The 56,836-nt window shown below is 72.6% G+C and carries 52 protein-coding genes and 1 pseudogene (2 of these 53 only partly in view); 19 read left to right on the top strand and 34 right to left on the bottom strand.

All coding sequences use genetic code 11. From position 1 onward, the window contains the following. From H300_RS0101780 to cobC, 6 genes are all read left to right on the top strand, one after another. Positions 1-316 carry the 3' portion of a cobalamin biosynthesis protein gene (locus H300_RS0101780; RefSeq protein ID WP_028426035.1) on the top strand. 677 nt of this gene lie to the left of the window's left edge, so only the last 316 of its 993 coding nucleotides appear in the window; its start codon lies beyond the left edge, outside the window; the stop codon is at positions 314-316. Continuing rightward, on the top strand, positions 306-1,865 hold the full coding sequence (locus H300_RS0101775; protein WP_051269298.1) for a cobyric acid synthase: 1,560 nt from the start codon (positions 306-308) through the stop codon (positions 1,863-1,865). Before H300_RS0101780 ends, H300_RS0101775 begins: the two co-directional genes overlap by 11 nt. Positions 1,866-2,001: 136 nt before the next feature. Further along, positions 2,002-4,215, top strand: coding sequence for a putative cobaltochelatase (locus tag H300_RS24505; RefSeq protein ID WP_078515632.1), 2,214 nt, complete (start codon positions 2,002-2,004; stop codon positions 4,213-4,215). Then, positions 4,215-4,811 (top strand): cob(I)yrinic acid a,c-diamide adenosyltransferase, encoded by a 597-nt coding sequence (cobO, locus tag H300_RS0101765; protein WP_028426033.1) that lies wholly within the window; start codon positions 4,215-4,217, stop codon positions 4,809-4,811. The genes H300_RS24505 and cobO overlap by 1 nt, the downstream gene beginning before the upstream one ends. After that, positions 4,805-6,205, top strand: a complete 1,401-nt coding sequence (locus H300_RS0101760) for a cobyrinic acid a,c-diamide synthase CobB (RefSeq protein ID WP_028426032.1) — start codon at positions 4,805-4,807, stop codon at positions 6,203-6,205. Before cobO ends, H300_RS0101760 begins: the two co-directional genes overlap by 7 nt. A 101-nt stretch (positions 6,206-6,306) precedes the next feature. Further along, positions 6,307-7,737 (top strand): Rv2231c family histidinol phosphate aminotransferase CobC, encoded by a 1,431-nt coding sequence (gene cobC, locus H300_RS24500; protein WP_078515655.1) that lies wholly within the window; start codon positions 6,307-6,309, stop codon positions 7,735-7,737. Positions 7,738-7,814: 77 nt separating this feature from the next. Here the strand turns inward: cobC and H300_RS0101750 are convergent, their stop codons facing one another. Both H300_RS0101750 and H300_RS0101745 read right to left on the bottom strand, forming a co-directional pair. Beyond that, positions 7,815-8,732: an SCO1860 family LAETG-anchored protein gene (locus H300_RS0101750; RefSeq protein ID WP_051269293.1), complete on the bottom strand. Its 918-nt coding sequence runs from the start codon at positions 8,730-8,732 to the stop codon at positions 7,815-7,817. A gap of 196 nt (positions 8,733-8,928) precedes the next feature. Then, positions 8,929-10,020: an amidohydrolase family protein gene (locus H300_RS0101745; protein WP_028426030.1), complete on the bottom strand. Its 1,092-nt coding sequence runs from the start codon at positions 10,018-10,020 to the stop codon at positions 8,929-8,931. 465 nt (positions 10,021-10,485) lie between these two features. On the opposite strand from H300_RS0101745, the gene ectA reads away from it, so the two are divergent. From ectA to thpD, 4 genes are all read left to right on the top strand, one after another. Then, on the top strand, positions 10,486-11,010 hold the full coding sequence (gene ectA / locus H300_RS0101740; RefSeq protein WP_028426029.1) for a diaminobutyrate acetyltransferase: 525 nt from the start codon (positions 10,486-10,488) through the stop codon (positions 11,008-11,010). A gap of 52 nt (positions 11,011-11,062) precedes the next feature. After that, a complete protein-coding gene (gene ectB, locus H300_RS0101735; protein ID WP_028426028.1) occupies positions 11,063-12,331 on the top strand; it encodes a diaminobutyrate--2-oxoglutarate transaminase in 1,269 nt (422 codons plus the stop codon). A 91-nt stretch (positions 12,332-12,422) separates the two neighbouring features. Next, positions 12,423-12,827, top strand: a complete 405-nt coding sequence (locus H300_RS0101730) for an ectoine synthase (RefSeq protein WP_028426027.1) — start codon at positions 12,423-12,425, stop codon at positions 12,825-12,827. A gap of 83 nt (positions 12,828-12,910) precedes the next feature. Further along, a complete protein-coding gene (thpD, locus tag H300_RS0101725; RefSeq protein ID WP_028426026.1) occupies positions 12,911-13,810 on the top strand; it encodes an ectoine hydroxylase in 900 nt (299 codons plus the stop codon). Between the two features lie 325 nt (positions 13,811-14,135). Here the strand turns inward: thpD and H300_RS0101720 are convergent, their stop codons facing one another. The 3 genes and pseudogenes from H300_RS0101720 to H300_RS0101710 all read right to left on the bottom strand — a co-directional run bounded on the left by H300_RS0101720 (position 14,136) and on the right by H300_RS0101710 (position 18,048). After that, the gene (locus tag H300_RS0101720; RefSeq protein ID WP_028426025.1) at positions 14,136-16,079 is read right to left on the bottom strand and encodes a PhoX family protein; all 1,944 of its coding nucleotides are present in this window, start codon (positions 16,077-16,079) and stop codon (positions 14,136-14,138) included. Positions 16,080-16,373: 294 nt separating this feature from the next. After that, positions 16,374-16,556, bottom strand: a pseudogene (locus H300_RS0101715) (aldehyde dehydrogenase (NADP(+))); the annotation flags it as partial. A 70-nt stretch (positions 16,557-16,626) separates the two neighbouring features. Then, positions 16,627-18,048, bottom strand: coding sequence for an NCS2 family permease (locus H300_RS0101710; protein ID WP_028426023.1), 1,422 nt, complete (start codon positions 18,046-18,048; stop codon positions 16,627-16,629). A 382-nt stretch (positions 18,049-18,430) separates the two neighbouring features. Here H300_RS0101710 and H300_RS0101705 point away from each other — a divergent pair, with 382 nt between their 5' ends. Then, a complete protein-coding gene (locus tag H300_RS0101705; protein WP_028426022.1) occupies positions 18,431-19,081 on the top strand; it encodes a class F sortase in 651 nt (216 codons plus the stop codon). A 93-nt stretch (positions 19,082-19,174) separates the two neighbouring features. Then, positions 19,175-20,359 (top strand): TerD family protein, encoded by a 1,185-nt coding sequence (locus H300_RS0101700; protein ID WP_028426021.1) that lies wholly within the window; start codon positions 19,175-19,177, stop codon positions 20,357-20,359. A gap of 109 nt (positions 20,360-20,468) precedes the next feature. Here the strand turns inward: H300_RS0101700 and H300_RS0101695 are convergent, their stop codons facing one another. Beyond that, positions 20,469-21,983, bottom strand: coding sequence for a hypothetical protein (locus tag H300_RS0101695; RefSeq protein WP_028426020.1), 1,515 nt, complete (start codon positions 21,981-21,983; stop codon positions 20,469-20,471). 281 nt (positions 21,984-22,264) lie between these two features. Here H300_RS0101695 and H300_RS0101690 point away from each other — a divergent pair, with 281 nt between their 5' ends. Both H300_RS0101690 and H300_RS0101685 read left to right on the top strand, forming a co-directional pair. Further along, positions 22,265-24,103: an endonuclease/exonuclease/phosphatase family protein gene (locus H300_RS0101690; protein WP_037978895.1), complete on the top strand. Its 1,839-nt coding sequence runs from the start codon at positions 22,265-22,267 to the stop codon at positions 24,101-24,103. A gap of 49 nt (positions 24,104-24,152) precedes the next feature. Then, positions 24,153-25,049, top strand: coding sequence for a dihydrodipicolinate synthase family protein (locus H300_RS0101685; protein WP_028426018.1), 897 nt, complete (start codon positions 24,153-24,155; stop codon positions 25,047-25,049). Positions 25,050-25,072: 23 nt separating this feature from the next. On the opposite strand, the gene H300_RS24495 is transcribed toward H300_RS0101685, so the two are convergent. The 13 genes from H300_RS24495 to H300_RS0101620 all read right to left on the bottom strand — a co-directional run bounded on the left by H300_RS24495 (position 25,073) and on the right by H300_RS0101620 (position 35,366). Further along, complete coding sequence (locus H300_RS24495; protein ID WP_078515631.1) at positions 25,073-26,041, bottom strand: EI24 domain-containing protein; 969 nt, start codon at positions 26,039-26,041, stop codon at positions 25,073-25,075. A gap of 82 nt (positions 26,042-26,123) precedes the next feature. After that, positions 26,124-27,113, bottom strand: coding sequence for a 2,3,4,5-tetrahydropyridine-2,6-dicarboxylate N-succinyltransferase (dapD, locus tag H300_RS0101675; protein WP_028426017.1), 990 nt, complete (start codon positions 27,111-27,113; stop codon positions 26,124-26,126). Between the two features lie 98 nt (positions 27,114-27,211). Further along, a complete protein-coding gene (locus H300_RS0101670) occupies positions 27,212-27,751 on the bottom strand; it encodes a TetR family transcriptional regulator (RefSeq protein ID WP_028426016.1) in 540 nt (179 codons plus the stop codon). Next, positions 27,751-28,071 (bottom strand): DMT family transporter, encoded by a 321-nt coding sequence (locus H300_RS0101665; protein WP_028426015.1) that lies wholly within the window; start codon positions 28,069-28,071, stop codon positions 27,751-27,753. The genes H300_RS0101670 and H300_RS0101665 overlap by 1 nt, the downstream gene beginning before the upstream one ends. Before the next feature lie 102 nt (positions 28,072-28,173). After that, positions 28,174-28,425 (bottom strand): hypothetical protein, encoded by a 252-nt coding sequence (locus H300_RS0101660; RefSeq protein WP_028426014.1) that lies wholly within the window; start codon positions 28,423-28,425, stop codon positions 28,174-28,176. Positions 28,426-28,558: 133 nt separating this feature from the next. Beyond that, a complete protein-coding gene (locus tag H300_RS0101655; RefSeq protein ID WP_028426013.1) occupies positions 28,559-28,888 on the bottom strand; it encodes a metal-sulfur cluster assembly factor in 330 nt (109 codons plus the stop codon). After that, entirely contained in the window at positions 28,885-29,352 is a 468-nt protein-coding gene (sufU, locus tag H300_RS0101650) for a Fe-S cluster assembly sulfur transfer protein SufU (RefSeq protein WP_028426012.1), read from the bottom strand. The genes H300_RS0101655 and sufU overlap by 4 nt, the downstream gene beginning before the upstream one ends. Before the next feature lie 14 nt (positions 29,353-29,366). Further along, positions 29,367-30,623 carry a cysteine desulfurase gene (locus H300_RS0101645; protein ID WP_028426011.1) on the bottom strand — a complete coding sequence of 419 codons (1,257 nt, stop codon included), beginning with the start codon at positions 30,621-30,623 and terminating at the stop codon, positions 29,367-29,369. Positions 30,624-30,758: 135 nt separating this feature from the next. Then, positions 30,759-31,526 (bottom strand): Fe-S cluster assembly ATPase SufC, encoded by a 768-nt coding sequence (gene sufC / locus H300_RS0101640; protein WP_028426010.1) that lies wholly within the window; start codon positions 31,524-31,526, stop codon positions 30,759-30,761. Between the two features lie 6 nt (positions 31,527-31,532). Continuing rightward, positions 31,533-31,865, bottom strand: a complete 333-nt coding sequence (locus H300_RS0101635) for a non-heme iron oxygenase ferredoxin subunit (protein ID WP_028426009.1) — start codon at positions 31,863-31,865, stop codon at positions 31,533-31,535. Beyond that, positions 31,862-33,043: a Fe-S cluster assembly protein SufD gene (gene sufD / locus H300_RS0101630; protein ID WP_028426008.1), complete on the bottom strand. Its 1,182-nt coding sequence runs from the start codon at positions 33,041-33,043 to the stop codon at positions 31,862-31,864. The genes H300_RS0101635 and sufD overlap by 4 nt, the downstream gene beginning before the upstream one ends. Positions 33,044-33,147: 104 nt before the next feature. After that, positions 33,148-34,569, bottom strand: a complete 1,422-nt coding sequence (gene sufB / locus H300_RS0101625) for a Fe-S cluster assembly protein SufB (RefSeq protein WP_028426007.1) — start codon at positions 34,567-34,569, stop codon at positions 33,148-33,150. Beyond that, positions 34,566-35,366, bottom strand: a complete 801-nt coding sequence (locus H300_RS0101620; RefSeq protein WP_028426006.1) for an ArsR family transcriptional regulator — start codon at positions 35,364-35,366, stop codon at positions 34,566-34,568. The genes sufB and H300_RS0101620 overlap by 4 nt, the downstream gene beginning before the upstream one ends. A 207-nt stretch (positions 35,367-35,573) precedes the next feature. Between H300_RS0101620 and H300_RS0101615 the strand changes: the two genes are divergently transcribed. Together H300_RS0101615 and H300_RS0101610 are read left to right on the top strand one after the other, a co-directional pair. Beyond that, positions 35,574-36,500 carry an ABC transporter ATP-binding protein gene (locus H300_RS0101615; protein WP_028426005.1) on the top strand — a complete coding sequence of 309 codons (927 nt, stop codon included), beginning with the start codon at positions 35,574-35,576 and terminating at the stop codon, positions 36,498-36,500. A gap of 56 nt (positions 36,501-36,556) precedes the next feature. Further along, positions 36,557-37,273 (top strand): ABC transporter permease, encoded by a 717-nt coding sequence (locus H300_RS0101610; protein WP_051269333.1) that lies wholly within the window; start codon positions 36,557-36,559, stop codon positions 37,271-37,273. A gap of 109 nt (positions 37,274-37,382) precedes the next feature. Here the strand turns inward: H300_RS0101610 and pgl are convergent, their stop codons facing one another. Genes pgl through tkt form a run of 5 tightly spaced genes read right to left on the bottom strand, consistent with a single transcriptional unit; the run spans position 37,383 to position 43,972 of the window. Beyond that, positions 37,383-38,162 carry a 6-phosphogluconolactonase gene (gene pgl / locus H300_RS0101605; protein ID WP_028426003.1) on the bottom strand — a complete coding sequence of 260 codons (780 nt, stop codon included), beginning with the start codon at positions 38,160-38,162 and terminating at the stop codon, positions 37,383-37,385. Continuing rightward, positions 38,159-39,190 carry a glucose-6-phosphate dehydrogenase assembly protein OpcA gene (opcA, locus tag H300_RS24490; protein WP_037978800.1) on the bottom strand — a complete coding sequence of 344 codons (1,032 nt, stop codon included), beginning with the start codon at positions 39,188-39,190 and terminating at the stop codon, positions 38,159-38,161. The genes pgl and opcA overlap by 4 nt, the downstream gene beginning before the upstream one ends. Continuing rightward, positions 39,187-40,716 (bottom strand): glucose-6-phosphate dehydrogenase, encoded by a 1,530-nt coding sequence (gene zwf, locus H300_RS0101595; protein WP_028426002.1) that lies wholly within the window; start codon positions 40,714-40,716, stop codon positions 39,187-39,189. The genes opcA and zwf overlap by 4 nt, the downstream gene beginning before the upstream one ends. A 6-nt stretch (positions 40,717-40,722) precedes the next feature. Next, positions 40,723-41,841: a transaldolase gene (gene tal, locus H300_RS0101590; protein ID WP_028426001.1), complete on the bottom strand. Its 1,119-nt coding sequence runs from the start codon at positions 41,839-41,841 to the stop codon at positions 40,723-40,725. A 43-nt stretch (positions 41,842-41,884) separates the two neighbouring features. Then, a complete protein-coding gene (gene tkt / locus H300_RS0101585) occupies positions 41,885-43,972 on the bottom strand; it encodes a transketolase (RefSeq protein ID WP_028426000.1) in 2,088 nt (695 codons plus the stop codon). Between the two features lie 397 nt (positions 43,973-44,369). Here tkt and H300_RS0101580 point away from each other — a divergent pair, with 397 nt between their 5' ends. The 3 genes from H300_RS0101580 (at position 44,370) to H300_RS24485 (ending at position 46,877) form a co-directional block, all read left to right on the top strand. Next, on the top strand, positions 44,370-45,314 hold the full coding sequence (locus H300_RS0101580; RefSeq protein ID WP_028425999.1) for a heme o synthase: 945 nt from the start codon (positions 44,370-44,372) through the stop codon (positions 45,312-45,314). Between the two features lie 114 nt (positions 45,315-45,428). Continuing rightward, positions 45,429-45,785, top strand: coding sequence for a hypothetical protein (locus H300_RS0101575; RefSeq protein ID WP_028425998.1), 357 nt, complete (start codon positions 45,429-45,431; stop codon positions 45,783-45,785). Positions 45,786-45,842: 57 nt separating this feature from the next. Continuing rightward, entirely contained in the window at positions 45,843-46,877 is a 1,035-nt protein-coding gene (locus tag H300_RS24485) for an amidohydrolase (protein ID WP_486583447.1), read from the top strand. A gap of 67 nt (positions 46,878-46,944) precedes the next feature. Here H300_RS24485 and H300_RS0101565 read toward each other — a convergent pair whose 3' ends face one another. From H300_RS0101565 to rapZ, 10 genes are all read right to left on the bottom strand, one after another. Further along, positions 46,945-47,931 carry a COX15/CtaA family protein gene (locus tag H300_RS0101565; RefSeq protein WP_028425997.1) on the bottom strand — a complete coding sequence of 329 codons (987 nt, stop codon included), beginning with the start codon at positions 47,929-47,931 and terminating at the stop codon, positions 46,945-46,947. 92 nt (positions 47,932-48,023) lie between these two features. Further along, positions 48,024-49,682 (bottom strand): glucose-6-phosphate isomerase, encoded by a 1,659-nt coding sequence (pgi, locus tag H300_RS0101560; RefSeq protein ID WP_028425996.1) that lies wholly within the window; start codon positions 49,680-49,682, stop codon positions 48,024-48,026. 221 nt (positions 49,683-49,903) lie between these two features. Then, positions 49,904-50,239, bottom strand: coding sequence for an RNA polymerase-binding protein RbpA (locus H300_RS0101555; RefSeq protein ID WP_078515630.1), 336 nt, complete (start codon positions 50,237-50,239; stop codon positions 49,904-49,906). Positions 50,240-50,385: 146 nt separating this feature from the next. Next, positions 50,386-50,613: a preprotein translocase subunit SecG gene (secG, locus tag H300_RS0101550; protein WP_028425994.1), complete on the bottom strand. Its 228-nt coding sequence runs from the start codon at positions 50,611-50,613 to the stop codon at positions 50,386-50,388. Between the two features lie 123 nt (positions 50,614-50,736). Next, complete coding sequence (gene tpiA, locus H300_RS0101545; RefSeq protein WP_028425993.1) at positions 50,737-51,510, bottom strand: triose-phosphate isomerase; 774 nt, start codon at positions 51,508-51,510, stop codon at positions 50,737-50,739. 88 nt (positions 51,511-51,598) lie between these two features. After that, positions 51,599-52,831, bottom strand: a complete 1,233-nt coding sequence (locus tag H300_RS0101540) for a phosphoglycerate kinase (RefSeq protein ID WP_028425992.1) — start codon at positions 52,829-52,831, stop codon at positions 51,599-51,601. A gap of 117 nt (positions 52,832-52,948) precedes the next feature. After that, positions 52,949-53,953, bottom strand: a complete 1,005-nt coding sequence (gap, locus tag H300_RS0101535; protein WP_028425991.1) for a type I glyceraldehyde-3-phosphate dehydrogenase — start codon at positions 53,951-53,953, stop codon at positions 52,949-52,951. Between the two features lie 156 nt (positions 53,954-54,109). Then, positions 54,110-55,087, bottom strand: coding sequence for a DNA-binding protein WhiA (gene whiA / locus H300_RS0101530; protein WP_028425990.1), 978 nt, complete (start codon positions 55,085-55,087; stop codon positions 54,110-54,112). Further along, entirely contained in the window at positions 55,078-56,130 is a 1,053-nt protein-coding gene (locus H300_RS0101525) for a uridine diphosphate-N-acetylglucosamine-binding protein YvcK (RefSeq protein WP_028425989.1), read from the bottom strand. Before H300_RS0101525 ends, whiA begins: the two co-directional genes overlap by 10 nt. Next, positions 56,127-56,836, bottom strand: the 3' portion of a protein-coding gene (gene rapZ / locus H300_RS0101520; RefSeq protein WP_078515628.1) for an RNase adapter RapZ. Its footprint extends 223 nt past the window's final position; the window shows 710 of its 933 coding nt (coding positions 224-933); the start codon falls outside the window, past its right edge; its stop codon occupies positions 56,127-56,129. Before rapZ ends, H300_RS0101525 begins: the two co-directional genes overlap by 4 nt.

Below are 56,836 nucleotides of genomic sequence, written 5' to 3'. Positions count from 1 at the left end.
GGCGGCCGCCGGTCCCGACCCGGCAGGAGCCCTGCGGGTCCGGGCCGCGGACGCCGGCCGCCACCCCAGCCCCAACGCCGGGCCGGTGGAGGCCGCGTTCGCCGGAGCCCTCGGGCTGCGTCTGGGGGGCACCCTCGCGTACGGCGGGCGGGTCGAGCACCGACCGGTGCTGAACGCCGGGGGGCGCGCCCCGGGCCCCGCGGACATCGAGGCGGCCGTCCGGCTGTCCCGGCGGGTCGGCGCGCTGGCGCTCGGCGTCGCCCTCGTGGCACGGCAGGCGCGGCGCGCCGGGAGGAGGCGGCGTCATGCCGGATGAGAGGGGCGGCGCCCGGAACGCGGCCGGCACCCCCCGGGCGACGGGGGGCGGTCTGCTGGTGGCGGGGACGACCTCGGACGCCGGCAAGAGTGTGGTCACCGCGGGCGTCTGCCGGTGGCTGGCCCGCCGCGGCGTCAAAGTGGCCCCTTTCAAGGCGCAGAACATGTCGCTGAACTCCTATGTCACCCTGGAAGGGGCGGAGATCGGCCGGGCGCAGGCGATGCAGGCCGCGGCCGCCGGGGTGGAACCGAGCGCGCTGATGAACCCGGTGCTGCTGAAGCCCGGCGGGGACCGCACCAGCCAGGTGGTCCTGCTGGGGCGGCCGGTGGGCGAGATGAGCGCCCGCGGCTACCACTCGGAGCGCCGGGGACAACTGCTCGACACAGTCGCCGCCTGCCTGGCGGAGCTGCGGCGCGACCACGACGCGGTGATCTGCGAGGGCGCGGGCAGCCCCGCGGAGATCAACCTGCGGCAGGGCGACATCGTCAACATGGGACTCGCCAGGGCAGCACGGCTCCCGGTGCTGGTGGTCGGCGACATCGACCGCGGCGGCGTCTTCGCCTCCTTCTTCGGGACGACCGCGCTGCTCTCGGCCGCCGACCAGGAACTCGTCGCGGGCTACTTGGTCAACAAGTTCCGCGGCGACGTGTCGCTGCTGCGTCCCGGCCTGGACATGCTGCGCACGCTCACCGGGCGTCCGACGCTGGGCGTGCTGCCGTTCCGCCACGGTCTGGGCATAGACGAGGAGGACGGCCTGCGGGTGTCGCTGCGCGGCACCGTGCGGGAGAGCAGCACGGCGGCGCCGCACGGCGCGGACGTGCTGCGGGTCGCCGTGCTGCCTGTGCCGCTGATGTCCAACTTCACGGACGTCGACGCGCTGGCCGCCGAGCCCGGTGTGGTGGTGCGGTTCTGCGACCGCCCGGAGGAGCTGGCCGACGCCGACCTGGTGATCGTGCCCGGTACCCGCGGCACGGTCCGCGCCCTGGAGTGGCTGCACCGGCGGGGGCTGGCCGCGGCGCTGCGACGGCGGGCCGCCGAGGGGCGCCCGGTGCTCGGCATCTGCGGCGGTTTCCAGCTGCTGGGCAGCCGTATCGAGGACGAGGTGGAGTCCCGGGCCGGGACGGTCGAGGGCCTCGGCCTGCTACCGGTGCGGGTGCGGTTCCACCGGGAGAAGACCCTGGCGCGGCCGGAGGGCGAAGCCCTGGGCGAGCCGGTGCGGGGCTACGAGATCCACCACGGGGTGGCCGAGGTCACCGGCGGCGAGCCCTTCCTCGACGGCTGCCGCTCGGGTGCCGTGCGAGGTACCCACTGGCACGGCTCGCTGGAGAGCGACGGCTTCCGGCGGGCCCTGCTGCGGACCGTCGCGGCAGAGGCGGGCCGGGATTTCGTCCCCGCGCCCGACACCTCGTTCGGCGCGCTGCGCGAGGAGCAGCTCGACCGGCTGGGCGACCTCGTCGAGGAGCACGCGGACACCGAGGCGCTGCTCCGCCTGATCGAGGGCGGTGCGCCCGCGGGGCTGCCGTTCGTACCGCCGGGGGCACCGTGGTGAGCCCGGGGCGGGCGGCGCCGGGACGGCAGCCGGTCGCCGCGGGTTCGGCACCGCCCGCGAACACGGCACGCCCCGTGCAGGAGGAGCGAAGCCCGGCCGGTCAGGCCGGGGGACCCGACAGGAGAGTGAGTGACCGATGAGCACCCCCTACCCCTTCACCGCGATCGTCGGCATGGACGACCTGCGGCTGGGGCTGCTGCTCAACGCGGTCAGCCCGTCCATCGGCGGGGTGCTGGTCCGCGGCGAGAAGGGCACGGCGAAGAGCACCGCCGTACGGGCGCTGGCCGCGCTGCTGCCCGAAGTCGCCGTGGTGGAGGGCTGCCGCTTCGCCTGTGATCCCCGGGCGCCGGACCCCGCCTGCCCGGACGGCCCGCACGAGGGGTCCCTCGACGGCTCCTGCCGTCCGACCCGGATGGTGGAGCTTCCGGTCGGCGCGTCCGAGGACCGGCTGGTGGGCGCGCTGGACATCGAACGGGCGCTGGCCGAGGGCGTGAAGGCCTTCGAGCCGGGGCTGCTTGCCGAGGCCCACCGCGGGGTGCTCTACGTGGACGAGGTCAACCTGCTGCACGACCACCTGGTGGATCTGCTGCTGGACGCCGCGGCCATGGGCGCCTCGTACGTGGAGCGGGAAGGCGTCTCGGTCCGGCACGCGGCCCGGTTCCTGCTGGTGGGGACGATGAACCCGGAGGAGGGCGAGCTGCGGCCGCAGTTGCTCGACCGGTTCGGCCTCACCGTCGAGGTGGCCGCGTCCCGCGACACCGAGGAGCGGGTGCGGGTGGTCCGGCGCCGGCTGGGGTACGACGAGGACCCGGCGGCCTTCGCCGCGGGCTGGGCCGAGGAGGAGTCCGCCCTGCGGGAGCGGATCGCGGCCGCCCGTGAGCTGCTCCCCCGGGTGGAGCTCGGCGACACCGCCCTGCGCCAGATCGCCGCGACCTGCGCGGCCTTCGAGGTGGACGGGATGCGTGCGGACATCGTGATGGCGCGGACCGCCGCCGCCCTGGCGGCCTGGGCCGGCCGCGACGGGGTGACGGCGGCGGACGTGCGCCAGGCGGCGCTGCTCGCCCTGCCGCACCGGCGCCGCCGGAACCCGTTCGACGCGCCGGGCCTGGACGAGGACACGCTCGACGAGACACTCGACCGGCACCGCGGCGACGACGCCCCCGATGCGGAGGGCCCGGACGACGACGGTCCGCAGCACGACGGGCCCGGCGGCGGGCCCGCGGGTGACGGGCCCGGCGACGGCCCGGACGGCGGGGGCCCGCAGGACCGCGGCCCGGACGGCGCGGACGGGTCCCCCGACCTGCCGGAGCAGGCCCAGGACGGGGCAGACGTCCCCTCGGAGGGTGACGCGCCCGCGCCGGGCGGCGAACCGGACCGCACCGGGGAGACCGCGGCCGGCGAGGGTCCCGCCCGCGAGGGGGCGCCCGCGCCCGCGGCGGACCCGTTCCGCACCCGGACCCTGTCGGTGCCCGGGCTCGGTGAGGGCAGCGCGGGCCGGCGGTCCCGGGCCCGCACCTCACAGGGCCGCACCACCGGCGCCCGCAGGCCGTCGGGCGCGCTGGGCCGGCTGCATTTGTCGGCGACGGTCACCGCGGCGGCGCCGCACCAGCGGGCCCGGGGACGCGGTGGGCGCGGGCTGGTGCTGCGCCGGGACGACCTGCGGGAGTCGGTGCGGGAGGGGCGGGAGAGCAATCTGGTGCTGTTCATGGTGGACGCCTCGGGCTCCATGGCCGCACGGCAGCGGATGGGGGCCGTCAAGGGGGCGGTCCTCTCGCTGCTTCTCGACGCCTACCAGCGGCGGGACAAGGTCGGTCTGGTCACGTTCCGCGGCGCGCGGGCCGACGTGGCGCTGCCGCCGACCTCCTCGGTCGACGTGGCGGCGGCGCGGCTGGAGACACTCCCGACCGGCGGGCGCACGCCGCTGGCCGCCGGGCTGCTCACCGCGCGCGAGGTGCTGCGGATCGAGCGGCTGCGGGACCCGTCACGGCGTCCGCTGCTGGTGGCGGTCACCGACGGCCGCGCCACCGGCGGCCCCGAACCGCTGCCGCGCGCCCGGCAGGCAGCGGGGCTGCTGGCCGCCGACGGCACCGCCTCGGTGGTGGTGGACTGCGAGTCGGGCCACGTACGCCTCGGGCTCGCCGCCGAGCTCGCCCGCGATCTGCGCGGCCCGGCGGTGACGCTGCAGGAACTCCGGGCGGACTCGGTGTCCGCCCTGGTCAGGGAGGCCACCGGGGAGCCGGGCCGGGCTCCGGGCGGGAGCCGTGCCGCGCCCCGTGGCAGCGGGGCCCCGGCGGCCCCCGTACCGGGCGGCCGCGCCGCCGACACGCACCTCGGGAAGGGAGCCGCGTAATGCCGCAGGGACAGCCGACCACGGTGCCGCAGGACGGACTCACCACCCGGCAGCGCCGCAACCGGCCGCTGCTTGCGGTGCACACCGGCAACGGCAAGGGAAAGTCGACCGCGGCGTTCGGTCTGGCGCTGCGGGCGTGGAACCAGGGCTGGCCGGTGGGGGTTTTCCAGTTCGTCAAGTCCGCCAAGTGGAAGGTCGGCGAGGAGCGGGCCCTGCGGGTGCTCGGCGACTCGGGCGAAGGCGGCACCGTCGCCTGGCACAAGATGGGCGAGGGCTGGTCCTGGGTGCAGCGCGACATCACCGACAGCGAGGACGCGGCCAGGGAGGGCTGGAAGCAGGTCAAGCGGGACCTGGCGGCCGAGACCTACCGGCTGTACGTGCTCGACGAGTTCGCCTACCCGATGCACTGGGGCTGGATCGACACCGCCGAGGTGGTCTCGGTGCTCACCGGGCGCCCGGGCAGCCAGCACGTGGTCGTCACCGGACGCAACGCACCGCAGGAGCTGCTGGACGCGGCCGACCTGGTGACCGAGATGGGCAAGGTCAAGCATCCGATGGACGCCGGGCAGAAGGGGCAGCGGGGCATCGAATGGTGAACATCCCCCGGCTGGTGGTGGCCGCGCCCGCCTCCGGCTGCGGCAAGACGACGGTGGCCACGGGGCTGCTGGCGGCGTTCGCCGGGGCCGGGCTGGCCGTCTCCGGCCACAAGGTCGGCCCGGACTACATCGACCCCGGTTACCACGCGCTCGCCGCAGGCCGCCCCGGGCGGAACCTGGACCCGTACCTGTGCGGACCGGAGCGGATCGCACCGCTGTTCCTGCATGGCGCGGCAGGGGCGGACCTGGCCGTCGTCGAGGGGGTGATGGGGCTGTTCGACGGTGCCGCGGGCCAAGGCGAGCTCGGTTCGACCGCCCAGGTGGCGAAGCTGCTGCGGGCGCCGGTGGTCCTGGTGGTGGACGCCTCCTCGCAGTCCCGGTCGGTGGCGGCGCTGGTGCACGGCTTCGCGTCCTTTGACCCGGAGGTGCGTATCGCCGGGGTGCTGCTCAACAAAGTGGGCTCGGACCGGCACGAGGAGCTGCTCCGCGAGGCGCTGGACCAGTCCGGGGTGCCGGTGCTCGGCGTGCTGCGCCGCGGGCCGCAGATCAGCACCCCCTCGCGCCACCTGGGGTTGATTCCCGCGGCCGAGCGCCGGGCCGAAGCGGTGTCCGCCGTCGCGGAGCTGGCCGCACGGGTCCGTGAGGGGGCGGATCTGCCCGCGCTGCTGGCGGTGGCCCGGTCCGCGCCCCCGCAGGCGGAGGAGCCCTGGCAGCCCGGGGCCGCCGTCACCCGGCCGGCGCCGGGTGCCGTCCCGGTGCCGGAGGCCGGGCCCGTCAGCGGGCGGGCGGGCACCGGACGCCGGCGGCCCGTGGTGGCGGTGGCCGGCGGGGCCGCGTTCACCTTCTCCTACGCCGAGCACGCCGAACTCCTGCGGGCAGCGGGGGCCGACGTGGTCCCCTTCGACCCGCTGCGCGACGAGCGCCTGCCGGCGGACGCGGCCGGGCTGGTGCTGGGCGGGGGCTTCCCCGAGGTCTACGCCCCCGAACTGTCGGCCAACGAGCCGCTCCGCGCCGCGGTGGCCGCCTTCACGGGTCCCATCGCCGCCGAGTGCGCCGGACTGCTGTACCTCGCACGGGAGTTGGACGGCGCACCGATGTGCGGGGTGCTGGACGTCGCGGCGCGGATGACCGGCCGGCTCACGCTCGGCTACCGGGACGCCGTGTCGGTGGCGGATACGGTGCTGGCCGCCGCGGGGACCCGGGTCCGCGGCCACGAGTTCCACCGCACGGTCGCCGAGCCCGGCGCGGGCGGGCGCCCAGCCTGGGGCCTGGTACGGCCGGAGCGGCGCACCGAGGGACACGCGACGGACGAGGTGCACGCCTCGTACCTGCACGTGCACTGGGCCGGTGAGCCCTCCCTCGCCGTCCGGTTCGCCGAGCGGTGCGCCGCGTGAACCGGAGCACGGAAGGCGCGGCGAGCGAGGCGGGCGGGGTGCGCGGCTCGCAGGAGGCGCCAGCGGGGGCCTCGTCGGGAGCCGGGGCCTCCGCGGGGGAAGTGTGCGTCGGGGTCGGCGGCTGCCGCGACGTCCCCGCGGACGAGGTGGTGGCGCTCGTCGAACGGGTCCTGGCCGCGGCCGGCCTCGCGGAGGACCGGATCGGAGCGCTGGCCACCGTCGATTCCAAGGCCTCGGAGCCCGGGCTGCTCGCCGCGGCGGCGCGGTTCGGGGTGCCCCTGACCGGGCTGCGGGCGGAGGCGCTGGCCGCGGTGCCGGTGCCGGATCCCTCGGCCTGGGCCGCGGGGGTGCTGGGGACACCGAGCGTGGCCGAGGCGGCGGCACTGCTGGCGGCGGGGCCGCGGGCGGTCCTGCTGGTCGGCAAGCGGAAGTCCGATCCGCCCGGCGCCCCCGCCCGCGCCACCTGCGCGGTCGCCGCCCGGACGGCGGAGCCGGACCTGCACCACCACGGCGACGCCGAGGTGCGGGACGCGCGACCGGGTCTCGTCGACCTGGCAGTGAACGTCCGCGCCGGCACCCCGCCCGACTGGCTCCGCGTGCGGGTCGCCGCTTCGCTGGACGGCCTCGCGGCCTACCCCGACGGCCGGGCGGCGCGGGCGGCGGTGGCCCGCCACCACGGCGTGCCGGAGGACCGGGTCCTGCTCACCGCCGGCGCGGCGGAGGCGTTCGTCCTGCTGGCCCGGGGGCTGCCCGCCCGCCGACCGGTCGTGGTGCACCCGCAGTTCACCGAACCGGAGGCCGCGCTGCGGGATGCCGGACACCGAGTGGGCCGAGTGCTGCTCGACCCCGGTACGGGGTTCCGGCTGCCGCCCTCGGCGGTTCCGGAGTCCGCCGACCTGGTGGTGATCGGCAACCCGACCAACCCCACCTCGGTACTGCATCCCGCGGAGGCGATCGCCGCTCTGGCCAGGCCGGGACGCTGCCTGGTGGTCGACGAGGCGTTCATGGACGCGGTGCCGGGCGAGCCGGAGTCGGTGGCGGACCGGATCGGGACGCTGCCGGGCCGACTGGTGGTGCTGCGCAGCCTGACGAAGACCTGGGGGCTGGCGGGGCTGCGGATCGGCCACGTGCTCTCCGATCCGGCGACCGTGGCCCTGTTCGCCCGGCAGCAGCCGCTGTGGCCGGTGTCCTCACCGGCGCTGGCCGCCGCGGAAGCGTGCTGCACCGCCTCGGCCGCGGCCGAGGCGGCCACCGCTGCGGAATCCGGCACCGCCGACCGGGCGTACCTGGTCCGGCGGCTCGCGGAGTTCGCGGAGCTGCGCCCGGCCACCGACGAGCCCCGTGCCCCGTTCGTGCTGTACCGCCACGACCGTGCTGCGCTGCTGCGCGGGCGGCTGCGCGAGGCGGGTTTCGCACTCCGGCGCGGGGACACCTTCCCCGGCCTGGACGGGCGCTGGTTCCGGCTCGCGGTGCGCGACCGCGGGACGACCGATCTGCTGGTGGAGGCGCTGGCCGCAGCCGGGGTGCGCTGAGGCCGCGTCCCGCCGCCGCGGGGGCGCGCCCGCACCCCGCCACCGTGCCGCTGCACGGCGGCGGGTGCGGCAGGGTGTCAGGTCCGGCGCCGCCGGGCGAGGACGAGGGCCCCGCCGCCGCCGACCAGGACGACGGCACCGCTGATGAGGTACGGAGTGCGGGAGTCGCCGCCGGTGGCGGCCAGGTACGGCTCGTCCTTCGCCGGGGCGTCGGTGGCCTCCTCGGCCGCGAGTGGCTCCTCCTCGTGTTCGGGGACGGTCTGGGTGCTGATCTCCTTCACCGGCTCCGGCGTGCGGCAGCTCACCTCGGCCAGGGTGACCCGGCCCGCGACCTCGGCGACGTTGAGCTCCAGCGGGTTGACCGAGACGTCCAGTTCCAGCGCACTCGCGGCGGCTGTGCCGGTGGTGGTCCCGGTGGTGGACAGCTTCAGCGTGACCTTGCCGACGCCCGGCACCTCGACCACGGTCGGGCCGCCGGCGGTGAGCGTGGTCTTCTTGCCCAGCACGGTGACCGAGCCGAGCACGTCGGCCTCCGCGGTGGGCCGCTCTCCCACCGTGCAGACCGCTTCCGCGGTGACCTTCTCCGCCTCGACGAGCGACAGCAGCGGCAGCCCCGGGACGTGCAGCCGGGCCTTGACCAGCTCGACGGCCGCCTCGGCCCGCTCCCCCTTCGTGTGCGCCCGGGCGGTGGCGACCTCGGTCCGCAGCAGGCTGACCGGCTTGCTCTGCTCCACGCCGTCGACGTCCACGTCGAGTGCGGTCCGGTCGGCCCTGTCGCCGCCGGCCTCCGACGCGACGATCTCGTTCAGGGTGGCGCTCAGGGGCACCTCGACGGTGCGGTCGAGCAGCCCGACGTCCAGGTCGGTGCGGAGCACCGAGGCGCGCGCCTCGTCCGGGTCGCTCTCCCCCGTGGCGTGCGCGGGGACAACGGCGGTGCTCAGCAGAGCGGCTGCGGCAAGAGCGCCGAGCACGGGGCGGCGAACAGACGTCTTCACGGTGAGAAAACCCCCACGGATGGTTGGCGCCACCGGAACGGCCAATGGGGGACATCGCTCGTGCCGGTGACGGGGACCACGCCATCGTTGACGTACGGAGCGTGCCCTGCCAGCTACGTGGTGTCGGTCCACCCGTACGGAAGGTTTTCGCACGCGCGGGCGATTCAGGCGTTCCCCCGCGGGTCCCGGAGGCCGCTCAACCCACCACTCGCCCCCGCAGCACCACGTGCCGGGGAGCGGCGAGCACCCGGACGTCCCGCCGCGGGTCGGCCTCGTAGACGACCAGGTCGGCCGGGGCGCCCTCCTCGATCCCGGGCCGGCCGAGCCAGCGCCGGGCGCCCCAGGCCGCGGCGCCGAGCGCCGCGGCCGGCGGGAGGCCCGCCCGCACCAGCTCGGCCACCTCGTCGGCGACGAGGCCGTGCGGCAGGGAACCGCCCGCGTCGGTGCCGGCGAAGACCGGGATCCCTGCGTCGTAGGCGGACCTGACCGTCTCGTAGCGGCGGGCGTGCAATCGGCGCATGTGCGCGGACCAACGGGGGAACCTCACCGCGCCGCCGGCCGCCAGTTCCGGGAAGGTGGCGATGTTGACCAGGGTCGGAACGATCGCGACGCCCCGCTCGGCGAAGAGCGGGAGCGTCTCCTCGGTGAGCCCGGTGGCGTGCTCCACGCAGTCGATGCCGGCCTCCACGAGGTCCCGCAGCGAGTCCTCTGCGAAGCAGTGCGCCGTCACCCGGGCCCCCTCCTCGTGCGCGGCGGCGATGGCCTCCTCCAGCGCGCCCCGGGGCCAGCAGGCCGTGAGGTCGCCCGCCTCCCGGTCGATCCAGTCACCGACCAGCTTGACCCAGCCGTCGCCGCGCCGGGCCTCGTGCCGGACGTAGGCGGGAAGGTCCCCCGGCTCGATCTCGTGGGCGTAGTTGCGGATGTAGCGGCGGGGGCGGGCAAGGTGGCGGCCCGCCCTGATGATCCGGGGGAGGTCCTCGCGGTCGTCGATCCAGCGGGTGTCGGCGGCCGATCCGGCGTCCCGCAGGAGCAGCGCGCCCGCGTCCCGGTCGCCCCGGGCCTGCTTCTCGCTCGTGGCCTCGTCAACCGCTCCGTGCGCGTCGAGCCCGACATGACAGTGCGCGTCGGTCAGGCCGGGCAGCACCCAGCCGCTCAGCGTCGGCGCGCCGTCCGCGCCCGGCGGACGATGGAAGGTGATCCGGCCCTCCTGCACCCACAGCTCGTCGCGGACCTCGTCGGGGCCGACCAGCACCCGACCCTGCACCCGAAGCAGCGTGCTCTCGCTCATGCACGCACTGTACGAGTCCGCCGGCGGCCCCGGTGAGCCGCGGCGGGAAACCCCGGGGGTGAGCCGGGAAGGAGACGGAGAGAAACTCTGCGAATACGCCGGGGTTGCGAGTAGACTCTGTTCAGAACGTTAATTCGGAGCAGGTTCCCGTATTCGTCTGCCCGGTTTCCCCCGTCTCAAACACCTGGCTTGCGGGAGCGCGGAACTGCCGTAATTCGGACACGTTCCCTCAACGTTACGCACCTGTGACTGACCCCACAGCCCGAGCGTTTCGTGTCGATTTTTCCCTACATGACGGGTGATTCGGCGGCCGTCGGGGTGATACGCACGGTTCGCGCGATAACATAGTTCGCGCCACTGTGTAACCCCTGCTGGCGATGCATTTTGAGATTCTCCTGGGTAAATTTAATAGACATGACCCCCGCACAAGCAGACCATGCACGTGCCCATCGCGAATACCTGGAAATGCCGGAGGGACTGAAGCTCGACACACCACGGATCGAGGACGGAGCCGCGCTTTGGCGGATCGCCCGTGACTCCCGGGTGCTCGACGTCAACTCCTCCTACAGCTACCTGCTGTGGTGCCGGGACTTCGCCGCCACCTCCGTGGTGGCGCGCGACGGGGACGGCGAACCGGTCGGCTTCATCACCGGCTATCTGCGCCCCGACGACAGCCGCACACTGCTCGTCTGGCAGGTCGCTGTGGACCACTCGCAGCGCGGACGCGGACTGGCCGGCGCCATGCTCGACGGGCTGACCGCCAAGGTCGCCGCCGAGTTCGATGCGGACCGGATCGAGACCACCGTCACGCCCGACAACGCCCCCTCCAACCGACTGTTCGCTTCCTACGCCCAACGCCACGGCGCCCAGGTGGAGCGCGAGGTGCTGTTCAACGGCGAGGTGTTCCCCGGAGAAGGTCACGAACCCGAAGTGCTCCACCGGATCGGGCCCATCGCCCGAACGGCGGCGCTGGCCGGCACGGCACGCTGACCACCATCGCCGCCGCAGACTTCCCCACCACTTCCTTCCTTCAGGAGCTTCCGTGAGCATCACGCAGCCCGATCTGAGCGTCTTCGAGACTCTGGAGTCGGAGGTCCGCGGCTACTGCCGCGGCTGGCCGACCATCTTCGACCGCGCCCAGGGCAGCTACATGTACGACGAGGACGGCCACACGTACCTCGACTTCTTCGCCGGCGCCGGGTCCCTCAACTACGGCCACAACAACCCGGTGCTCAAACGTGCCCTGATCGACTACCTGGAGCGGGACGGGGTGACGCACGGTCTCGACATGTCGACCGTGGCCAAGCGCGCCTTCCTGGAGACCCTCCAGAACCTGGTCCTGCGCCCCCGCGACCTGCCCTACAAGGTCATGTTCCCCGGCCCGACCGGCACCAACGCCGTCGAGGCCGCGCTGAAGCTGGCCCGCAAGGTCAAGGGTCGGGAGTCGATCGTCTCCTTCACCAACGCCTTCCACGGCATGTCGCTGGGCTCGCTCGCCGTCACCGGCAACGCGTTCAAACGCGCCGGCGCCGGCATCCCGCTGGTGCACGGGACGCCGATGCCGTTCGACGACTACCTGGGCGGCACCACGGACGACTTCGTCTGGTTCGAGCGGCTGCTGGAGGACTCCGGCTCCGGTCTGAACAAGCCCGCCGCGGTCATCGTGGAAACCGTGCAGGGCGAGGGCGGCATCAACGTCGCCCGCGCCGAGTGGCTCCGCGCCCTCGCCGACATCTGCGAGCGGCACGACATGCTGCTGATCGTGGACGACATCCAGATGGGCTGCGGCCGCACCGGCGCGTTCTTCTCCTTCGAGGAGGCCGGCATCACCCCGGACATCGTCACGGTGTCCAAGTCGATCAGCGGCTACGGCCTGCCGATGTCGCTGACCCTCTTCAAGCCGGAGCTCGACGTCTGGGAGCCGGGCGAGCACAACGGCACCTTCCGCGGCAACAACCCCGCCTTCGTCACCGCCACGGCCGCCCTGGAGTGCTACTGGGCGGACAACCAGATGGAGAAGCAGACCATCGCCCGTGGCGAGCAGGTCGAAGCAGGTTTGAAGGCGATCGCCGAGGAGCACCCGGAGGCCATCGTCGAGTACCGCGGGCGCGGTCTCGTCTGGGGCATGGAGGTGCGCGACAAGTCGCGGGCCGGACTGATCGCCAAGCGCGCCTTCGAGCTCGGCCTGCTCATCGAGACCTCCGGCCCGGAGAGCGAGGTCATCAAGCTGCTCCCGGCACTGACCATCAGTCCCGAGGAGTTGGACGAGGGCCTGAGGGTCCTGTCCAGGGCGGTTCGCGAGACCGTCTGACCCACGCAGCACCGGCCCGCCCCGGTCTCCGGGGCGGGCCGCGCCGTTTACCACAGCGGCATCACCCGAACGAATGAAAGGCACCCACGCTGTGATCGTCCGATCCCTCCAGGAAATCGAGGACACCGACCGGGACATCAAGTCCGCCTCCGGGACCTGGCGCAGCAAGCGGCTGCTGCTGGCCAAGGAGAAGGTCGGGTTCTCGCTGCACGAGACCGTCCTGTACGCGGGAACGGAGACTTCCATGTGGTACGCGAACCACGTGGAGGCCGTACTCTGCGTAGAGGGTGAGGCGGAACTCACCAACGACGAGACCGGTGAGAAGCACTGGATCTCTCCCGGCACGATGTACCTGCTCAACGGGCACGAGAAGCACACGGTTCGTCCGAAGACCGACTTCCGGGTGGTGTGCGTCTTCAACCCGCCGGTCACCGGCCGCGAGGACCACGACGAGAACGGCGTCTACCCGCTGCTCACCGAGGACGACGAGAGCTGAGCCCGGGCACGGCCCGGGCCCCGCTCCCGCCGTCCCCCTCATCCGAAGGACAAGCCCGTACGAGAGGAGAGGAAGGCAATTCCATGACCACCGCACCCGAGCGCACCGCCGACCTGTATCCGACCCGCGGAGCCACTGAGGTGGCCGTCCCTCGTCAGGATCCGGTGGTGTGGTCCGAGCCCGGTACGGCAGGCCCGATCGAGGCCTCCGACCTGGCCGGCTACGAGCGGGACGGGTTCCTCGCCATCGACCAGCTCATCACGCCGGAAGAAGTGCTGGCCTACCGCGGGGAACTGGAAAGGCTCATCTCGGACCCGCGGCTTCGTGCCGACGAGCGTTCGATCGTGGAGCCGAAGTCGCAGGAGATCCGGACGGTGTTCGAGGTACACCGGATCAGCGAGGTGTTCGCCGGTCTGGTGCGTGATCCCCGGGTGGTGGGCAGGGCCCGCCAGATCCTGGGATCCGACGTCTACGTGCACCAGTCGCGGATCAACGTCAAGCCGGGTTTCGGTGCCAGCGGTTTCTACTGGCACTCGGACTTCGAGACCTGGCACGCCGAGGACGGTCTGCCGAACATGCGGACCGTCTCGGTGTCGATCGCTCTCACCGAGAACTACGACACCAACGGCGGCCTGATGATCATGCCGGGGTCGCACAAGACCTTCCTCGGCTGCGCGGGGGAGACCCCGGAGGACAACTACAAGAAGTCACTGCAGATGCAGGACGCAGGCATCCCGTCGGACGAGGCCCTGGCCGGCTTCGCCGGGGACCACGGCATCAAGCTGTTCACCGGCAAGGCCGGATCGGCGACCTGGTTCGACTGCAACTGCATGCACGGCTCGGGCGACAACATCACGCCCTACCCGCGGAGCAACGTCTTCATCGTGTTCAACAGCGTGGAGAACACTGCGGTCGAGCCGTTCGCGGCGCCGGTTCGGCGTCCGAGCTTCATCGGGGCACGGGAGTTCACCCCGGTGAAGTGAGGCCGTCGCCGTCGGCCCTGCCTCTCGGCAGTCGTCGGTGATCGGGCAGTGAGGAGAGTGGGGCGCCACCCGGGCCCGGGTGGCGTCCCACTCTGCTGCTCTCCCGACTCCTCGCCGCTCCCGCCCGGTGCGCACGGCTGCCTGCTCGCCGTGTGCACCGGGCGGTCCAGGGCCGCCAGCAGCCGGTCCACGTCTGCTTCCGTGCGGTAGAGGTGGAAGGCGGCCCGCAGGTTTCCGACCCGGACCGGCGGGCCCGGTCCACCGCCGCTCCCCGGGAGGGTCCGTGCCCGGCACCCCTCGGGGACACCGGGCACGGGCCCGTCCGTCAGGTGCCGATCCGCCCGCCGTCCGTCCGGCGGATCGCGACGGTTGCCGAGCGGGGCCGCCCCCGCGGGTGGAAGTCCGGCCAGTTGCTCACCGCACGGGGGTTCTCCGGCGTCGCCTCGCCCCAGGCCGCCGTGGTCTCGCCCGGATGCTGCACGTTGACGAAGAGGGTCCGCTGGTCCGGGGTCGTCACGGCTCCGGAGATCTCGCATCCGCGCGGGCCGACCAGGAAGCGCCGGATCTCGCCCGTGCGCGGGTCGGCGGCGAGCACCGCGTTGTTGCCGATGTTGCCGTACCCCTTCGAGGGGAGGTTCTGCGCCGAGTTGGAGACGTCGGTCTGGATCCACAGCCGGCCCTCCGGATCGAACCAGAGGCCGTCGGGCGAACCGAACAGGTTGTCGCCGAGCTCCACCCGCTCGTCGTGGGCGGGGTCGCCCGCCAGGACGAAGACGTCCCACCGGAAGGACAGCGCGGTGTGGTCACCGTGCCGCTCCCGCCAGCGGATGATGTGACCGTACGGGTTGGGGGTGCGGGGGTTCGCCGCCCCCGGGTGCCCGCTGCCGTTGGTGAGCGTGCAGTAGACGTCGCCGTTCCCGGGGTCGACGGCCGTCCACTCCGGCCGGTCCATCCGGGTGGCGCCCACCGCGTCGGCCGCCTGGCGGGTCCGCAGGAGCACATCCGCCTGGTCCCGCCAGCCGTTCCGCCCGGTCAGCGGCCCACGGCCGAACTCCAGTGGCAGCCAGCGCCCGGTCCCGTCGTCCTCGAAACGCGCCACGTACAGCGTGCCGTGGTCCAGCGGGTTGCGGCGGCGCGCGCGCTGCGCCCGCCACAGACCGTCCCCGACGAACTTGTAGATGTACTCGCCGTCCTGGTCGTCGCCCATGTAGGCGACGACCCGGCCACGGGAGACGGTGGTGGTGCAGCCCTCGTGCTTGATGCGGCCGAGCCTGCTGCGCTTGACCGGGACGGAGCCGGGGTCCATCGGGTCGATCTCGACGACCCAGCCGAAGCGGTGCGCCTCCCGCGGGTTGGCGGCGATGTCGAAGCGCGGATCGGCGGTGTGCCAGCGGTAGCCGAAGCCCTCCCGGTCGATGCCGTAGCGCGCCTGCTCCTCCGAGGGCTCCCAGCCGGGCTCCTCGGTGCCGAAGTAGGCGTTCCAGTTCTCCTCGCAGGTCAGATAGGTCCCCCACGGGGTGACGCCGTGCGAGCAGTTGTTCAGCGTGCCGCGCGGCGGGCCCACCGCGCGCAGGGCCGGGTGGTCAGCGGTCAGCGGACCCGACCAGTCCACCGGTGTCGAGCCGGTCACCCGGCGGGCCCGCGGGGAGGCGACCACCTGCCAGCGGCCGTCCTCCTCGGCGAGCTCGACCACGGTGACCCCGTGCGCGGCGAGCGCCTTGCGCACCTTCTCCCCGGTCATCTCCGCGTCGCCGTCCGAGTGGAGCAGCTCGGGCTGGACGTACTCGTGGTTGAGCACCAGCAGGCCGCGCCTGCCGCCGCGGCTCCGGGGGAGCGGGAACCAGTGCATGCCGTCGTGGTGCATGCCGACCTGCCGGCTCTGGTCGGTGGCGCTGTTGGAGGCGTCCCGGCGCCAGGCCGGACCGTCCGGCTGGATCGGCGTCCCCCACGGGATGACCACCTGGGCCTCGTAGCCCTCCGGGACGGTCAGACGGTCCTCGCTGTGCACCGGCACCTGGGTGAAGCCGAGCAGGCCGCGGTCCGGCCGGCCCCCGGTCTCCGCCGCCCGGCCTCCGGAAGGGGGCGCGGCGGCGGCCCGGGGCGCGGCGCCGAGCGCGAGGAAGCCGGCTGCCGCAGCGGTGCCGCCGCGCAGCGCGTCCCGCCGCGACAAGCGGACCCCGGCGACCTGCCGGAAGTGCGGGTTCCCGGACGGATTGGAGCTGACGTCGTCGGGGTCGTACGCGGGAAAGACGTGTCGGTCGGCAGCCATCTTCGGTCCTCACGGGTGTGCGCCCGGGCTCCGGTGCCCCGCAGCCCTGCTGACGAGCATCGGACGCCGTGGCCACCGGTGGTGGCCACGACACCCTCCGTGACCCCGGGGGACCGCGTCAACCGCACGGACGGGCGAAGTTCGGCCGTTCCCCCGCCGCCACTCCCCCGCTCGCCGCCGCCGTCCCCACTGCCCGTCCCCGCCGCGGCGCTGCGGCCGGACCGCTGATCAGGCGTTCCGCACGCCGTCCACCCGGCGCGACAGTCCGAGCGGGTTGTCCTCCCGCAGCTCTAGCGGCAGCAGCACCAGCCCCGGCTTGGCGCAGAACTGGCCGCCGCCCAGGGTCGTGGAGCCGCCCAGGCCGGCGCCGATCTGCTCCGGCTGCTCCTCGGCCGCGCCCGGACTCACCAGCACCGGGTCGAGGCTGCACAGCTCCCCGAAGAGAGGGATCGGCACGGCGCGGGCCGCCGCCCAGGCGGTCAGGAGCGCCCCGCTGGGCGCCCGGGAACGGCTGACGCCTGAAGGCCCCGGCGACAGGCCGGGGCCTTCAGGCGCCGAGGACCTGCTGGACCGGGTCGATGGCGAAGTAGACGACGAACAGGGCCGCGGTCCCCCACATCAGCCAGTGCACCTCGCGCGCCCGGCCCAGCACTGCCTTGAGCAGTACGAAGGCGATGAACCCGGCCCCGATGCCGTTGGTGATCGAGTAGGTGAACGGCATCACCGTGACGGTGAGGAAGGCGGGCACCGCGATCGACATGTCCGTCCAGTCGATGTGCCGCACCTGGGCCATCAGCAGGAAGCCGACCGCGACCAGGGCGGGGGCCGCCGCCTGCCCGGGAACCACCGCCGCCAGCGGAGCGAGGAAGAGCGCGAGCAGGAAGAGCGCACCGGTGACGAGGTTGGCGAGCCCGGTCCTGGCCCCTTCGCCGACGCCCGCCGCGGACTCGATGTAGGAGGTGTTGGACGAGCCGGAGGCGGCACCGCCCACGACGGTCGCGACCCCGTCGACGAAGAGCAGGCGGCCCAGGCGCGGCACCCGGCCCTGCTCGTCGAGCAGCCCGGCCTCGTTGGTGACCCCGACGGCGGTGCCCATGGTGTCGAAGAAGTCGGTCAGGAAGAGGGTGAACACCAGCAGGACCACAGTGACGGCGCTGATCTCGCTGAACGCGCCGAACAGGCTGAAGGCACCGAGCAGGCCGAAGTCCGGCGCCGCCACGATGTCGCTCGGCAGCCCGGGGACGGTCAGGCCCCAGGCGGCGTCCTCGATGTCGGCGATCGCGTTGATCACCACGGCGAGCACCGTCATCGCCACGATGCTGATGAGGATCGCGCCCTTCACCCGGCGGGCGAGGAGTGCGAGGGTCAGCAGTACGCCGAGGCAGAACACCAGCACCGGCCAGCCGGTGAGCGAACCGCCGGCGCCCAGCTGCACGGGGACCGTGGTCTCCGCGGCGTCCGGAACCCTGGTGGAGAAGCCCGCGTTGATGATGCCGATGAAGGCGATGAACAGTCCGATGCCGACGCTGATGGCCTGCTTCATCGCGACGGGGATGGCGTGCATCACCGCCTCGCGCAGTCCGGTGGCCGCCAGCAGGCAGATCAGGATGCCCTCCAGCACGACCAGGCCCATCGCGTCCGGCCAGGTCATCAGGGGTGCGAGCTGGTAGGCGACCATCGCGTTCAGCCCGAGACCGGCGGCGAGGGCCAGGGGCAGGTTCGCGGTGATCCCCATCAGTATCGTCATCAGCGCCGCGACCAGGGCGGTCACCGTGACCACCTGCCCGTAGGAGAGCTGGTCGCCGTTCACGTCCGCGGCACCGCTCAGGATGATCGGGTTCAGCACCAGGATGTAGGCCATGGTGAAGAAGGTGGCGAGGCCGCCGCGGGCTTCCCGGCCCAGCGTGGAGCCGCGTTCGGTGATCCGGAAGAACCGGTCGAGGCGCTGGGGTACGGCTGCGGACGGCATGGGGCTCCTCTGCGGGACGAGTGGGACGGGCGGAGGCGGGTGAGGGCCACCGGTATCCGAAGGAGGATTCTGCCTGCTTCGCCCGCGTTCCGGGTTTCGGGGGTGTGACGCATGTCGGTTCCGGGTGCCGCCGTCCCCCGTTCGCCACGCCTCACCCGTTCGGCGCAGTCACCACCGCTGAGCAGGCACCGCGCCCCGCGAGCGGCGAGCGGGCGGTGTCGCGGCACCGCCGTTCAGGTGGCGGCCGCGCAGTCCGGACGGTTGGCTCGGACCTGGAGGCGCCGCCCCGACCGGCCCGGCAACGGACCCGGCACCGCGCTCCGGCAGTCCCGGGCCGGGCCTGACGGCCGCCCACCGAGGTTCCAGCCGCCGGAGGGATGCCATGGACCGGGCTCAGCGCCGCAGGGAGACGATCGCCGCGACACTGACGGCCGCAGGGCTGTGCACCGGGGTCTGGTTGATCGACCACAGCTCCGGCCCGCAGGCACCGCCGCAACCCGCCGCGACCCAGGCGGCGAGGCCCGGCGCGGCGGCACCCGTACCGGAAGTGGCCCCGCTGCCGTCCGCGCCTCCGGTACGGGTGCGCATACCGGCGATCGGGGTGGACGCACCGGTCACCGGGCTGGGCCTGGAGGCGGACGGCAGCCTGGAGACACCGCCCGAGGACGAGCCGGACCTCACCGGCTGGTACGAACGAGGCACCGCGCCGGGTGCGGCGGGAACGGCGATATTCGCCGGCCACGTCGACCACGCGGACGGACCCAGCGTCTTCTACGGTCTCGGCGCACTGCGGAAGGGGGACACCGTGGAGGTGGACCGGGCGGACGGACGTACCGCCGTCTTCACCACGGACTCCGTGGAGGTGCACGACCGCCGGGACTTCCCCGACGAACGGGTCTACGGCCGGTCGGACCGGGCCGAGATCAGGCTGATCACCTGCGGCGGCGCCTTCGCCGAGAGTGAGGGCTACCTCGGCAACGTGGTGGTCTACGGGCATCTGACCGGCAGTGCGACGACCGGCCCGGGGGCCTGACCGGCCACGGCACGCGCAGGTGCGTCCGTTCGCGGCGGGAGGGGCGTCCGGAACCCGTGGCGGCGGCCGGTCGTTCCTCCGAACATGACCGCTATGACTTCCGGCTCGAACCTCCCCCTCCCCGGCGCCCGCGTGGCGGTGGACGTCTCCGCACCCGTGCGGCTGGACGTCTCGGGTCTGCTGATCGGCACCGACGGCAAGGTCCGTTCCGACGCCGACTTCGTCTTCTACAACCAGCCGACCGCGCCGGGGGTGCGGCACACCGGCAACGGCACTGCCGACACCATCACGGTGGACACCGCCGCGGTGCCCGGCGACGTCGAGAAGGTCGTGGTCACCGCCAGCCTGGACACCCCGGGCGGCACCTTCGCCGGTACCGAGCCCACCGGCACGGTCCGGGACGCCGACAGCGGCGGCGTGATCGCCACCTTCACCCCCGAGCGGCTGGGGCCGGAGACGGCCCTCGTGGTGGTGGAGGTCTATCGCAGGGGCGGGGCGTGGAAGGTCAGGGCCGTGGGGCAGGGCTACGCGAACGGGCTGGCCGGCATCGCCACCGACTTCGGGGTCAGCGTCGAGGAACCGGCGCCGGCCGCCCCTGCCCCGGCGGCTCCCCCCGCTCCCGCGGCACCGGCACCGACGGCACCGGCGGCCGCGGCACCGCAGCCTGCCGGCGGGCCGGGCGCCCCGCAGGGCGGGAGCGCGGGGAAGATCAACCTGGACAAGGGCCGGGTCGACCTCCAAAAGAACCAGTCCGTCTCGCTGGTGAAGGACAACCGTCCGATCAGCAGCGCGCTGGTGATGGGGCTCGGGTGGGAGCCCGCGTTCCGGGGCAAGAACATCGACCTCGACGCCTCCGTCATCGCCTACGACGCCGCCCGGAAGAAGATCGACACCTGCTACTTCGGCAAGCTCGCCATTCTGAACGGTGCGATCCAGCACTCCGGGGACAACCTCACCGGCGAGGGCGGCGGGGACGACGAGAGCATCACCGTCCACCTGGACGGTCTGCCGCCCCAGGTGACGGGCCTGGTGTTCACCGTCAACTCCTTCTCGGGCCAGAAGTTCTCCGAGGTCGCCAAGGCGTACTGCCGGCTGCTCGACCAGCGCGGCGAGGAACTCGTCCGCTACGACCTGACCGGCTCGGAACCGCGGACAGCGGTGCTGATGTGCAAGTTCGTGCGGCAGTTCACCGGCGAGTGGGAGATGACGGCGCTCGGCCAGTACCTCGACGCCCGCACCCCGCGCGGGCTGGCCAAGCCGGGCGGCCAGGCGCTGTGACCGCCCCCCGCCAGGTGAGGCGGCCCGCCCGCCCCCGCGCGGCCGGCGCGTGGGCGGGCGGGCCGCCTCCGGCAGGACCGGCAGAAGACCGGCCGCAGGGCGCGGCGGCTCAGCTCCGGGACCGGGCCCGGTAGGCGGCCTTGCGGGCCTCCTTGGCAGCGGTGCGGTCGGGGTGCAGCTGGGCCATCGACTCCAGCACCGCGGCGGTGGCCGGGTGGTCCACCCGCCACACCTTGTCGAAGAAGCCGCTGTGCTGGTCGACCAGTCCCCGCACCAGCTCGCGCAGTTCGTCGGACTCCTCGGCGCCGTCCATGCCCGCGAGCTGTGCGGCCAGCGTGTCCACCGTCAGCCAGAAGACCATCTCCTCGCCGGGCGGGGGCACGTCCTCCGCGCCGTGCTCTACGAGCCAGACTCGCGCCAGGCCGCCCAGTTGGGCATCGGCCAGCACCTCGCGGAGCGCCGGCTCGGCGCCCCGGCCGACGAGCGAGAGCGCCTGCTGGCAGAGCAGCCGCCGACGGGGCGCCCTCGCGTCGTGCCCCCGGGCGGCGGCGAGGAGTTCCTGTGCCGCCTCCGCGTCCTTCCGGCCGCTCGTCCACAACTCCAACTCGGTCCGGGCGGCGGCCTCGGGGTACTCGGGCAGCGCGGCCAGCAGCTCCGCCGCCGAAACCCGGGCGAGGTCGCCGAGCACCGGTGCCCGCACTCCCGCGTCCAGCATCCGGGCCCGCACGCCGTGGATCCCGAGCGGGGTGAGCGCGACCAAGCCGTAGCGGGTGGGGTCCTCCTCCTCGTCGGTGAGTGGCGGCTCCTCGCTGTCCGCCTCCTCGATCAGGGTCTCGTCGAGCGGCTGGTACTCCAACAGGCCGAGCGGGGCGAGCAGCCGGAACTGCTCGTCCAGCCGCATCATCACCGAGGACACCTCCTCCAGGACGGCGTCGCTCGGCTCCTCGGAGGTGTCGTTGTCCTCCGGCACCACCATCGAGGCGGCGAGGACCGGCAGCGGGACCGGTTCGCCGGCTGCGGCCGCCGGCTCCGAGGCGGTGAGCAGGTAGAGGTTGCCGAGGGCGCCGTCGAGAAACTCCGCTTCCTGCTCCGGGTCCCAGTCGAGGGCGTCGAGGTCGAGTGTCTCCGGGTCGAGCCGGCCGTCCTCGCCGAGGTTCTCCACCATCTCGCCGAGGACGTCGTCGAGATTGGGTGTCGACGCGTCGGCGAGGACGGTCTCCAGCCCGGTCTGCCAGATCTCCAGGACTTCGGACGGGCTGCCCCCGGTCAGCAGCGACAGCTCGGGGCCGGGGGTGGCGGTGCCGACGGGCTCGTCGCTCATCAGCGTCGGTTCCGCGTCCTCGTCCTCCTCGATCTCCAGCAGGTCCATGTCGACCGCGAGGTTCCAGGCGTCGGAGACGGCCGCACCGGCCCCCTCCTCGTCGGCGAGACCCAGCACAGCGGCGGCGGAGGCGAGTTGCTCGTCCAGCAGTTCGCCGCCGGCGCCGACCCGGATGCCGTCCTTCGCCCACCGGGCGAGCGTGACGGCCCGGGCGACCAACGGTGCAGCAAGGGCGTCCCGTGCCAGCTCGGCCTCGGCCGGAAGCCGTACGGGCGGCATGGTGGGACGGTCGTCACCGGACATGGTTCTTGGCTCCTCAATGAGCTCCGACGGGGCAGTGTCCCAGCCTAGACGGATATCGGCGCATCTCGCCGGTTCACTCCGCAGCCGCCCCCGGGCCACCCGCCGTACCTTGACAACGGCGCTCCGTTCGGGAATTTTTACGCGCGTAGAACCAGCACCTTCCGGCGTGCACGGCAGCGCACCCGGCAGCGCGCGAACGGACTTCCCGCCAGGCGCCCGGGAAGCCTCCAGCGACGAACCCGGGCGCCGCCGTCCGCCGCACCGCCCCGGAGGGCCTCGTGATCCGTCGCCGCCACTCCGCGTCCGCCGCTCTCACCGGCGCCGTGCTGGTCTCCGCCCTGCTCACCGTCCCCGCCTCGGCCGCGCCCCCGGCGGCCGGCGGACAGCCGACCGCCGGACCCCGGATCCACGACATCCAGGGCACCACCAGGGTCTCCCCGCTGCTGGGCACCACCGTCCGGGAGGTGCCCGGCATCGTGACCGGTGTCCGGACGTACGGCTCCCGCGGCTTCTGGTTCCAGGACCCCCGGCCGGACCGGGACCCGGCCACCAGCGAGGGGGTCTTCGTCTTCGCCGGATCCGCTCCGCTCACCGTGCGGCCGGGGGACGCCGTACGGGTCGACGGCCGAGTCGGCGAGTACACACCGGGCGGCACCGCGTCCGGCAACCAGTCGGTGACCCAGATATCGTCCCCCCTGGCCACCGTGGTCTCCTCCGGCAACCAGCTGCCCGTCGCGGCGGGACTGGACTCCCGGAGCGTTCCGCGGCTCTACGCACCGCGGGGCGCGGGCGGGGACGGCAGCATCGAGGACCTCCCGCTCCGCCCCGCCCGGTACGCACTGGACCGCTACGAGTCGTTGGAGGGCATGCGTGTCTCGGTACGGAACAGCCGGGTCACCGGGGCCACTTCGGCATACCACGACATGTGGGTGACTGTCAGGCCGAAGGAGAACCCGACCTCCCGCGGCGGCACCCGCTACGCATCCTACGACGACCGGAACCCGGGCCGGTTGAAGATCACCTCGCTGAGGCCGGTGGATGAGGAGCCGTTCCCGGTGGCCGACACCGGCGACGTACTGGCCGAAGCGACCGGGCCGCTGGACTACGACCAGTTCGGCGGCTACCTGCTCGCGGCCGAGCACCTGGGCAAGGTGCGCGACCGCGGCCTCGCACCGGAGACCACCCGGCCGCAGCGGCGCGGCGAACTCACGATCGCGACCTACAACGTGGAGAACCTCTCCCCCGCCGACGACGAGGAGAAGTTCGCCCGGCTGGCCCGGGGCATCGCCGAGAACCTGGCAAGCCCGGACATCGTCGCACTGGAGGAGATCCAGGACGACTCCGGACCGGTGGACGACGGCACGGTGGACGACGACCGCACGCTGGCGGCACTCACCGAGGCGATCGTCGAGGCGGGCGGCCCGGCTTACGGGTGGCGGAGCATCGCCCCCGAGGACAAGGCCGACGGTGGCATGCCCGGGGGCAACATCCGCAACGCCTTCCTGTTCGACCCCGCGCGCGTCTCGTTCACCGATCGGCCAGGGGCCGACGCCACCACTGCCACGACCGTGGTGGAGCGCGGAGGCAGGGCCGGCCTCAGCCACTCCCCCGGCAGGGTGGCACCGAAGCACAGCGCCTGGGAGGAGAGCCGCAAACCGCTCGCCGGGGAGTTCGAGTTCCGCGGCAGGACCGTCGTGGTGCTCGCGAACCACTTCGCCTCCAAGGGCGGCGACCAGGCACTGCACGCACGCTTCCAGCCGCCGGCCCGGATCTCCGAGGAGCAGCGGCACTCTCAGGCGGAGGTGGTCAACGCCTTCGCCGACGCGCTGGTCTCGGCGGAGCGGAAGGCCCGGTTCGTGGTGCTCGGGGACATCAACGACTTCGAGTTCTCCGGCACCACCCGCCGCCTGACGGACGGCGGGGTGCTGCGCAGCGCCGTGTACTCACTCCCGCCGCGGGAGCGGTACACCTACGTGTTCCAGGGCAACGCGCAGGTGCTGGACCAGACGCTGGTCTCACCGGGCATCAGGCGCTTCGACTACGACATCGTGCACACCAACGCCGAGTTCGCCGATCAGGTCAGCGACCACGACCCGCAGGTGCTGCGCTTCCGTCCCTGACGGGGAGCGCGATGGACACGGCTGCCGGGCAGGTCGCAGACTTCCGGCTATGAGTACCGGACCCTTCGGCCGCTGCGCCGCCGCCATGATCACGCCCTTCGCCCCGGACGGTGGGCCGGACCTGGCGGGGGCCCGGCGGCTGGCCGTGCACCTGGTCGACCGGGGCGGGTGCGACGCGCTGGTGGTGAACGGGGCTGTGGGCGAGGCCGCGGTTACCACCGACGCGGAGAAGGAGGCGGTGCTCGGGGCCGTACTGGCGGCGGTCGGCGACCGGGCCGTCGTGACGGCCGGGGTGAGCAGCGCGGAGCTGCAGCGGTCCGTCGGGCTGGCCCGCTCCTGCGAGGCTGCCGGAGCACACGGCCTGCTGCTCCCGGCCCCGCCCGGCGTCCCCGCGGGGGCGGCCCGGCTCGGGTACCTGTCCGCCGTGGCGGACGCCACCGGGCTCCCGGTCCTGGTGGACGCCGGCGGCTCGGGTCCCGGCAGCGGCGTGGACGGTCCGCTCGGCACCGACGACCTGCTGCGTCTGGCCGCGCACCCGCGCGTCCGCGGCTTCCTGGACAACGGCCGGGACCTGCTCCGGACGGGCCGGGCCCTCTCGGCCACCGGTCTGGCCTGCTACGCGGGCCGCGACGAGGCGGTCCTGGCACTCCGTGCGCTCGGCGCGGCCGGCTGCGTCAGCACCGTCGCCAACGTCTCCGGCCGGGAGGTCCGGGCGCTGCTGGACGCGTTCGACGCCGGGGACACGGCCGGAGCGGCCCGGCGGCAGCGGGCCCTGCTGCCGCTCGTCGAGGCCGTGGGCGCCGGCCGGGACGGAACGGTCGGGGTGAAGGCACTGTTCGACGCGGCGGGGCTGCCCGGCGGTCCGGTCCGGGGCGACCGTCCGGCCTCCAACGCCGAGCTCACCGGCCGGCTCGTCGACGCGCTCAGGCAGGCCGTCGGCGGCTGAACCGGGCCCGGTGCGGTCCGGGCTCACCGCCACCCGTCCGGCTCCGGGTGCTCCGGACGGCCGGAGGGCGGCCCGGACGGAGGACCGGTGCGCGGGTCGGTCGGCCGGGGCGCCGCCGCGGACGGGAACGCGGTGCGGCCCTGCGGCCCGGGTGGGTGCCCGCCCGTCGGCCCGGCGGCGAACCCGCCGTCCGGCGCGGACGTCGTCTGGGCGGGGCGGGGAGCGCCGTCCCCTGGCGGCCGCTGCCCCTGGTCCGGCGTTCCGGCGAGGTCCCGGACGAGGAGCGCCGCACCCGCGACCGCGCCGGGCATCAGCAGCACCGCGACGAACGGTACGAGGAAGAGCAGCACCAGCGGCACGCCGAAGCCCAGCGCCAGCGCCTTGCGTTCCCGCAGCATCGTCAGCCGCTCCCGGACCGGGATGCCGCGGCGCTGCATGCCGACCGAGCTGAGTTCCAGGGTCAGGAAGAACCCGGCGACCGCGAAGCCTATGGCCGGGATCACTGACTGGCCGACGAACGGGACGAACCCCAGGACGAACAGCGGGATGCCGAAGGCGAGTGCCCGGACGAGGACGTAGAGGCTGTCGCCGAGGGAAGTCCACAGCTCGCGCCAGAGCGGCCGGTCCGGTGCGGTCGGCGCCCCGCCCTCGGACTCCTCGACCTGCTCCGACAGCGACTCGTAGAAGGGATCGCCGATCAGCAGTGTGACCGCGGTGAAGGTGAGCACCGCGAGCAGCAGGCCGCCGGCGAACAGCAGCACGGCGAAGACCACCCGCAGCGAGCTCTGCCAGAACGAGGACCAGCCGTCCGCGAACGGGGTCGCCCAGACGGCGACGTCGCCGGCCTGCCAACCGAGCGCCAGCAGCGCCGCGGCGTAGATCACGAGCGAGATCAGGGCGGGCAGCAGCCCGAAGCCGAACAGTCGGCCGTGCCGCGCGATCCAGCGCTGTCCCTGCCCGAGGTACCGCACACCGGCCACGAGATCACTCATGCGGCCACCCTATCCGGAGCGACCCGTGTCCGCGGCGCTTGCCACCGCGGACACGGACGGCGGAACTCGCCTCGCGCCGAGGTCAGTTGTTGCTGTGCAGAGCCTCGTTGAGTCCACCCCAGGAGCCGGAGCGAGGCAGCGCCTCGACGGTGCCGGTGGTGGAGTGGCGGCGGAACAGCAGGTTGTTCGCACCGGAGAGCTCGGCCGCCTTGACCACCTTGCCGTCCGGCAGGGTGACGCGGGTGCCGGCCGTGACGTACAGCCCGGCCTCCACGATGCAGTCGTCGCCGAGCGAGATGCCGATACCTGCCTCGGCGCCCAGCAGGCAGCGCTCGCCGAGGGAGATCCGCTCCTTACCGCCCCCGGAGAGAGTGCCCATGATCGAGGAGCCGCCGCCGATGTCGGACCCGTCCCCGACCACCACGCCGGCGCTGATCCGGCCCTCCACCATGGAGGTGCCCAGGGTGCCCGCGTTGAAGTTCACGAACCCCTCGTGCATCACGGTGGAGCCCTCGGCCAGGTGGGCCCCGAGCCGCACCCGGTCGGCGTCGCCGATCCGCACGCCCCCCGGGGCGACGTAGTCGGTCATCCGCGGGAACTTGTCGACGCTTGTGACGGAGAGCCGCTGTCCTGCGGCGCGGACGGCCAGTCGCACCTCTTCGAGACGCTCCACCGGCACCGGGCCGAGGTTCGTCCAGGCGACGTTGGTCAGCAGCCCGAAGAGCCCGTCCAGATTCTGGCCGTGCGGGCGGACCAGCCGGTGGCTGAGCAGGTGCAGGCGGAGGTAGGCGTCGTACGCGTCGAGAGGCTGGTCCGCCAGCGAGGCGACGACCGTGCGGACGGCGACGGTCTCGACGCCGCGCAGCGGGTCGGTGCCCAGCGTCTTGGGCGCGGAGGCACCGAGGAGTTCGGCGGCCCGCTCGGGGGCGAGGGACTCGGTGCCGGCCGGGCCCGGCTGCTCGGCCAGGGCCGGAGCGGGGAACCAGGTGTCCAGGACGGTCCCGTCGGCCGTGACGGTGGCGAGCCCGGCCGCGACGGCGCCGGTGGTGCGGGAGATAGCTGCGTCGGTCATGGCGGCAACCTATCCGGCGGGCCGGGCCCCGGGCGAACCGGTCCCGGCCGGCGGGACACGGCCGCCAGGACCCCGCCGCGGACGCGAACGTGGCGGCGTCACTCCACGACCCGGGCGAGCATGGCGGCGATCTCCTCCCGGCGGTAGGGACGGGCGCTGAGCAGCAACTGGATGGTGAGGCCGTCCAGCAGCCCGGCCAGTGCCCTGGCCGTGGCGTCGTCCGGGGTGCGACGGCGCAGCAGGGCGGTGAAGCGGTCGAGGAAGCCCGCCGCCAGCGGGCGCACCCCCGGGTGCCGGAGGGCGGCGAAGTAGAGCTCGTACTCCAGCGTGATCCGCGACCGGTCGCCGGCCAGGCTCTCCTCCAGCATGGCCGCGAGTTCCCCGGCGAAGGGGGCTCCGGGCGGCAGCGCCCGCTCCCAGGCGTCCCATTCCGCCAGCCAACTGTCGTTGGCCTGTTCGAGGGCGGCGCACAAAAGTTCGTCCAGGCCCGCGAAGTGGTAGGTGGTGGAGCCGAGCGGCACGTCCGCCTCGGCCGCGACGGCACGGTGGCTGAGCCGGTCGATGCCCCGGTCGCCGACCACCCTGATCGCGGCGTCGATGATCCGCTGGCGCCGGTCGGGGTCGTAGCGGCGTGCCATCAGTGCGCTCCGCCGAGGTTGAGTACGGTGACTCCCGCGATGATCAGCAGGAGCCCCGCGATCCTGGCGGCGGTCACCGCCTCGCCGATGAACACCATGCCGATGAGCGCCACGGCCGCGGTACCGGCACCGGACCAGATCGCGTAGGCGGTGCCCACCGACATGGTCTTGAGCGTCTGCGACAGGAGCACGAAGGCGATCAGGTAGCCGACCGCGGTGCCGAGCGAGGGCCAGAGCCTGCTGAATCCGTCGCTGTACTTCATCGCGGTGGTGGCCAGCACCTCGGCGAGGATGGCACCGGACAACGTGAAGTAGACCATGTGTACAAGTGTACATGTGGATGTACGCTTGTACACATGGTCGGGGGCCGAGAGGGTGGGCGGTCCGGCGCGGGCCCGTCGGGAGAGGCCGGGCGGGCGGGGTCAGGCGCCCAGACCGGTGCCCTTGTTGGCGACCTGGTCGGCGACCACGTCCGTCACCTGGTCGGTGACCTTGCCGGACACCTTGTCCGGCCCGACCACCTCGCCGGCGATCTCCGCGAGATCCGGGAGGGAGACGGGCGTACGGCCCGAGTCGGTCTGCTTGTCGACGTCGCCGCCCGGGGCGGGGGCGACGAGCGACGCCACCACGCCGGCGGCGAGAGAGGCGATGGCGGCCATGCTGCGCTTCTTCATGCCCGGCACAACGCGCGGTGGCCGCCTCAGGTCACGGTCTGTCCACCAGGACGAGGACCGCGACCCCGGGGCGGCCACCGGAGAGCCATCGGGAGAACGGGGCGAAACCGGGGCTCACGGCCCCGGACGCCCGTCAGACGTTGAAGCCGAGTGCGCGAAGCTGCTCGCGCCCGTCGTCGGTGATCTTGTCCGGACCCCACGGCGGCATCCAGACCCAGTTGATCTTCAGTTCGTTGACGATGCCCTCGGTCGCCGACTTCGCCTGGTCCTCGATGACGTCGGTCAGCGGACAGGCCGCCGAGGTCAGGGTCATGTCCAGAGTGGCGACGTTGGCCTCGTCGACGTGAACGCCGTAGATCAGACCGAGGTTCACGACGTCGATGCCCAGCTCCGGGTCGACCACGTCGTAGAGGGCCTCGCGGACCTCTTCCTCGCTCGCCGGCTTGGTGGTGATGTCCGTCATGGCGTCTTCTCCTTCAGCGCGGTCTCGCCCAGCGCCTGGGCGGTGGCTTCCTTCCATGCCATCCAGCTCAGCAGAGCACACTTCACCCGGGCCGGGTACTTGGAGACGCCGGCGAACGCGACCGCGTCCTCCAGCACCTCCTCCATGGCCTCGTCCGGACTGAGCTGCCCCTTGGACTGCATCAGTTCGAGGAAGCTCTCCTGGACCCGCCGGGCGTCGGTCAACTGCTTGCCGACCAGCAGTTCGTTCAGCACCGAGGCACTGGCCTGGCTGATCGAGCAGCCCTGCCCCTCGTAGCTGACGTCGGCGACGGTGTCGCCCTCGTAGCGCACCCGCAGCGTGATCTCGTCACCGCACGTGGGGTTGACGTGGTGCACCTCGGCATCGCCGTCGCGCAGCCCGCGCCCGTGCGGGTGCTTGTAGTGGTCCAGGATCACTTCCTGGTACATCGAGTCCAGCTTCACGGGTCAGACCGCCCTCATCCGAAGAAGTTCCGTACGTGCTCCAAGCCGTCGACCAGGGCGTCCACCTCGGCCGGCGTGGAGTACAGATAGAACGACGCTCGCGTGGTCGCAGGAATTCCGTACCGCAGGCAGACCGGGCGGGCGCAGTGGTGTCCGACCCGTACCGCGATGCCCTGCTCGTCCAGCACCTGGCCGACGTCGTGCGGATGGATGTCGCCCAGCACGAAGGAGATCGCCGCCCCGCGGTCCTCGGCCGTGGTCGGCCCGATGATCCGCAGGTCCGGCACTTCCCGGAGCCGGCGCACCGCGTAGTCGACCAGGGCGTGCTCGTGCGCGGCGATGCGGTCCATGCCGATGGCGCCGAGGTAGTCCACCGCGGCACCCAGGCCCACCGCCTGCGCGATCGGCGGGGTTCCCGCCTCGAACTTGTGCGGAGCCGGGGCGTAGGTGGACGAGTGCATCGAGACCGTCTCGATCATCTCGCCACCGCCGAGGAAGGGCGGCAGGTCCTCCAGCAGTTCCTGGCGCCCCCACAGGACCCCGATGCCGGTCGGACCGCACATCTTGTGACCGGTGAAGGCCACGAAGTCGGCCTGGAGGGCCTGTACGTCCAGCACCATGTGCGGCGCCGCCTGGGAGGCGTCGATGACGACCAGCGCACCGACCTCCTGGGCCCGGCGGATGATCTCCTCCACCGGGTTGACGGTGCCCATGATGTTCGAGACCAGGGTGAACGAGACCACCTTGGTCCGCTCGGTGATGATCTCGTCCATCCGGGAGAGGTCGAGCCGGCCCTCGTCGGTCAGCCCGAACCACCGCAGCTTCGCTCCGGTGCGCTGCGAGAGCAGCTGCCACGGCACGATGTTGGAGTGGTGCTCCATCTCCGTGATGACGATCTCGGTCTCGGCGTCCACCCGGTAGGGCTCGTCCGCCCAGCCGAGCATGTTGGCCACCAGGTTGAGCGACTCCGAGGCGTTCTTGGTGAAGATCACCTCGTCGCGGCTCGGCGCGTTGACGAAGGCGGCGACCTTGTCGCGGGCGCCCTCGTACAGCGCCGTGGCCTCCTCGGCCAGTACGTGCACGCCGCGGTGGACGTTCGCGTTGTGCCGCTCGTAGTAGTCGTTCAGCGCGTCGAGGACCTGGCGCGGCTTCTGCGAGGTCGCCGCGTTGTCCAGGTACACGATGCGCTGCCCGTCGTGGACCACGCGGTCCAGGATCGGGAAGTCCTTGCGGATCGCCTCGGTGTCGAGCAGGCCCGGAAGCTGAGTCACGCTCCCCCTCCTCCGTTCGTCTCGTCGCCCGCGCAGCGGCGCGGCCCGGGCCCGCCGGGCAGCACCGCCACGGTGCTGCCCGGCCGGACGGACGCCACCGGGGCCGAAACCGGCCCGGCGGCGGCTGCGGGGACGTCACTCACCGGTCGCGCCGGCCTTGACGTACTGCTCGTAGCCCTCGTCCTCGAGCTTGTCGGCCAGCTCGGGGCCGCCGGACTCCACGATGCGGCCCTTCGCGAAGACGTGCACGTGGTCGGGCTTGATGTACCGCAGGATGCGGGTGTAGTGGGTGATCAGCAGGGTGCCGACCTCGCCTGACTCGCGCACCCGGTTGACACCTTCGGAGACCACGCGGAGCGCGTCGACGTCCAGTCCGGAGTCGGTCTCGTCGAGCACCGCGACCTTCGGGCGGAGCAGCTCCAGCTGGAGGATCTCGTGACGCTTCTTCTCACCGCCGGAGAAGCCCTCGTTGACGTTCCGCTCGGCGAAGACCGGGTCGATCGAGAGGCGCTGCATGGCCTCCTTGACCTCCTTGACCCAGGTGCGCAGCTTGGGCGCCTCGCCCCGGGTCGCGGTGGCGGCGGTGCGGAGGAAGTTGGAGACCGAGACACCGGGGACCTCGACCGGGTACTGCATGGCGAGGAAGAGGCCGGCACGGGCACGCTCGTCGACGGACATCTCCAGGACGTCCTCGCCGTCGAGGGTGACGGTGCCGCCGGTGACGGTGTACTTGGGGTGGCCGGCCAGCGAGTAGGCCAGGGTGGACTTGCCGGAGCCGTTCGGGCCCATGATGGCGTGCGTCTCACCCTGCTTCACGGTCAGGTCGACACCCCGCAGGATCTCCTCGGGGCCGTTCTCGGCCGCGACGGTGACATGCAGGTCGTGGATCTCAAGCGTTGCCATGGGGCTTCAGGACTCCTGGGTGACGGAGACGAGCACGGCCGCGTCGGGGCCGTCTCCTTCGATCTTTACGGGATATACGGGCACGGGCCTGGTGGCGGGCAGTCCGGAGGGCTGACCGGTCCGCAGGTCGAAGCTGGAGCCGTGCAGCCAGCACTCGATGGAGCAGCCCTCCACCTCGCCCTCGGAGAGCGAGACGTTGGCGTGCGAACAGATGTCGTTGATCGCGAACACCTCGTCCCCGGTACGGACCAGCGAGACGGGGATGCCGTCGACCTCCACCCGTTTCGGGGCGGCGTCCTCCAGTTCCGACAGGCGTGCCGCCTTCACGAACGCGCTCATGCCACCGACGCCTCCAGCTCGGCGTCGATCCTGGCGATCAGACGCTCCTGGACGTCCGGCAGGCCGATCTGCTGGACGAGTTCGCCGAAGAAGCCGCGCACCACGAGGCGCCGCGCCTCCTCCGCCGGGACACCGCGGGACATCAGGTAGAAAAGCTGCTCGTCGTCGAACCGGCCGGTCGCCGAGGCGTGGCCGGCACCGACGATCTCGCCGGTCTCGATCTCCAGGTTGGGGACCGAGTCCACCCGGGCGCCGTCGGTGAGCACCAGGTTGCGGTTGAGTTCGTAGGTGTCGGTGCCCTCTGCCGCCTTGCGGATGAGGACGTCGCCGATCCACACGGCGTGCGCGTCGTCGCCCTGGAGCGCGCCCTTGTAGGCGACGTTGCTCCGGCAGTGCGCGCTGTCGTGGTCGACCATGAGCCGGTGCTCCTGGTGCTGGCCGCTGTCGGTGAAGTACAGACCGTAGAGCTCCGCCTCACCGCCCGGGCCGGCATAGTTGACCCGCGGCTGGAGCCGGACGAGGTCCCCGCCGAAGGTGACCACCACGGACTTGAAGGAGGCGTCCCGGCCGACCAGCACGTTGTGCTGCGAGCAGTGCACCGCGTCGTCGTCCCAGTCCTGGACGAAGACGACGGTCAGCTTGGCGCCGTCACCGAGCACGCACTCGACGTTGGCCGAGCGGATCGCATCGCCGGTGTGGTCGACCACGACGACCGCCTCGGCGAAGGCGCCCACGTCGAAGACGGTGTGCCCGTAGGTGACGCCGCCCTCGCCGTGCAGGGAGAGCCTGATCGGCTCCGCCAGCACCGCCTCCCTGGGCACGGACACCACGGTGGCCTTCTCGAAGGCGCTGAAGGCCTGCGCGGCGACCCGGTCGACGGGCTTGCCGGCCCGGCCGACGCGTGCGTCGTCACGACCGACCGTCTCGACCGTCACCGCGTCCGGCGCGCTGATCTCCGACTTGAGGGTGCCGTCGGCGACGGCGGTGCCGTCGTGGAGGCCCTTCAGCCGCTCCAGGGGGGTGAAGCGCCACTCCTCCTCGCGGCCGTGCGGAACCGGGAAGTCCGCTACGTCGAAGGACGGCGGTGCGCTCATCCTGGTGGCGACGGTGGACTCCGCGGCCACCGCGATCGGTCCGGAGGCGGTGGAGCCCGCCGGAATGTTCTGAGCCTCAGCCATGGCTGTCGTCGTGCTCTCTTTCCTAGGTCGTCGATCACAGCGGAAGTGCGGGGAGGGCCCGGTGCGCGGAGCCGTGAGCCGGGCGCACCGGGGTGCCGCCGGGGTCAGCCGACAGCGCCCTCCATCTGCAGCTCGATCAGCCGGTTCAGCTCCAGCGCGTACTCCATCGGCAGCTCCTTGGCGATCGGCTCGACGAACCCGCGCACGATCATCGCCATCGCCTCGTCCTCGGCCAGACCCCGGCTCATCAGGTAGAAGAGCTGGTCGTCACTGACCTTGGAGACGGTCGCCTCGTGCCCCATCGAGACGTCGTCCTCCCGGACGTCGACGTAGGGGTAGGTGTCCGAGCGCGAGATGGTGTCCACCAGCAGCGCGTCGCACAGCACGTTGGACTTGGAGCCGGCCGCGCCCTCGCCGATCTCGATGAGGCCGCGGTAGGAGGTGCGCCCACCGCCCCGGGCCACCGACTTGGAGACGATGTTGGAGGAGGTGTTCGGGGCCATGTGGACCATCTTGGCGCCGGCGTCCTGGTGCTGGCCCTCGCCCGCGAAGGCGACCGAGAGGGTCTCGCCCTTGGCGTGCTCGCCCATCAGGTAGACGGCCGGGTACTTCATGGTCACCTTGGAGCCGAGGTTGCCGTCCACCCACTCCATGGTCGCGCCCTCGTAGGCGACGGCGCGCTTGGTGACCAGGTTGTAGACGTTGTTCGACCAGTTCTGGATGGTCGTGTAGCGGCAGCGGCCGCCCTTCTTCACGATGATCTCGACCACCGCGGAGTGCAGGGAGTCCGAGTCGTAGATCGGCGCGGTGCAGCCCTCGACGTAGTGCACGTAGGCGTTCTCGTCGACGATGATCAGGGTCCGCTCGAACTGGCCCATGTTCTCGGTGTTGATGCGGAAGTAGGCCTGCAGCGGGATGTCGACGTGCACGCCCGGCGGGACGTAGATGAACGAGCCGCCCGACCACACCGCGGTGTTGAGCGCGGCGAACTTGTTGTCGCCGACCGGGATGACCGTGCCGAAGTACTCCTGGAACAGCTCCGGGTGCTCGCGCAGCGCGGTGTCGGTGTCCAGGAAGAGGACGCCCTGCTCCTCCAGGTCCTCGCGGATCTGGTGGTAGACGACCTCGGACTCGTACTGGGCCGCGACACCGGCGACCAGCCGCTGCTTCTCGGCCTCGGGGATGCCGAGCCGGTCGTAGGTGTTCTTGATGTCCTCCGGCAGGTCCTCCCAGCTCTGGGCCTGCTTCTCGGTGGACCGCACGAAGTACTTGATGTTGTCGAAGTCGATGCCCGAGAGGTCGGAGCCCCAGTTCGGCATCGGCTTCTTCTCGAAGAGCTTCAGGCCCTTGCGGCGGAGCTTGAGCATCCACTCCGGCTCGGACTTCTTGTCGGAGATGTCACGCACGACCTCGTCCGAGAGGCCGCGCTTGGCCGCGGCGCCTGCCGTGTCCGAGTCGGCCCAGCCGTACTCGTACTTGCCGAGGCCGTCGAGCTCGGGGTGGGCGGTCTCCGTGGGGAGTGTCATGCGGGGTTCCTCCCGGCTGTGCTTGCAGATGCTGTGGTGAGCGGATCGGTGGTCTCGGGGGCGGCGTGCCCGGCGCCGCGCGGAATGAAGGTGGTGCAGACCCCGTCGCCGTGCGCGATGGTCGCCAGCCGCTGCACGTGCGTTCCCAGCAGGCGGGAGAAGACCTCGGTCTCCGCCTCGCAGAGCTGCGGGAACTGCTCGGCTGCGTGCGCGACCGGGCAGTGGTGCTGGCACAACTGCTCGCCGGCGGAACCGGGCGCGCTGCGCGCAGTGGCAGCGTACCCGTCCTCGGTGAGGGCTTCGGCCAGCAGCCGGGAGCGCTCCTCGGGGGGCACCCCCGCAAGCCGCTCCTGGTAGCCGACGGTCTGCGCGGCGACCCTGGCCCGCGCGAAGGCGACTACCGCCGCCTCGCCCGCGGCACCACCGCCGGCGGCTTCGGCGATCCACCGCATGGCGTCGGTGGCGAGCTGGTCGTAGGCCTGGTCGAAGGCGTCGCGACCGCAGTCGGTGAGGGCGAAGACCTTCGCCGGGCGGCCTCTGCCGCGGGCACCGTAGACCCGCTTGGCGCGCGCCTCGACGATGCCCTCGGCGGCGAGGGCGTCCAGGTGCCGCCGGACGGCCGCCTGGGTGAGGCCCAGTCGCTGGGCGAGGTCGGCCGCCGTGGACGGGCCGTGGTCGAGGATGGAGCGGGCGACCCGGTTGCGGGTGCCGTGCTGCTCGTCGGCGGCGGGCGCACCGGCTCCGCCGACGGCCGGCGAGGCCGCCTGCGTCCGCTGAGCAGTGCCCGTGTATTTCACAACACCATTGTTGCGTAATTCGACGAGCAGCGGCAAGCCATGCCCTGAGCTGCACGAATGGCATACATCACGTAAGGCAAGGCTTACCTCACTCCCGGTGGCCGGCGCGTGCGCCGCCCCTGAACGGACACGGAACCCCGTGCGGGGCCCTCGGCCGGGCGCGCCCCCCGGCACTGGGGAGCCGGCCCGAACCCTAGACTCGCCGGTATGCGCGACACGGTGGCCCTGGAGGCCGCAGGGCTGGTGAAACGGTACGGAGCCAAGACCGCGGTGGACGGGCTCGACCTCACGGTGCGACGCGGCGGGATCACCGCGGTGCTCGGGCCGAACGGGGCCGGGAAGACCACCACCGTGGAGATCTGCGAGGGCTACCGCCGCCCCGACGCCGGCACCGTCCGCGTCCTCGGACTGGACCCGGCCTCCCGGGCCGCCGAGCTGCGCCCGCGGATCGGCGTCATGCTCCAGAGCGGCGGCGTCTATCCGGGCGTCCGGGCGGAGGAGATGCTGCGGCACATGGCCCGGCTGCACGCGCACCCGCTGGACACCGGGGCCCTGATCGAGCGCCTCGGGCTGGGCGGATGCGGCCGGACCCCGTACCGCCGGCTCTCCGGCGGCCAGCAGCAGCGGCTGGCGCTGGCCATGGCGCTGGTCGGCCGCCCGGAGCTGGTCTTCCTGGACGAGCCGACGGCCGGTCTGGACCCGCAGGCCCGGCGCGCCGTGTGGGAACTCCTCGGCGAGTTGCGCGCCGACGGCGTCGGCGCCGTGCTCACCACCCACCACATGGAGGAGGCCGAGGAACTGGCCGACGACGTGGCCGTCATCGACGCCGGACGGGTGATCGCCCGAGGCAGCCCCGAGGACCTGTGCCGGGGCGGCGCGGAGAACACCCTGCGCTTCAGCGGGCGCCCCGCACTGGACCTGGCCTCGCTCCTCAAGGCACTGCCGCCCGACGCCGCCGCCGTCGAACTGACGCCAGGCAGCTACCGGCTGACCGGCACGGTGGGCCCGCAGCTGCTGGCCACCGTCACCGCCTGGTGCGCGCAGAACGGAGTGATGCCGGAACGGCTCACCGTCGAGCGCCACACCCTGGAGGACGTCTTCCTGGAACTGACCGGTAAGGAGTTGCGCGGGTGAACGCCGAGAGCACCGGGGCCTTCGCGCCCCGTCCCGGGGCCGCCCCGCACTGGCGGATGATCACCGCACAGACCGCCCTGGAGACGAGGATGCTGCTGCGGCACGGGGAGCAACTGCTGCTCACCGTCGTCATCCCGACCCTGCTGCTGGTGCTCTTCGGGACGGTCGATCTGGTGGACACCGGCAGCGGCGACCGGATCGGCTTCCTCGCACCCGGCGTCCTGGCCCTCGCCGCGCTGTCCACCGCCTTCACCGGCCTGGCCATCTCCACCGGCTTCGAACGGCGCTACGGCGTGCTCAAGCGGCTCGGCGGCTCACCGCTCCCCCGCTGGGGCCTGCTCACCGCGAAGGCCTGCTCGGTGCTGGTGATCGAGGTGCTCCAGGTCGCGCTGCTCACCACGGTGGCCCTGGCACTCGGCTGGTCCCCGCAGGGGAGCGCGGTAGGCGCCGCGGTGCTGCTGGTCGCCGGGACTGCCGCGTTCGCCGGGCTGGGCCTGCTGATGGCGGGGACCCTCCGGGCGGAGGCGACGCTCGCGGCGGCCAACCTGGTGTTCATCCTGCTGCTGATCGGCGGCGGGGTCGTGGTGCCGCTGGAGAAGTTCCCGGACGCGCTGCGGGGGCCACTGGAACTGCTGCCGGTCTCCGCGCTGTCCGAGGGGCTGCGGGACGTCCTCCAGCACGGCGCGGGGATGCCGTGGGGCAACCTGGTGGTGCTGCTGCTCTGGGCGGTGGCCGCCCTCGCCGTCGCGGCCCGCTTCTTCAAGTGGGAGTGACCCCGGCTTCACGGGGGAGGGCCCGCGGCACGGGCGTCCCGGCGGGACGTCCCGCCGGGACGCGGGCCCCGGACGGCGCCCGGCCACCGGCCACCGGGCGCCGAGCGCGTCAGGAGCGCGGGGAGCGCAGCTCCGGCGGGAGCTTGCCCGCAGCGGCCCGGTCGAGCAGCCACAGGGTGCGCGCCGTGCCGTACGCCCCGGCCGCCGGTGCCCGGCCCTCACCGGCCCCGGAGAGGGCGAGCGCCGCGGCATCCGCCTTGTCCTCCCCCGCCGCCAGCAGCCACACCTCGCGGGCCGTGCGGATCGCGGGCAGGGTGAGGGAGACGCGGACTGGCGGGGGTTTGGGCGCACCGCGTACGGCGACCACCGTCTGCTCCCGCTCCCGCGCCCCGGCGTGCCCGGGGAACAGCGAGGCCACGTGCGTGTCCGGGCCGACCCCGAGCAGCAGCACGTCGAACCGGGGCAGCAGCCCGTGGCCCTGCGGGGCCGCGGCGGCGAGCTCGGCGGCGTAACCGGCGGCAGCCGCCTCCGGGTCGTCGCCGTACTCCCCGTCCGAGGCGGGCATCGCGTGCACCCGGGCCGGGCCGAGCGGGACCGCGTCCAGCAGGGCTTCCCGGGCCTGGGTGTGATTGCGTTCCGGATCGCCGCCGGGGAGGAAGCGCTCGTCCCCCCACCACAGGTCGAGCCGCGCCCAGTCGACGGAGCTGCGGGCCGGGGACTCGGCGAGGGCGGCCAGCAGGCCGTTCCCGTTCCGGCCTCCGGTCAGTACCACCGAGGCCTCGCCGCGCTCGGCCTGCGCCTCGACCACCGCCGTGACCAGCCGGGCCGCGGTGGCCCTCGCCATCTCCGCCGAGTCCGGGTGGACGACGACCTGCGGCACCGCCGTCATCGGGCCGGCGCCTTCCCGGTGGGCCCGCCCTGCGCGGCGGCCGGTGCGGCCCTGCCGGCCGCCCGTCCGCCGGAGGGCGCCGGTTCGGCGCCGGCGGCCGCCTTCGGCACCGACGCGTCCAGCCGGTGGCAGAGCGCCTGCTGGTACGTCTCGTCCGGGTCGAGGCGGCGCAGCTCCTCCGCGAGGAGTTCCGCGGTGGACCGGCGGTTCAGAGCGACCTGCCGGTCGGGCTGGCCCGGCACGGCCAGCTTTGCCAGCCGACCGTCCGGCCGGTCCAGGCAGATCTCGCCGTCCCCGGTGGCAAGCCGGACAGCGGTGATGCCGGGCCCCGGCGTCACCTTCCGCTCCACCGGGACGCCCAGCCGTCCCGAGAGCCAGAGCGCGAGCAGTTCGACGCTGGGGTTGTGCTCCTCGCCCTCGACGACGGCCGCCGTGACCCGGCTGTGCCGCTGGTCCAGCGCCGCGGCGAGCACGCTGCGCCAGGGGGTGACCCGGGTCCACGCGAGGTCGGTGTCCCCGGGGGCGTAGGTGCGGGCGCGCTCCGCGAGGGCGCCGACCGGGTCCTCGGTCGCCGCCGCGTCGGTGATCCGGCGCTGCGCGAGGGTGCCCAGCAGGTCGCCGGCCGGATTGTTCGGGGTGTCCTCCGGCCACCAGACGACCACCGGAGCGTCCGGCAGCAGCAGGGGGAGCACGACGCTGTAGGCGTGGCCGGCCAGTTCGCCGTGCAGCCGCAGCAGCACCGTCTCACCCGTACCGGTCTCACCGCCGATCCGGACCTCGGCGTCCAGTTGGGCCCTGGCCCGGTCCCGCGGCGAACGGCCGGGGCGTCGGACCACCACCAGGATGCGCGAGGGGTGCTCCCTGGAGGCGTCGTTGGCCGCCCGGAGTGCGTCGTAGTGGTTGCCCTCGTCGGTGACGATGACCAGTGTCAGCACCATGCCGACGGCCGGGAAGCCGGCGGCCCTGCGTGCCTTCACCAGGGCCGCGTTCACCTGACTGGACGTGGTGTCGGTGAGATCGATGTTCATGGCCGGCGCCAACTCCTGCCGTCGCGTGCGAGCATCTCGTCCGCCGCCCGGGGGCCCCAGGTCCCGGCGGTGTAGGGCTCGGGCCTGCCGTGGCCGTCCCAGTACTCCTCGACGGGGTCGAGGATCTCCCAGGAGCGCTCCACCTCCTGGTGCCGCGGGAAGAGGTTCGCGTCGCCGAGCAGCACGTCCAGGATCAGCCGTTCGTACGCCTCCGGACTGGACTCGGTGAAGGACTCGCCGTAGGCGAAGTCCATCGTCACGTCCCGGATCTCCATCGAGGTCCCCGGCACCTTGGAGCCGAACCTGATGGTGATCCCCTCGTCCGGCTGCACCCGGATGACCAGGGCGTTCTGCCCGAGCTCCTGGGTGTCGGTGGTGTCGAAGGGCGAGTAGGGGGCGCGCTGGAAGACGATCGCGATCTCCGTCACCCGGCGGCCGAGCCGCTTGCCGGTCCGCAGGTAGAACGGCACGCCCGCCCATCTGCGGTTGTCGATCTCCAGCTTGATCGCGGCGTAGGTGTCCGTCCTGGACTTGGCGTCGATGCCGTCCTCGTCCAGGTAGCCGGGCACCTTCTCGCCGCCCTGCCAGCCGGCCGCGTACTGGCCGCGCACGGTGTGCTTCCCGAGGTCCTCGGGGAGGCGCACGGCGTTGAGCACCTTGAGCTTCTCGGTGACCAGCGCCTTGGCGTCGAAGGAGGAGGGCTCCTCCATGGCCGTCAGGGCCAGCAGTTGCAGCAGGTGGTTCTGGATGACGTCCCGCGCCGAGCCGATGCCGTCGTAGTACCCGGCCCGGCCGCCGATGCCGATGTCCTCGGCCATGGTGATCTGCACGTGGTCGACGTAGCTGCGGTTCCACAACGGCTCGAACATGGTGTTGGCGAAGCGCAGGGCCAGGATGTTCTGGACCGTCTCCTTGCCCAGGTAGTGGTCGATCCGGAAGACCTCACTGGCCCGGAAGACCCCGTGCACCACCTGGTTGAGTTCCTGGGCGCTCTTCAGGTCGTGTCCGAAGGGCTTCTCCACCACGGCCCGGCGCCACGAGTTCTCCGGAGCGTCGGAGAGCCCGTGCTTCTTGAGCTGCTGGACGACCGTGGGGAAGAACTTCGGGGGCACCGAGAGGTAGAAGGCGAAGTTGCCGCCCGTGCCCCGGGCCTTGTCGAGCTCCTCGATGGTGGACTTGAGGGTGCGGAACGCCTCGTCGTCGTCGAAGACACCGGGGACGAAGCGCATCCCCTCGGCGAGCTGCTCCCAGACCTCCTCCCGGAAGGGGGTCCGCGCGTGCTCCTTGACCGCATCCCGGACCACCTGGGCGAAGTCCTCGTGCTCCCAGTCCCGGCGGGCGAACCCGACGAGCGAGAAGCCCGGCGGGAGCAGCCCGCGGTTCGCCAGGTCGTAGACGGCGGGCATCAGCTTCTTGCGTGACAGGTCGCCGGTGACCCCGAAGATCACCAGGCCCGACGGCCCCGCGATGCGCGGGAGCCGTCGGTCCTGTACGTCACGCAGCGGGTTGGCCGCGTCGGTGCTCAACGTCGCCTACGCCTCCTTCGGGGAGACCCGCTTGAGCTCGGCCTCGGTGGAGGCGAGCAGGTCCGTCCAGGAGGACTCGAACTTGTCGACGCCCTCGACCTCCAGGGTGCGCACCACGTCGTCGTACGCGATCCCGAGCTTCTCGATCGCGTCGAGGTCGGCGCGGGCCTGCGCGTAGGTGCCGCGGACGGTGTTGCCGGTGATCTCGCCGTGGTCCGCGGTCGCCTCCAGGGTGGCCTCCGGCATGGTGTTGACGGTGCCGGGGGCGACGAGCTCGGTGACGTAGAGGGTGTCCGGGTAGGACGGGTCCTTCACACCGGTGGAGGCCCACAGCGGACGCTGTCCGTTGGCGCCCTTGTTCTCCAGGGCCTTCCAGCGGTCCGAGGCGATGACCTCCTCGTAGGCCTGGTAGGCGAGCCGGGCGTTGGCGACGGCGGCCCTGCCCTTGAGCGCCTTGGCCTCGTCGGTGCCCACCGCGTCGAGCCGCGGGTCGATCTCGGCGTCCACCCGGGAGACGAAGAAGGACGCGACCGAGTGGATTCGGGAGATGTCCAGGCCCTTGGCGTCGGCCTTCTCCAGACCGGTGAGGTAGGCGTCCATCACCGCGCGGTAGCGCTCCAGCGAGAAGATCAGGGTGACGTTGACGCTGATGCCGGTGGCGATCACCTCGGTGATGGCCGGCAGACCCGCCTCGCTGGCCGGGATCTTGATCAGCGTGTTCGGGCGGTCCACCAGCCAGGCGAGCTGCTTGGCCTCGGCGACGGTCGGCGCGGTGCGGTGGGCCAGGCGCGGGTCCACCTCGATGGAGACCCGGCCGTCCCGGCCGCCGGTCGCCTCGTACAGCGGCCGCAGGATGTCGGCGGCGTCGCGGACGTCCGCCGTGGTGACCATCCGCAGCGCCTCCTCGACGCTGACCCCGCGGACCGCGAGGTCAGCGAGCTGCTGCTCGTAGCCCTCGCCGGCGGAGATGGCCTTCTGGAAGATCGACGGGTTGGTCGTGACACCGACGACGTTGCTCTGGTCCAGCAGCTCGGCCAGGTTGCCGGAGGTGATGCGCTGGCGCGACAGGTCGTCCAGCCAGATCGCCACGCCTTCGTCGGAGAGGCGCTTGAGTGCGTCTGTCATGGGAAAAACAACTCCTGCTTGTCGGGCTTGGCGTTCTTCTGCGTCAGCGGTTGGCGGCTTCGAGGGATTCCCTGGCGGCGCTGACGACCGCTTCGCTCGTCAGGCCGAACTCGCGGTACAGCGTCTGGTAGTCGGCGGACGCGCCGAAGTGCTCCAGCGACACGACCCGGCCGGCGTCGCCGGTCCAGCGGTGCCAGCTCATCCCGATCCCGGCCTCCACCGCGACCCTGGCACGGACCGAGGGCGGCAGCACCCCGTCGCGCCAGGCCTGGTCCTGCTCCTCGAACCACTCGACGCACGGCATCGACACGACCCGGGTCGGGACGCCGGACTCCTGGAGGCTCTCCCGCGCGGCGACGGCGAGCTGCACCTCGGAGCCGGTGGCGATCAGCACCACCTGCGGGGCGCCGCCCTCGGCCTCGAACAGGACGTAGCCGCCCCGGACGGCTTCCGGGTTCGCCGGGTAGGTGGGGACGTTCTGGCGGGTCAGGGCGAGTCCGTGCGGAGCCGGCTTGCTGCCGTGCCGCTTGAGGATCTCGCCCCAGGCCGCGGCCGTCTCGTTGGCGTCCGCGGGCCGGACGACGTTGAGACCGGGGATGGCGCGCAGCGCGGACAGGTGCTCGACCGGCTGGTGGGTGGGCCCGTCCTCGCCCAGCCCGATGGAGTCGTGCGTCCAGACGTAGGTGACCGGGCTCTTCATCAGGGCGGCCAGCCGCACGGCGGGGCGCATGTAGTCGGAGAACACCAGGAAGGTGCCGCCGTAGACGCGGGTGTTGCCGTGCAGCGCGATGCCGTTCATGGTCGCGCCCATGGCGTGCTCGCGGATGCCGAAGTGGATCGTCCGGCCGTACGGGTCGGCGCCCGGGAGCGGGTTGCCCACCGGGAGGAAGGAGGACGTGTCGAAGCTGGTGTTGTTCGAGCCCGCGAGGTCGGCGGAACCGCCCCAGAGCTCGGGAATGATCGGCCCGAGGGCCTTCAGCACCGCGCCCGAGGCCTTGCGGGTGGCGACGTCCTTGCCGGTCTCGAAGCCGGGCAGCGCCTCCTCCCAGCCGTCGGGCAGCTTGCCGGCGCGGATCCGGTCGAACTCCGCGGCGCGCTCGGGGTTGGCACTGCGCCAGGCGGCCAGGTTCTTGTCCCACTCGGCGCGCGCCTCCCGGCCGCGGTCCAGCGCGGAACGGGTGTGCGCGAGGACGGCCTCCTCGACGGGGAAGTGCTGCTCCGGGTCGAAGCCGAGCAGCTCCTTGGTGGCGGCGACCTCCTCCGCGCCGAGCGCGGACCCGTGCGCGGCCCCGGTGTTCTGCGCGTTCGGCGCCGGCCAGGCGATGATCGAACGGGCGGCGATCAGCGACGGGCGTTCCGTCTCGGCCTGGGCCGCGAGCAGCGCGCGGCGCATGCCCTCCGGGTCCAGGTCGCCGCTCTCGGTCTGCTCGACGCGCTGCACGTGCCAGCCGTAGGCCTCGAAGCGGGCCTCGGTGTCCTCCGAGACGGCCGTCTCGGTGTCGCCCTCGATGGAGATGTGGTTGTCGTCCCACAGCACCACGAGGTTGCCCAGCTTCTGGTGGCCCGCGAGCGAGGAGGCCTCCGCGGAGACGCCCTCCTGGAGGTCGCCGTCGCCGGCGACGGCCCAGATGGTGTGGTCGAAGGGGGATTCGCCGGGGGCGGCCTCCGGGTCGAACAGGCCGCGCTCGTAGCGGGCGGCCATGGCCATGCCCACCGCGTTGGCGATGCCCTGGCCGAGCGGGCCGGTGGTGGTCTCCACTCCCACCGTGTGCCCGACCTCGGGGTGGCCCGGCGTCCGGCTGCCCCAGGTGCGGAAGGACTTGATGTCGTCCAGCTCCAGGCCGTAGCCGGCCAGGTAGAGCTGGATGTACAGGGTGAGGCTGCTGTGCCCCACCGAGAGGACGAAGCGGTCCCGCCCGGTCCACTGGGCGTCGGACGGGTCGTGCCGCATCAGCTTCTGGAAGAGCACGTACGCGGCCGGGGCCAGGCTCATGGCGGTGCCGGGGTGGCCGTTGCCGACCTTCTGGACGGCATCCATGGCCAGGACCCGCACCATATCGACGGCACGCTGGTCCAGCTCGGACCACTCGAACGTCGGCTCGGAATCTGTGGTGGTCGGCTTGCTGCTCACCCTGTCTCAGGGCTCCTCTCCACATGACGGAAACCGGTGACCTGTGCCGCACCGGGCGCTGTCGAGCCTACCCCTGACGACCTGCCGAGGACGTGTGCCGCTCACCAGTCGGGCAGGCCTGAGGCACGCCGGCCGGAAGACGGACCCGGCTGTTTCCGTTTCGGCCTCCTGTCGTGCCTGGCCCGTCCCCCGCCACGACCGACGGCCGAACCCGCCCGGCAGGACGGGGCGGGAGGCGGGTCGACACGGACGACCCCCGGCGCGGCCGAGGTATGGCGGGCGTCTAAAGTGGCGTGGTAGGAGCGAGTCCGGGTCCGGCGGTTTGGCCGGCGCTCGTCGGCGCTCGCCATGTTCCCCCGCGGCTCGCCGCGGAAGTCGCTTGTGATCAGGGGTGCTCGTGACGGCCGTCGAATCCCGTCCTGCGGGAATGCTCGATTCCGGAGCCGGCCGCAGGCCGCGGTTCGGTGTACGGCTCAAGGCCTTCGTCTCCCTGACGAAGCCCCGGATCATCGAGACCCTGCTCATCACCACCATTCCGGTGATGTTCCTGGCCGCGCAAGGGGTCCCGGACCTCTGGTTGGTGCTGGTCACCTGTTTCGGCGGCTACCTCTCGGCGGGCGGGGCCAACGCCCTCAACATGTACATCGACCGGGACATCGACGCCCTGATGTCCCGCACCTCGCAGCGCCCCCTGGTGACCGGGGTCGTCTCCCCGCGCGAGGGCCTGGTCTTCGGCCTCGCTCTGGCGGTGGTCTCCACCACGTGGTTCGCACTGCTGGTGAACTGGCTCTCCGCCGCCCTGTCGCTGGGTGCGCTGCTCTTCTACGTCGTCGTCTACACGATGCTGCTCAAGCGCCGCACCTCGCAGAACATCGTCTGGGGCGGAATCGCGGGCTGCATGCCGGTGCTGATCGGGTGGTCCTCGGTCACCAACGAGCTGAGCTGGGCCGCACTGGTGCTCTTCCTGGTCATCTTCTTCTGGACTCCGCCGCACTACTGGCCGCTGTCGATGAAGGTGCGGGAGGACTACGTGCGGGCCGGGGTGCCGATGCTGCCGGCCATCGCGTCCAACCGGACGGTCGCCCGGCAGATCGTGCTCTACAGCTGGGTGATGGTCGGCGTCTCACTCACCCTCTGGCCGCTGGGCTACGTCGGGTGGTTCTATCCCACGGTCGCCGCGCTCACCGGTGGCTGGTGGCTCTGGGAGGCCCACGCCCTGCAGTCCCGCGCCAGGGCCGGGGCGACCGGGGCGAAGCTCAAGGAGATGCGGCTCTTCCACTGGTCGATCACCTACGTCTCGCTGCTGTTCGTCGCGGTCGCCGTGGACCCGTTCCTCCGCTGAGCGCACGCTCCCGCGGCGCCGCCCCAGCGCCCCGCCGGCTTGGACGGCGGGGCGTGGCACCGGCCACGGCAGTCCCCGTCGCCCACGGCGCTACCCGCGGGTAGCATCAGTGGCATGGCAGACGAGACGCACAGCGACGACCCCAGCCCGGCGACCGACCGGCGGCACCGGCGCCGGACGGCGAGGCTCGCCAAGCAGATCTCCGGTTTCGCGGAGCGCCACGGCGGCGGCGCGGAGGCGCAGATCTCGTACCTCGGCCAGCGCGGGTTCCGCATCGTGCTGGTCGGCGCGGACGGCCAGTGGGGCGACCTGGTGGCGGAGAGCCGCCGACTCGCCGACGAGGCAACCGCCCGTGCCGGGGTCGCCGTCCACGAGGCCTTCGACGGCGAACTCGCCGCCCGGGTGCGTACCGGCCCCTACGAGTGGTCCCGGATGGCGGGCATGCAGCTCGGAGGCCCGAGCAACACCTGAGCGGCGCCTGCCGCGTTAGTCCCGGCATGGAGCCCCTCGTCGACCAGTACAGCCGCGGTGTCCTCCACAGCGAGCTGGGGCTGGGGGCCTTCGAGGCCCACCTCGCCGCCGCCCACCGCGCGGCGGGGCGGGGCGCCCCCGGGGAGCAGCCATTTCGACAGCCGGCCCGGACTGGCGGTGCGGCGCTGGTGCCCGCCACTGCTCGGGCTGGAGCCGCACAGCAGTCCGGTGCGGTACCTGGCCCGTCGACGGGAGCGGGGGGCCTTCGCCGCGGGCCGGGCGCTGCTGCGCGGCAGCGGCATCGGAAGTTACGTGATCGGCCCCGACACCCCGACCGCCCCACCCGCGCGCCGTATCGTGGACCGGAATGCGGACCCCGGCCTCACCACCCCCGCCGAGTTGGCCGACGCGGCCGGTGGACGGGGGTACGAGGCGGTCTGCCTGCGGCAGCTCGCCGGGCAGGTCGCGGACATCTCCGACACGGCCCGGGCGTTCCTGGCCAACACCGCCGAGGCGCTGCACAGCGCAGCCGGCAAGACGGTCGCCTTCGTCGCCGCGGACGGCTTCGGGAGCGGCGGTGAGGCACCGGAGCTGCCCGAGGTGCTGCGCGCGGTGGGCCGCTTGCTGCGCCGCCCGCACGCGCCACCCGAGCCGACGGTTCTCCACCACCTGCTCTGGAGCGCGCTGGCCACCGGCCGCCCCGTGCAGCTGCACTGCGGGGACCCGGCGCCGCTGGCCGGGTTCCTGCACGCCACCCGTGGGCTCGGCGCCCCGGTCGTCCTGCTGCCCCGCCCGCCCCACCACCGTGCGGCGGCCCGGCTGGCGGCACCCTTCCCGCACGTCTACGCGGATGCCGGCCCTCGTCCCGCGGAGACCCTGACCGAGGCCCCGTTCGGCAAGCTGCTGTTCTCCAGCGGTGCGCGGGCGCTGCCCGAACTGTACGTGGCGGCTGCCCGGATGTTCGTTGCCGAGTTGGAACGGCTGCTGACCCGCTGGAGCGACGAGGGCCACTGCCACCGGCGGGACGCGGTCCGGATCGCCGCTCCCGTGACGGGCGGCACCGCACGGCGGTTGTACGCGCTGCCCGGCTGAGCAGGAACGCCCCGCCGGGCGCTACGGCGCTACGGGGCCGTACCCGGAGGCCCGAGCAGCACCGGGGCTACGCAGGGACGGCCGGCCGCTCGGCGGCCGGTCCCGGCGCCGCCGCGGGCGCGTCGTCTCGCGCGCGCATCGCGAGCAGCACCCGCACGACCGCGATCCACACCAGCGTGGACCCCAGCAGATGGATCCCGACGAGCAGTTCCGGCATGTCGGCGAGGTACTGCGCATAGCCGACGACGACCTGTGAGGCGAGTACCACCGCGAGCTCGCGGGCGCGGGCACGGGGGCCGGGCGGCGCGTCCCCTGCACGCAGCAGGAACCACAGCACGGCGGTCAACAGGACCAGGGCCCAGGCCAGTGACGCGTGCACCCGGGTAATGGTCTCCCAGCCGACCCAGTCGATCCGGTGCACCTCCCGGGCGTCGCCGGCGTGCGGCCCGGCGCCGGTGACCAGGGTCCCGACGACCACGAGGGCCGCCGCGACGCCGGTGAGGGCCCGGGTCGACCACCGAATCCGGGCGGACACCAGGGGGCGCGGCGGCGCGGCGCCCTCCCTGACCCGCTGCCAGGTGAGCACGGTCAGCGTGATCAGGGCCGTGGCCAGCAGGAAGTGCCCGGCGACGCTGTAGGGGTTGAGCCCCGTGCGCACCGTGACGCCGCCGAGCACCGCGTTGCCCATCACGACCCAGAACTGCGCCCAGGCCAGCCGGGAGAGCCCGCGGCGGCGCGGCTCCGCGCAGCGCACCGCGACGATGACCCAGCCGACCGCCGCGCTCAGCACGTAGGTGAGCATGCGGTTGCCGAACTCGATGGCACCGTGCAAGCCCATCTCGCGGGTCGCGAAGAGACTGTCGTCGGTGCACTTCGGCCAGGTGTCGCACCCGAGACCGGAGCCGGTGAGCCGTACCGCGCCCCCGGTGACCACGATGACCACGCTCATCACGACGGCCGCCGTGGTGGCGCGGCGCAGTACGTCCCGGGACGGGGTCCAGCGGCGGGAGAGGTACGCCAGCGGGTTGCGCGCGGCTTCGAGCAGATTCGGCACGGTCCCATGGTAAGCGGGCGCTTGTGCGCGCGTTCACGAGGGGTCCGTGGCAGAGGTGCGGGGCCCGGCGTCCGGCCGGCCCCGCACCTCGGTCAGCGTCCGCGCAGCCGCCGGTAGCGGTCCACCAGGGTGCGGGTGGAGCCGTCCAGTCCCTCCACCTCGGCGCCCTCGGTCAGCGCGGGCTCGATCCGCTTCGCCAGCACCTTGCCCAGCTCCACGCCCCACTGGTCGAACGAGTCGATGTCCCAGATCGCGCCCTGCACGAACACCTTGTGCTCGTAGAGCGCGATGAGCTGCCCGAGGACGGAGGGGGTGAGGGTTGAGGCCAGGACGGTCGTCGTCGGCCGGTCGCCGCGGAAGGTGCGGTGCGGCACCTGCTCCTCGGGGACGCCCTCGGCCCGCACCTCGTCGGCGGTCTTGCCGAAGGCCAGCGCCTGGCCCTGCGCGAAGAGGTTGGCCATCAGCAGGTCGTGCTGGTCGCGCAACGGTCCGAGTTCCGCGAGCGGCTCGGCGAAACCGATCAGGTCTGCGGGGATCAGTTTGGTGCCCTGGTGCAGCAGCTGGTAGTAGGCGTGCTGGCCGTTGGTTCCGGGAGTGCCCCACACGACCGGACCGGTCTGCCACGAGACGGGCTCCCCGGCGCGGTCCACCGACTTGCCGTTCGACTCCATGTCCAGTTGCTGGAGGTAGGCCGTGAACCTGGCGAGGTAGTGCGAGTACGGGAGGACGGCGTGCGCCTGCGCGTCGAAGAACTCGCCGTACCAGACGCCCAGGAGCCCCAGCAGCAGCGGCGCGTTGCGCTCCGGCGGCGCCGTGCGGAAGTGCTCGTCCATCAGCCGGAACCCGCCGAGCATCTCGTGGAAGTGCTCGGGGCCGATGGCCGTCATCAGGGAGAGGCCGATGGCGGAGTCGAAGGAGTACCGCCCGCCGACCCAGTCCCAGAAGGCGAACATGTTGGCCGTGTCGATGCCGAACCTCGCGACCTCGTCGGCGTTCGTGGACACCGCCACGAAGTGCGCCGCCACCGCCTCCGGTCCGGCGTCCAGGCCGTCGAGCAGCCAGTTGCGGGCCGCGGTGGCGTTGGTGAGGGTCTCGATGGTCGTGAAGGTCTTGGAGGCCACGACGAACAGCGTCGTCGCCGGGTCCAGGTCGCGGAGCGCCTCGTGCAGGTCGGCGCCGTCCACGTTGGAGACGAAGCGGAAGTCCAGCGAGCGGTCGGTGTACGGGCGCAGGACCTCGTAGGCCATCGCAGGGCCGAGGTCGGAGCCGCCGATCCCGATGTTGACGACCGTGGCGATCCGGCGGCCGGTGTGCCCGGTCCACTCGCCGGAGCGCACCCGCCGGGCGAAGTCGGCCATCTCGTCCAACACCGCGTGCACCGCGGGCACGACGTTCTCGCCGTCCACCTCGACCACCGCCTCGCGCGGGGCGCGCAGTGCGGTGTGCAGGACCGCACGGTCCTCGGTGACGTTGATCCGCTCGCCGCGGAACATCGCCTCGCGCAGCGGGGCCACGTCCGCGGCCTCCGCGAGGTCCACCAGCAGCCGCCAGGTCTCGTCCGTGACGAGATGCTTGGCGTAGTCGAGGTGCAGGTCCCCGACGTCGAGCCGGTAGCGTTCCGCGCGCCCGGGGTCCGAGGTGAACAGTGCGCGCAGGCCGGTGTCCCCGAAGTCCTCGCGGTGCTCGGCCAGTGCCGCCCACTGCGGAAGCCGGTCCGGCCTGACGCGGTCGCCCGTGCCGTTGGCGTTCATCTGCGAAATCAGCCCATTCTGTCGTACGTGCCCCGCCGTCCCCAACCTAACGCAGCAGTGGCCCGGCGGGACGCCTGCGCACGCGTCCTGCCGGGCCGTCTCCCGCCTGTTCGGATGAGCGTCTCGGAGGGTTTCGAGTCCGGACCGTCCCCGCCCCCGAACCGCTCCGCGAAGCCGTTGCACCACGGCGGCCCCCCGCGCGCGAGCAGCCCGACGGGCGGTCAGATCTCGCCGCGGAGCTTGGCGAGCGCCTCGGCGAGGATCGCCTCGCCGTCGGCGTCGCTGCGTCGCTCGCGGACGTAGGCGAGGTGGGTCTTGTACGGCTCGGTCCGCGGCGGGTCCGGCGGGTTCTCGCGGTCCTTGCCCGCGGGGAACCCGCACCGGGGGCAGTCCCAGGTCTCGGGGGCCTGGGCGTCGCCGGCGAAGCTCGGCTGCGTTTCGTGCCCGTTCGAGCACCAGAAGGAGATGCGCAGGCGCGGTGCGGACTCGCCCCGCTCGGCCTCGCCCATCGGCCCCGCTCCGACCCGGCTCCCCCGGATCGCGTTGCCACCTGCCACGGTTGTCACTCCCTGCCTCATGGTGCTGCGAAGTCGCCCTGGTGTGCCAGAAGCCCAACGCACGCCCGGCGGCGGCGGTTGCCCGGCCCGGACGCGAGCCTCATGATAGGCAGGGGGCCCGACCCGTTGTCAGCCGTCCGGACGCATCAGGACACCTTCATCATGATGCCCAGCGCCACGACGACACCGAACCAGAGCAGCGCGACCACGATGGTGATGCGGTCGAGATTCCGCTCGGCGACCGAGGAGCCGCCGACGGAGGACTGCATACCGCCGCCGAACATGTCGGAGAGGCCGCCGCCCTTTCCCTTGTGCATCAACACCAGCAGCATCAGCAGCAGGCTGAAGGCGATCAGGGCGATCGACAGACCCAATTCCACGGCTGGACCAACTCTCTCGGACTTCGAAGACAGGACGTGTCGGACGAATCATTCGGGGCCGGGCAGTGCGCCCGGCCCCGATCAGGGTACGACGGGTGGACCCCGTCGGCCTAGTTGCTACTGGTCGCGGAAGCGCACGATCTTGACGAACTCGTCAACGTCGAGCGCGGCACCACCCACGAGTGCGCCGTCCACGTCGGGCTGCGACATGATGGCGGCGACATTGCCGGACTTCACCGAGCCGCCGTACTGAATCCGGACCTTCTCGGCCGTCTCCTCGCCGTACAGCTCACCCAGCCGGCGGCGGATCGCACCGCAGACCTCCTGGGCGTCCTCCGGGGTGGCGACCTCACCGGTACCGATGGCCCACACCGGCTCGTAGGCGACGACGATGCTCGCGGCCTGCTCGGCGGTGACCTCGTCCAGGGCGCCGTCCAGTTGGGCCAGAGTGTGGGGGACCTGGGTGCCGGCCTTGCGGATGTCGAGCGGCTCCCCGACGCACAGCAGCGGGGTGACGCCGTGCCGGTAGGCCGCCTTGACCTTCGCGTTGCAGACCTCCTCGTTCTCGCCGTGGTACTGGCGGCGCTCCGAGTGCCCGATCACCGCGTAGCTGCAGTGCAGCTTCGCCAGCATCGCGCCGGAGACCTCGCCGGTGTAGGCACCGGAGTCCTTGCCGGAGATGTCCTGTGCGCCGTACTTGATCTTGAGTTTGTCGCCGTCGACCAGAGTCTGGACCGAGCGGAGGTCGGTGAACGGCGGCAGCACCGCCACCTCCACCCCCTCGTAGTCCTTGTCGGTCAGGGCGAAGGCCAGTTTCTGGACGTGAGCGATGGCCTCGAGGTGGTTGAGGTTCATCTTCCAGTTGCCCGCCATCAGCGGCGTGCGGCTCATGCGCGTGCCTTCCTCTGCTCTGGGACTCCCGCGCCGCGCGCGGAAGCGAAGTCCTCGTCCGGCCGGACGCGGTCCGGGCCGGGGCCGTTCACGACGTCCCGTCCTCCAACGCTTCGAGCCCGGGAAGGCGCTTGCCCTCCAGGTACTCCAGGCTGGCACCGCCGCCCGTGGAGATGTGGCCGAACGCCGTCTCGTCGAAGCCGAGCAGCCGGACGGCGGCCGCGCTGTCGCCACCGCCGACCACGGTGAAGGCCGGGCTCTCCAGCAGCGCCTGGGCGACGGCGCGGGTGCCGTCCGCGTAGTCCGGGTGCTCGAAGACGCCCATCGGTCCGTTCCAGAACACCGTCCGGGCGTCGGCCAGCCTCGCCGCGTAGAGCTCGGCGGTCCGCGGGCCGATGTCCAGGCCCATCAGACCGGACGGAATGGCCTCCGCGCTCACCGTCTCCGGGTCCGCGGGCGCCTTGGTCCGCAAGTCGGGGAAGCTGGAGCCGGCCAGGATGTCCACCGGGAGCACGAACTCCACGCCCAGCTTCTCGGCGCGCTCCAGGTAGCCGCGGACCACGTCGAGCTGGTCCTCCTGGAGGAGCGAGCCGCCCACCTCGTGGCCCTGGGCCTTGAGGAAGGTGAACACCATGCCGCCGCCGATCAGGATGCGGTCGGCCTTGTCCATCAGGTGCTCGATCACCCCGAGCTTGTCGGAGACCTTGGCGCCGCCGAGCACCACCGCGTACGGGCGGCGCACGTCCTCGGTCAGGCGCTTGAGCACCTCGACCTCGGCCGCGATGAGGCTGCCCGCGGCGTGCGGGAGCCGGGCCGGCAGGTCGAACACCGAGGCGTGCCTGCGGTGCACCGCGCCGAAGCCGTCGCCCACGTACAGGTCGGCCAGCTCGGCCAGCCGGTCCGCGAAGGCGCCCCGCGGCTCGTCCTCCTTGGCCGTCTCGCCCACGTTGAAGCGGAGGTTCTCCAGCAGCGTGACCCCGCCGTCGCCGAGCCCGGCGACGGCGGCCTTCGCGCTGTCCCCCACGGTGTCGGTGGCGAAGGCGACTCCGCCCTTCGCTGTCTCGCCGAGCAGTTCGCCCAGCCGGACGGCGACCGGTGCGAGCGAGTACTGCGGGTCGGGCTCGCCCTTGGGGCGGCCCAGGTGGGAGGCGACGACCACCCGGGCGCCGGCCGCCGCGAGCTTGGTGATCGTCGGGACGGCGGCCCGGATGCGGCCGTCGTCGGTGATGGTGCCCTCGCTGAGCGGCACGTTGAGATCGGCCCGGACGAAGACCCGCTTCCCGGTGACCCCTTCGGCGACGAGCTCGTCGATCGTCTTCATGGTCTGCTGATGCTCCTTGTGAGAAGGCCGAGTGCCGAAAACGGGCCCGTGCGGCGCGTTCGCACGCCGCACGGGCCCGATCCGGTCACATCTCGCTGCCCTGTTCCGGCACAGCGGTCAGAGCTGGCCGCCGACGAACACGGTCAGGTCGACGAGGCGGTTGGAGTAGCCCCACTCGTTGTCGTACCAGCCGACGATCTTCGCCTGCTTGCCCTGGACCATGGTCAGGGAGGAGTCGAAGGTGCAGGAGGCCGGCCAGTTGACGATGTCCGAGGAGACGATCGGGTCCTCGGTGTAGTCCAGGACACCCTGCAGCCCGCCCTCGGCCGCCTTCTGGAACGCGGCGTTGATCTCGTCCCGGCTCGCCTCGCGGTCGAGCTCGAACACGAGGTCGGTGACCGAGCCGGTGGGGACCGGGACGCGCATCGCGATGCCGTCGAGCTTGCCCGCCAGCTGCGGCAGCACCAGCGCGGTCGCCTTCGCGGCGCCCGTGGAGGTCGGGATGATGTTCTCCGCCGCCGCGCGCGCACGCCGCAGGTCCTTGTGCGGGAAGTCGAGGATGCGCTGATCGTTGGTGTAGGCGTGCACCGTCGTCATCATGCCCTTGACGATGCCGAAGTTCTCGTCCATCACCTTGGCCATCGGCGCCACGCAGTTGGTGGTGCAGGAGGCGTTGGAGACGACGTGGTGCTGGGCCGGGTCGTAGGTGTCCTCGTTCACGCCCATGACGACGGTGATGTCCTCGTCCTTGGCGGGTGCCGAGATGAGGACCTTCTTCGCGCCCGCGTCGAGGTGCTTCGCGGCGTCTGCACGCTTGGTGAAGATGCCGGTCGACTCGATGACGACGTCGGCACCGAGCTCACCCCAGGGGAGATTCGCCGGGTCGCGCTCGGCCATCGTGCGGAAGGTCTGGGAACCGACCGTGATGGAGTCCTCGGTGTGGCTCACCTTCTGCTTGAGGCGGCCCAGGATGGTGTCGTACTTCAGCAGATGGACGAGAGTGGCGTTGTCGGTCAGGTCGTTGACACCGACGATCTCGATGTCCGCCCCCTGCTCCAGCAGTGCGCGGAAGTAATTGCGACCGATGCGGCCAAAGCCGTTGATGCCTACGCGGATCGTCACGAACCGATCTCCTCGTTGGTACGCCGGTGCGGACACCGACAAGGTTGTATGGGATGTCCCCGACCGTCTCCGACCCTACCGCGCGGGGCCGGATCGGGTGACATCGGGCGCACTCCCGCGCCGCCTGCGGAACCGCGGGCGGCGCGGAGCCGCGGTTCAGCCCACCATCTCCTCGGTGAGCGTGGCCTCGGTGCCCGGGAGCCCGAGGTCGGAGGCCCGCTTGTCCGCCATCGCCAGCAGCCGCCGGATCCGGCCGGCAACCGCGTCCTTCGTCAGCGGCGGGTCGGCGAGCGCGCCGAGCTCCTCCAGCGAGGCCTGCTTGTGGTCCATCCGCAGCCGTCCGGCCGCCGCCAGGTGCTCGGGGACCTCCTCGCCGAGGATCTCCAGCGCCCGCTGCACGCGGGCCCCGGCCGCCACCGCCGCGCGGGCGGAGCGGCGCAGGTTGGCGTCGTCGAAGTTGGCGAGACGGTTCGCGGTGGCCCGCACCTCCCGGCGCATCCGCCGCTCCTCCCAGGCCAGCACCGAGTCGTGCGCGCCGAGCCGGGTCAGCAGAGCGCCGATGGCGTCGCCGTCCCGGACGACCACGCGGTCCACGCCGCGCACCTCGCGCGCCTTGGCCGCGATCTGCAGCCGTCGGGCCGCTCCGACCAGGGCCAGCGCGGCCTCCGGACCGGGGCAGGTCACCTCCAGGGAGGACGAGCGGCCCGGCTCGGTCAGCGAGCCGTGCGCCAGGAACGCGCCGCGCCACGCGGCCTCCGCGTCGCAGGTCGCGCCGGAGACCACCTGCGGCGGCAGTCCGCGGATGGGACGCCCCCGGCCGTCCACGAGTCCCGTCTGCCGGGCGAGCTGGTCGCCCCCGGCGACCACCCGCACGACGTAGCGGCTGCCGCGCCGCAGACCGCCGGGGGCCATCACCACCAGGTCCGAGGCGTGCCCGAAGATCTCAAGGATGTCCTTGCGGAGTCTGCGGGCGGCGATCCCGGTGTCCAGCTCCGCCTCGATCACGATCCGGCCGCTCACCAGGTGGAGGCCGCCGGCGAACCGCAGGATCGACGAGACCTCCGACTTCCGGCAGCAGGTCCGGGTGACGGGTAGCCGGGAGATCTCATCCTTCACCGCTGCCGTCATCGCCATGGGCCGATCCTTCCATGCATCCGAAAAATACGGTCGTACGCGGCTGCCAGCAGCTCCGGATCGTGCCGGTCGGAGGCGCCGCCCGGTGGGGACCGGTCGGCGCCGCCGGGCGCGGCCACCGAAGCCAGCTCGACCGATCCACCGAATCTGCGGGCGGCTTCCCGCAGGCTCTCCTGGTCGGGCACGGCGTCCTGATCGGCCAGCACCACGTCGAAGGCGAGTTTAGGGGCGTGTCGGGCCAAAACCTCCAAATGACGCTGCGGGGAGAAACCATCTGTTTCTCCCGGCTGCGGTGCAAGGTTCAACGACAGCACCCGGCGGGCCTTGGTCTCGGTGAGCGCCTGGAGCAGTTCCGGGACCAGGAGGTGCGGAATGACCGAGGAGAACCAGGACCCGGGGCCGACCACGACCCAGTCCGCGTCCAGCACGGCGGCGACGGCCTCCGGAACCGCCGGAGGATCACCCGGCACCACCTTGACCTGCTGGACCTCTCCAGGGGTGAGCGCCACCGTCGCCTGACCGCGGACGGTGGAGAGCGCGTCCGGGTGCGCCGGGTCGTGCCCCCGCACCAGGGCCTGGAGTTCCAGCGGCACCGCCGACATCGGCAGCACCCGGCCGTGCGCGCCGAGCAGTTTGCCGACGAGGTCGAGCGCGGACACGTGGTCGCCGAGTTGCTCCCACAGGGCCGCGATGAGCAGGTTCCCCACCGCGTGGCCCTGGAGGTCGCCCTCCCCGGCGAAGCGGTGCTGCACCACGCTGGCCCAGGTCCGGCCCCAGTCGTCGTCGCCGCACAGGGCGGCCAGCGCCTTGCGCAGGTCGCCCGGGGGCAGGATGCCCAGTTCGTCGCGCAGACGGCCGCTGGAGCCGCCGTCGTCGGCGACGGTGACCACGGCCGTCAGGTCGCCGGTGATCCGGCGCAGCGCGGTGAGCGAGGCGGAGAGGCCCATGCCGCCGCCGAGCGCCACCACCTTCGGCTGACCGCCCCGGCCGGACAGCACTCCGCGGCGGCGCAACCGGAGCGTCCGGCCGGTGACTCGGCTCACTCGCGTCCCATGTCCCGGTGGACGACGACCGTCTCCACACCCGCCGCGGCCAGCCGGCTGCCGAGCCGTTCGGACATCGCCACGCTGCGGTGCTTGCCGCCGGTGCAGCCCACCGCGACCGTGACGTAGCGCTTGCCCTCGCGGCGGTAGCCCTCGGCGATCAGTTCGAGCAGCTCGGTGTAGCGGTCCAGGAACTCCTTGGCACCGGGCTGATCGAAGACGTAGTCGGAGACCTCCGGGCTGGTGCCGGTGAAGGGCCGCAGCTCGGGGACCCAGTGCGGGTTGGGCAGGAAGCGGCAGTCGACGACGAGGTCGGCGTCGACCGGCAGACCGTACTTGTAGCCGAACGACATCACCGTCGCCCGCAGCTCCGGCTCCTCCTCGCCGGCGAACTGGGCGTCCATCTTGGCCCGCAGTTCGTGGACGTTGAGGCTGGAGGTGTCGATCACCAGGTCGGCGTCCCCGCGCAGCTCCCGCAGCAGGTCGCGCTCGGCCCCGATGCCGTCCACGATCCGGCCGTCGCCCTGGAGGGGGTGCGGCCGCCGCACCGACTCGAAGCGGCGTACCAGGGCGTCCTCGGAGGCCTCCAGGAAGACGATGCGCCGGGTGACGTGCTTGGCGGCGAGGTCGGCCAGGGATTCCTTGAGGTTGTCGAAGAACCTCCGCCCGCGCACGTCGACGACCACCGCGATCCGGGCGACGTTGC

The sequence above is a fragment of the Streptomyces sp. TAA040 genome (genome assembly GCF_000424845.1).
The sequence above is the reverse complement of the archived record's forward strand: the minus strand, read 5'-3'. Positions and strand labels throughout refer to the sequence as shown.

What these genes read in the sequence shown, in the direction of transcription:
- H300_RS0101775 (WP_051269298.1), top strand. Translation starts at nt 306, where the DNA reads ATGCCGGATGAGAGGGGCGGCGCCCGGAACGCGGCCGGCACCCCCCGG.
- H300_RS24505 (WP_078515632.1), top strand. Translation starts at nt 2,002, where the DNA reads ATGAGCACCCCCTACCCCTTCACCGCGATCGTCGGCATGGACGACCTG.
- cobO (WP_028426033.1), top strand. Translation starts at nt 4,215, where the DNA reads ATGCCGCAGGGACAGCCGACCACGGTGCCGCAGGACGGACTCACCACC.
- H300_RS0101760 (WP_028426032.1), top strand. Translation starts at nt 4,805, where the DNA reads ATGGTGAACATCCCCCGGCTGGTGGTGGCCGCGCCCGCCTCCGGCTGC.
- H300_RS0101745 (WP_028426030.1), bottom strand. Translation starts at nt 10,020, where the DNA reads ATGAGCGAGAGCACGCTGCTTCGGGTGCAGGGTCGGGTGCTGGTCGGC.
- ectA (WP_028426029.1), top strand. Translation starts at nt 10,486, where the DNA reads ATGCCGGAGGGACTGAAGCTCGACACACCACGGATCGAGGACGGAGCC.
- thpD (WP_028426026.1), top strand. Translation starts at nt 12,911, where the DNA reads ATGACCACCGCACCCGAGCGCACCGCCGACCTGTATCCGACCCGCGGA.
- H300_RS0101720 (WP_028426025.1), bottom strand. Translation starts at nt 16,079, where the DNA reads ATGGCTGCCGACCGACACGTCTTTCCCGCGTACGACCCCGACGACGTC.
- H300_RS0101710 (WP_028426023.1), bottom strand. Translation starts at nt 18,048, where the DNA reads ATGCCGTCCGCAGCCGTACCCCAGCGCCTCGACCGGTTCTTCCGGATC.
- H300_RS0101705 (WP_028426022.1), top strand. Translation starts at nt 18,431, where the DNA reads ATGGACCGGGCTCAGCGCCGCAGGGAGACGATCGCCGCGACACTGACG.
- H300_RS0101700 (WP_028426021.1), top strand. Translation starts at nt 19,175, where the DNA reads ATGACTTCCGGCTCGAACCTCCCCCTCCCCGGCGCCCGCGTGGCGGTG.
- H300_RS0101695 (WP_028426020.1), bottom strand. Translation starts at nt 21,983, where the DNA reads ATGTCCGGTGACGACCGTCCCACCATGCCGCCCGTACGGCTTCCGGCC.
- H300_RS0101685 (WP_028426018.1), top strand. Translation starts at nt 24,153, where the DNA reads ATGAGTACCGGACCCTTCGGCCGCTGCGCCGCCGCCATGATCACGCCC.
- H300_RS24495 (WP_078515631.1), bottom strand. Translation starts at nt 26,041, where the DNA reads ATGAGTGATCTCGTGGCCGGTGTGCGGTACCTCGGGCAGGGACAGCGC.
- dapD (WP_028426017.1), bottom strand. Translation starts at nt 27,113, where the DNA reads ATGACCGACGCAGCTATCTCCCGCACCACCGGCGCCGTCGCGGCCGGG.
- H300_RS0101670 (WP_028426016.1), bottom strand. Translation starts at nt 27,751, where the DNA reads ATGGCACGCCGCTACGACCCCGACCGGCGCCAGCGGATCATCGACGCC.
- H300_RS0101665 (WP_028426015.1), bottom strand. Translation starts at nt 28,071, where the DNA reads ATGGTCTACTTCACGTTGTCCGGTGCCATCCTCGCCGAGGTGCTGGCC.
- H300_RS0101660 (WP_028426014.1), bottom strand. Translation starts at nt 28,425, where the DNA reads ATGAAGAAGCGCAGCATGGCCGCCATCGCCTCTCTCGCCGCCGGCGTG.
- H300_RS0101655 (WP_028426013.1), bottom strand. Translation starts at nt 28,888, where the DNA reads ATGACGGACATCACCACCAAGCCGGCGAGCGAGGAAGAGGTCCGCGAG.
- sufC (WP_028426010.1), bottom strand. Translation starts at nt 31,526, where the DNA reads ATGGCAACGCTTGAGATCCACGACCTGCATGTCACCGTCGCGGCCGAG.
- H300_RS0101635 (WP_028426009.1), bottom strand. Translation starts at nt 31,865, where the DNA reads ATGAGCGCGTTCGTGAAGGCGGCACGCCTGTCGGAACTGGAGGACGCC.
- sufD (WP_028426008.1), bottom strand. Translation starts at nt 33,043, where the DNA reads ATGGCTGAGGCTCAGAACATTCCGGCGGGCTCCACCGCCTCCGGACCG.
- sufB (WP_028426007.1), bottom strand. Translation starts at nt 34,569, where the DNA reads ATGACACTCCCCACGGAGACCGCCCACCCCGAGCTCGACGGCCTCGGC.
- H300_RS0101615 (WP_028426005.1), top strand. Translation starts at nt 35,574, where the DNA reads ATGCGCGACACGGTGGCCCTGGAGGCCGCAGGGCTGGTGAAACGGTAC.
- H300_RS0101610 (WP_051269333.1), top strand. Translation starts at nt 36,557, where the DNA reads ATGATCACCGCACAGACCGCCCTGGAGACGAGGATGCTGCTGCGGCAC.
- pgl (WP_028426003.1), bottom strand. Translation starts at nt 38,162, where the DNA reads ATGACGGCGGTGCCGCAGGTCGTCGTCCACCCGGACTCGGCGGAGATG.
- opcA (WP_037978800.1), bottom strand. Translation starts at nt 39,190, where the DNA reads ATGAACATCGATCTCACCGACACCACGTCCAGTCAGGTGAACGCGGCC.
- tal (WP_028426001.1), bottom strand. Translation starts at nt 41,841, where the DNA reads ATGACAGACGCACTCAAGCGCCTCTCCGACGAAGGCGTGGCGATCTGG.
- H300_RS0101575 (WP_028425998.1), top strand. Translation starts at nt 45,429, where the DNA reads ATGGCAGACGAGACGCACAGCGACGACCCCAGCCCGGCGACCGACCGG.
- pgi (WP_028425996.1), bottom strand. Translation starts at nt 49,682, where the DNA reads ATGAACGCCAACGGCACGGGCGACCGCGTCAGGCCGGACCGGCTTCCG.
- tpiA (WP_028425993.1), bottom strand. Translation starts at nt 51,510, where the DNA reads ATGAGCCGCACGCCGCTGATGGCGGGCAACTGGAAGATGAACCTCAAC.
- H300_RS0101540 (WP_028425992.1), bottom strand. Translation starts at nt 52,831, where the DNA reads ATGAAGACGATCGACGAGCTCGTCGCCGAAGGGGTCACCGGGAAGCGG.
- whiA (WP_028425990.1), bottom strand. Translation starts at nt 55,087, where the DNA reads ATGGCGATGACGGCAGCGGTGAAGGATGAGATCTCCCGGCTACCCGTC.